The 57,671-nt window shown below is 35.4% G+C and carries 45 protein-coding genes (2 of these 45 cut by a window edge); 11 read left to right on the top strand and 34 right to left on the bottom strand.

Annotated features, from left to right (window positions below; genetic code table 11):
* The 3 genes from EHQ43_RS10785 to xerA all read right to left on the bottom strand — a co-directional run.
* A protein-coding gene (locus tag EHQ43_RS10785; protein ID WP_135771211.1) for a nitrilase-related carbon-nitrogen hydrolase crosses the window boundary here: on the bottom strand, nucleotides 1–1,186 show its 5' portion. It extends 275 nt beyond the left edge of the window; the window shows 1,186 of its 1,461 coding nt (coding positions 1–1,186); it begins with the start codon at nucleotides 1,184–1,186; the stop codon falls past the left edge of the window.
* Nucleotides 1,183–1,917, bottom strand: coding sequence for a TetR/AcrR family transcriptional regulator (locus tag EHQ43_RS10780; protein WP_244242767.1), 735 nt, complete (start codon nucleotides 1,915–1,917; stop codon nucleotides 1,183–1,185). Before EHQ43_RS10780 ends, EHQ43_RS10785 begins: the two co-directional genes overlap by 4 nt.
* Before the next feature lie 187 nt (nucleotides 1,918–2,104).
* Entirely contained in the window at nucleotides 2,105–3,040 is a 936-nt protein-coding gene (gene xerA / locus EHQ43_RS10775) for a site-specific tyrosine recombinase/integron integrase (protein ID WP_135742905.1), read from the bottom strand.
* 295 nt (nucleotides 3,041–3,335) lie between these two features.
* Between xerA and recA the strand changes: the two genes are divergently transcribed.
* Nucleotides 3,336–4,499: a recombinase RecA gene (gene recA, locus EHQ43_RS10770; protein WP_135742904.1), complete on the top strand. Its 1,164-nt coding sequence runs from the start codon at nucleotides 3,336–3,338 to the stop codon at nucleotides 4,497–4,499.
* A gap of 71 nt (nucleotides 4,500–4,570) precedes the next feature.
* Here recA and EHQ43_RS10765 read toward each other — a convergent pair whose 3' ends face one another.
* Nucleotides 4,571–5,047, bottom strand: a complete 477-nt coding sequence (locus tag EHQ43_RS10765) for a response regulator (protein WP_135771210.1) — start codon at nucleotides 5,045–5,047, stop codon at nucleotides 4,571–4,573.
* Nucleotide 5,048: 1 nt separating this feature from the next.
* Nucleotides 5,049–7,424, bottom strand: coding sequence for an ATP-binding protein (locus EHQ43_RS10760; RefSeq protein ID WP_135771209.1), 2,376 nt, complete (start codon nucleotides 7,422–7,424; stop codon nucleotides 5,049–5,051).
* 51 nt (nucleotides 7,425–7,475) lie between these two features.
* Between EHQ43_RS10760 and EHQ43_RS10755 the strand changes: the two genes are divergently transcribed.
* The gene (locus EHQ43_RS10755; protein ID WP_244242766.1) at nucleotides 7,476–8,486 is read left to right on the top strand and encodes a hypothetical protein; all 1,011 of its coding nucleotides are present in this window, start codon (nucleotides 7,476–7,478) and stop codon (nucleotides 8,484–8,486) included.
* A 16-nt stretch (nucleotides 8,487–8,502) separates the two neighbouring features.
* Here EHQ43_RS10755 and EHQ43_RS10750 read toward each other — a convergent pair whose 3' ends face one another.
* The gene (locus EHQ43_RS10750) at nucleotides 8,503–9,330 is read right to left on the bottom strand and encodes an aldo/keto reductase (protein WP_135753007.1); all 828 of its coding nucleotides are present in this window, start codon (nucleotides 9,328–9,330) and stop codon (nucleotides 8,503–8,505) included.
* Between the two features lie 71 nt (nucleotides 9,331–9,401).
* Nucleotides 9,402–11,789 carry an ATP-dependent Clp protease ATP-binding subunit gene (locus EHQ43_RS10745; RefSeq protein ID WP_135742899.1) on the bottom strand — a complete coding sequence of 796 codons (2,388 nt, stop codon included), beginning with the start codon at nucleotides 11,787–11,789 and terminating at the stop codon, nucleotides 9,402–9,404.
* Between the two features lie 268 nt (nucleotides 11,790–12,057).
* Between EHQ43_RS10745 and EHQ43_RS10740 the strand changes: the two genes are divergently transcribed.
* Nucleotides 12,058–13,932: a SpoIIE family protein phosphatase gene (locus EHQ43_RS10740; RefSeq protein WP_208731015.1), complete on the top strand. Its 1,875-nt coding sequence runs from the start codon at nucleotides 12,058–12,060 to the stop codon at nucleotides 13,930–13,932.
* 9 nt (nucleotides 13,933–13,941) lie between these two features.
* On the opposite strand, the gene EHQ43_RS10735 is transcribed toward EHQ43_RS10740, so the two are convergent.
* From EHQ43_RS10735 to EHQ43_RS10720, 4 genes are all read right to left on the bottom strand, one after another.
* Nucleotides 13,942–16,053 carry an ATP-binding protein gene (locus tag EHQ43_RS10735; protein WP_244242765.1) on the bottom strand — a complete coding sequence of 704 codons (2,112 nt, stop codon included), beginning with the start codon at nucleotides 16,051–16,053 and terminating at the stop codon, nucleotides 13,942–13,944.
* A 103-nt stretch (nucleotides 16,054–16,156) separates the two neighbouring features.
* The gene (locus EHQ43_RS10730; protein WP_135771205.1) at nucleotides 16,157–18,082 is read right to left on the bottom strand and encodes a hybrid sensor histidine kinase/response regulator; all 1,926 of its coding nucleotides are present in this window, start codon (nucleotides 18,080–18,082) and stop codon (nucleotides 16,157–16,159) included.
* Between the two features lie 12 nt (nucleotides 18,083–18,094).
* On the bottom strand, nucleotides 18,095–18,958 hold the full coding sequence (locus tag EHQ43_RS10725) for a patatin-like phospholipase family protein (RefSeq protein ID WP_135753012.1): 864 nt from the start codon (nucleotides 18,956–18,958) through the stop codon (nucleotides 18,095–18,097).
* Nucleotides 18,959–18,982: 24 nt separating this feature from the next.
* Nucleotides 18,983–21,496, bottom strand: a complete 2,514-nt coding sequence (locus tag EHQ43_RS10720) for a cation-translocating P-type ATPase (protein WP_135771204.1) — start codon at nucleotides 21,494–21,496, stop codon at nucleotides 18,983–18,985.
* A 52-nt stretch (nucleotides 21,497–21,548) separates the two neighbouring features.
* Here EHQ43_RS10720 and EHQ43_RS10715 point away from each other — a divergent pair, with 52 nt between their 5' ends.
* Nucleotides 21,549–22,898 (top strand): C69 family dipeptidase, encoded by a 1,350-nt coding sequence (locus EHQ43_RS10715; protein WP_135771203.1) that lies wholly within the window; start codon nucleotides 21,549–21,551, stop codon nucleotides 22,896–22,898.
* On the opposite strand, the gene EHQ43_RS10710 is transcribed toward EHQ43_RS10715, so the two are convergent.
* Genes EHQ43_RS10710 through EHQ43_RS10695 form a run of 4 tightly spaced genes read right to left on the bottom strand, consistent with a single transcriptional unit; the run spans nucleotide 22,875 to nucleotide 29,530 of the window.
* Nucleotides 22,875–24,059, bottom strand: coding sequence for a glycerate kinase type-2 family protein (locus EHQ43_RS10710; RefSeq protein WP_135771202.1), 1,185 nt, complete (start codon nucleotides 24,057–24,059; stop codon nucleotides 22,875–22,877). The two genes, EHQ43_RS10715 and EHQ43_RS10710, sit on opposite strands and share 24 nt — an antisense overlap.
* 6 nt (nucleotides 24,060–24,065) lie before the next feature.
* Complete coding sequence (locus EHQ43_RS10705) at nucleotides 24,066–26,327, bottom strand: NAD(P)-binding domain-containing protein (protein ID WP_135771201.1); 2,262 nt, start codon at nucleotides 26,325–26,327, stop codon at nucleotides 24,066–24,068.
* A 42-nt stretch (nucleotides 26,328–26,369) separates the two neighbouring features.
* Nucleotides 26,370–27,674 (bottom strand): sensor histidine kinase, encoded by a 1,305-nt coding sequence (locus EHQ43_RS10700; protein ID WP_135771200.1) that lies wholly within the window; start codon nucleotides 27,672–27,674, stop codon nucleotides 26,370–26,372.
* Nucleotides 27,671–29,530, bottom strand: a complete 1,860-nt coding sequence (locus EHQ43_RS10695; protein WP_244242764.1) for a PP2C family protein-serine/threonine phosphatase — start codon at nucleotides 29,528–29,530, stop codon at nucleotides 27,671–27,673. Before EHQ43_RS10695 ends, EHQ43_RS10700 begins: the two co-directional genes overlap by 4 nt.
* Nucleotides 29,531–30,022: 492 nt before the next feature.
* Between EHQ43_RS10695 and perRA the strand changes: the two genes are divergently transcribed.
* Nucleotides 30,023–30,451 carry a peroxide-responsive transcriptional repressor PerRA gene (gene perRA / locus EHQ43_RS10690; RefSeq protein ID WP_135742888.1) on the top strand — a complete coding sequence of 143 codons (429 nt, stop codon included), beginning with the start codon at nucleotides 30,023–30,025 and terminating at the stop codon, nucleotides 30,449–30,451.
* Nucleotides 30,452–30,481: 30 nt separating this feature from the next.
* On the opposite strand, the gene EHQ43_RS10685 is transcribed toward perRA, so the two are convergent.
* Nucleotides 30,482–30,853: an LIC11742 family lipoprotein gene (locus EHQ43_RS10685; RefSeq protein ID WP_135771198.1), complete on the bottom strand. Its 372-nt coding sequence runs from the start codon at nucleotides 30,851–30,853 to the stop codon at nucleotides 30,482–30,484.
* A 109-nt stretch (nucleotides 30,854–30,962) separates the two neighbouring features.
* Here EHQ43_RS10685 and EHQ43_RS10680 point away from each other — a divergent pair, with 109 nt between their 5' ends.
* Nucleotides 30,963–31,940, top strand: a complete 978-nt coding sequence (locus tag EHQ43_RS10680) for a ketopantoate reductase family protein (protein WP_135753018.1) — start codon at nucleotides 30,963–30,965, stop codon at nucleotides 31,938–31,940.
* Between the two features lie 16 nt (nucleotides 31,941–31,956).
* Here the strand turns inward: EHQ43_RS10680 and EHQ43_RS10675 are convergent, their stop codons facing one another.
* Genes EHQ43_RS10675 through EHQ43_RS10635 form a run of 9 tightly spaced genes read right to left on the bottom strand, consistent with a single transcriptional unit; the run spans nucleotide 31,957 to nucleotide 40,491 of the window.
* Complete coding sequence (locus tag EHQ43_RS10675; RefSeq protein WP_135742885.1) at nucleotides 31,957–32,271, bottom strand: ArsR family transcriptional regulator; 315 nt, start codon at nucleotides 32,269–32,271, stop codon at nucleotides 31,957–31,959.
* Nucleotides 32,272–32,293: 22 nt separating this feature from the next.
* Nucleotides 32,294–32,674 carry a DoxX family protein gene (locus EHQ43_RS10670; RefSeq protein WP_135742884.1) on the bottom strand — a complete coding sequence of 127 codons (381 nt, stop codon included), beginning with the start codon at nucleotides 32,672–32,674 and terminating at the stop codon, nucleotides 32,294–32,296.
* A gap of 50 nt (nucleotides 32,675–32,724) precedes the next feature.
* Complete coding sequence (locus EHQ43_RS10665; protein ID WP_244242763.1) at nucleotides 32,725–33,969, bottom strand: Crp/Fnr family transcriptional regulator; 1,245 nt, start codon at nucleotides 33,967–33,969, stop codon at nucleotides 32,725–32,727.
* A 4-nt stretch (nucleotides 33,970–33,973) separates the two neighbouring features.
* Nucleotides 33,974–35,368: an alkaline phosphatase family protein gene (locus tag EHQ43_RS10660; protein WP_135771197.1), complete on the bottom strand. Its 1,395-nt coding sequence runs from the start codon at nucleotides 35,366–35,368 to the stop codon at nucleotides 33,974–33,976.
* A gap of 9 nt (nucleotides 35,369–35,377) precedes the next feature.
* The gene (gene eboE / locus EHQ43_RS10655) at nucleotides 35,378–36,580 is read right to left on the bottom strand and encodes a metabolite traffic protein EboE (RefSeq protein ID WP_135771196.1); all 1,203 of its coding nucleotides are present in this window, start codon (nucleotides 36,578–36,580) and stop codon (nucleotides 35,378–35,380) included.
* On the bottom strand, nucleotides 36,577–37,740 hold the full coding sequence (locus tag EHQ43_RS10650) for a 3-dehydroquinate synthase (RefSeq protein ID WP_135753022.1): 1,164 nt from the start codon (nucleotides 37,738–37,740) through the stop codon (nucleotides 36,577–36,579). Before EHQ43_RS10650 ends, eboE begins: the two co-directional genes overlap by 4 nt.
* 5 nt (nucleotides 37,741–37,745) lie before the next feature.
* Nucleotides 37,746–38,609: a UbiA-like protein EboC gene (gene eboC / locus EHQ43_RS10645; protein ID WP_135771195.1), complete on the bottom strand. Its 864-nt coding sequence runs from the start codon at nucleotides 38,607–38,609 to the stop codon at nucleotides 37,746–37,748.
* Nucleotides 38,610–39,638 (bottom strand): TatD family hydrolase, encoded by a 1,029-nt coding sequence (locus tag EHQ43_RS10640; RefSeq protein WP_135742879.1) that lies wholly within the window; start codon nucleotides 39,636–39,638, stop codon nucleotides 38,610–38,612.
* A 7-nt stretch (nucleotides 39,639–39,645) separates the two neighbouring features.
* Nucleotides 39,646–40,491: an EboA domain-containing protein gene (locus tag EHQ43_RS10635; protein WP_135771194.1), complete on the bottom strand. Its 846-nt coding sequence runs from the start codon at nucleotides 40,489–40,491 to the stop codon at nucleotides 39,646–39,648.
* A 258-nt stretch (nucleotides 40,492–40,749) separates the two neighbouring features.
* Between EHQ43_RS10635 and EHQ43_RS10630 the strand changes: the two genes are divergently transcribed.
* Nucleotides 40,750–42,594, top strand: a complete 1,845-nt coding sequence (locus tag EHQ43_RS10630) for an alginate export family protein (RefSeq protein ID WP_135742877.1) — start codon at nucleotides 40,750–40,752, stop codon at nucleotides 42,592–42,594.
* 23 nt (nucleotides 42,595–42,617) lie between these two features.
* Here the strand turns inward: EHQ43_RS10630 and EHQ43_RS10625 are convergent, their stop codons facing one another.
* The gene (locus EHQ43_RS10625) at nucleotides 42,618–43,262 is read right to left on the bottom strand and encodes a TetR/AcrR family transcriptional regulator C-terminal domain-containing protein (protein ID WP_135742876.1); all 645 of its coding nucleotides are present in this window, start codon (nucleotides 43,260–43,262) and stop codon (nucleotides 42,618–42,620) included.
* 112 nt (nucleotides 43,263–43,374) lie between these two features.
* Between EHQ43_RS10625 and EHQ43_RS10620 the strand changes: the two genes are divergently transcribed.
* Nucleotides 43,375–44,385, top strand: coding sequence for an NAD(P)-dependent alcohol dehydrogenase (locus EHQ43_RS10620; RefSeq protein WP_135771193.1), 1,011 nt, complete (start codon nucleotides 43,375–43,377; stop codon nucleotides 44,383–44,385).
* Between the two features lie 51 nt (nucleotides 44,386–44,436).
* Here the strand turns inward: EHQ43_RS10620 and EHQ43_RS10615 are convergent, their stop codons facing one another.
* The 3 genes from EHQ43_RS10615 to EHQ43_RS10605 form a co-directional block, all read right to left on the bottom strand.
* On the bottom strand, nucleotides 44,437–44,718 hold the full coding sequence (locus EHQ43_RS10615) for a hypothetical protein (protein ID WP_135742874.1): 282 nt from the start codon (nucleotides 44,716–44,718) through the stop codon (nucleotides 44,437–44,439).
* An 81-nt stretch (nucleotides 44,719–44,799) separates the two neighbouring features.
* Nucleotides 44,800–45,642: a PAQR family membrane homeostasis protein TrhA gene (gene trhA, locus EHQ43_RS10610; protein ID WP_135753030.1), complete on the bottom strand. Its 843-nt coding sequence runs from the start codon at nucleotides 45,640–45,642 to the stop codon at nucleotides 44,800–44,802.
* Between the two features lie 172 nt (nucleotides 45,643–45,814).
* Nucleotides 45,815–46,144, bottom strand: coding sequence for an EF-hand domain-containing protein (locus EHQ43_RS10605; protein WP_135771192.1), 330 nt, complete (start codon nucleotides 46,142–46,144; stop codon nucleotides 45,815–45,817).
* Nucleotides 46,145–46,302: 158 nt separating this feature from the next.
* On the opposite strand from EHQ43_RS10605, the gene EHQ43_RS10600 reads away from it, so the two are divergent.
* On the top strand, nucleotides 46,303–47,484 hold the full coding sequence (locus EHQ43_RS10600) for a serine hydrolase domain-containing protein (RefSeq protein WP_135753032.1): 1,182 nt from the start codon (nucleotides 46,303–46,305) through the stop codon (nucleotides 47,482–47,484).
* Between the two features lie 19 nt (nucleotides 47,485–47,503).
* Here EHQ43_RS10600 and EHQ43_RS10595 read toward each other — a convergent pair whose 3' ends face one another.
* Together EHQ43_RS10595 and EHQ43_RS10590 are read right to left on the bottom strand one after the other, a co-directional pair.
* The gene (locus tag EHQ43_RS10595) at nucleotides 47,504–49,252 is read right to left on the bottom strand and encodes an acyl-CoA dehydrogenase family protein (protein WP_135771191.1); all 1,749 of its coding nucleotides are present in this window, start codon (nucleotides 49,250–49,252) and stop codon (nucleotides 47,504–47,506) included.
* Between the two features lie 10 nt (nucleotides 49,253–49,262).
* A complete protein-coding gene (locus EHQ43_RS10590) occupies nucleotides 49,263–51,263 on the bottom strand; it encodes an oxidoreductase (protein ID WP_476737593.1) in 2,001 nt (666 codons plus the stop codon).
* Nucleotides 51,264–51,383: 120 nt separating this feature from the next.
* Between EHQ43_RS10590 and EHQ43_RS10585 the strand changes: the two genes are divergently transcribed.
* Nucleotides 51,384–52,037 (top strand): TetR/AcrR family transcriptional regulator, encoded by a 654-nt coding sequence (locus EHQ43_RS10585; protein ID WP_135771190.1) that lies wholly within the window; start codon nucleotides 51,384–51,386, stop codon nucleotides 52,035–52,037.
* Here the strand turns inward: EHQ43_RS10585 and EHQ43_RS10580 are convergent, their stop codons facing one another.
* Nucleotides 52,038–52,700, bottom strand: a complete 663-nt coding sequence (locus EHQ43_RS10580; protein ID WP_135742867.1) for a TetR/AcrR family transcriptional regulator — start codon at nucleotides 52,698–52,700, stop codon at nucleotides 52,038–52,040. It lies immediately after the preceding gene.
* A 97-nt stretch (nucleotides 52,701–52,797) separates the two neighbouring features.
* Complete coding sequence (locus tag EHQ43_RS10575) at nucleotides 52,798–54,966, bottom strand: neutral/alkaline ceramidase (protein WP_135771189.1); 2,169 nt, start codon at nucleotides 54,964–54,966, stop codon at nucleotides 52,798–52,800.
* A 307-nt stretch (nucleotides 54,967–55,273) separates the two neighbouring features.
* Between EHQ43_RS10575 and EHQ43_RS10570 the strand changes: the two genes are divergently transcribed.
* Complete coding sequence (locus EHQ43_RS10570; RefSeq protein ID WP_135771188.1) at nucleotides 55,274–57,376, top strand: cellulase family glycosylhydrolase; 2,103 nt, start codon at nucleotides 55,274–55,276, stop codon at nucleotides 57,374–57,376.
* 121 nt (nucleotides 57,377–57,497) lie between these two features.
* Here EHQ43_RS10570 and EHQ43_RS10565 read toward each other — a convergent pair whose 3' ends face one another.
* On the bottom strand, nucleotides 57,498–57,671 hold the end of the coding sequence (locus tag EHQ43_RS10565; RefSeq protein WP_135771187.1) for an NAD(P)H-binding protein. It continues 657 nt past the right edge of the window; 174 of the gene's 831 nt are visible here — the last part of the coding sequence; its start codon lies beyond the right edge, outside the window — the gene reads right to left on this strand; it ends in the stop codon at nucleotides 57,498–57,500.

Here is a 57,671-nt window from a genome sequence, read left to right as displayed (position 1 = left end):
GAATCACAGCCATTTCCGTGTGGAAGGGACTAATACCTTTCCAATCTGAAGCGGGAATCAGAGTTATCCCTGATCCATATTCTGAGTGAATTTCTGTTAGACGCAAACTATCGAAATCATAACAAATGGCCACAGACATTCTCCCAAATTCAGTATCAATGGCTTTGATCTCGGACGGTATTTTGGAAACAGGTTCACCAGGAACCAAAAATTGTTTATAATATGTTTGCCGACGTTTCCCATCTTTTGCAAACCAAACTAATTTATTGTCAAAAAAGAATCCTCCAGAAGTTTTTTGAACGATATAAGCTGCGATGATCTCGATTTGTTCTTCGTTAGCAATGGAAGAAACCAATTTTAAAAATTCTTCCTCTGCTTCGACTGTGACAAGGACTGCTCCTTCATTCCAAACCACAACATTTGCACCTTGTTTGGCTGACATCCTTGTCCTTTCAATTGTTAGTTGTGTATTTTTAATATTTTCGTTCGGGTTCTCCCAAATGGTTTGGATTTCAAATTTACTTGTTATGTCAGCTACACGAATTTGTTTACCAGGAATTCCAAGGCTCAAACGAAACGTTCCATACACGTTTGTCAAAATCAAAATAGAAATTGTGATCCATGTAAACTTAATCGTGGAATGAGTGAGTTTCTTTTGGTCGAGAATTTCGCTAAAAAAATGTTCAAAAGTTACATTAAATAAATAAAGTATAAAACTAATCCCTGTCGCACCAAAGATTGAAGCTGATTGTAGTAAAATTAGATTTCCAATTTGGCTATTTGCCAACATTCCCCAAACACCTAAATCGGTTTCATAGGCTCCGATCCATTCAACGATTGTAAATAAAAATGCGAAGGATAAAATTGGTGAAATCGATTTAGGATATCGTATTCTAAAAAAATTCCAAATCCATAATAAGATTGTAAAAATAAAACCTGCTTGTAAGCCAGAAAATACAGCGATCCACAAATGAAATGGCTCACTTACAATTCTGAGTGTTGAAAGAATTTGAAAAAATACCAAACTCATCAAAAGAAGTTTGAACGAATACCCCAGGCGTATATAACGCAAAAATGGAACAAATACAAACCAACCAAAAAAAGGAATATTCCAATTCATTCCAGTAAAACCAACTAACACACCTCCGATGATAAGGAGTATATATTGATTAGAGATGAGTTTCATATCTTACCTGCTCTTTTTGATTTTTTTTGAATTGAACCACCAGCACCCAACCAAATGTAATGAAATGATTCAATCCAAAGTTTTTCCAAGTTTTCACCTAATTGGAACGCCAAAATTGGAATCCCAAAAAAACAACTCGCAATCGCTAAGGAAAGATATTTTATATTGGTAACTTTTGGAAGTTCTTGATTCTTAAGTGATAATTCCATTGCTCTTTCTAAAATCATTTCTATTCCACCGATAGGAAGTGATTCGATTCCCGGAAAGTTTGGAAATAAAAGGATTCTTTCTGCTTCCGTTAATGGTTTTGGTTTGCGCTTCGATTTTTTCTTTGTCTGGAATGAAATGATCTCCAAAAGAATCTTAGGATTCTTTTTTGATTCTTTTGCAGTCAATTGGAATAGAGAATGAATCAATCCATATCCAGAATTTGTTTGCTGATTCTCTTCAGCAAAAACTGTTACCATCAAACTCCAAATTTGAATATAATGTAAGACCAGATCATCTTTTTCTGGAAAATAATTATAAAATGTCGGTTCCGAAATTTCAGCATAGTGACAAAGTTCTGTGATCTTAATCTCATCCAGGGACCTTGTCTCCAATAATTTCAATAATCCAACGACGAGATTCGTTCGAGTCCTTGCAAATTTTCTTTCTTTTAAAGGAAATTTTGCCAATGGGTCATTAGTTCGAATTTCATTTCGCATAGCTAACTTTTTATAGCTGGCCATATTTTTATAGTCAACTATAAATTTGTAGACTCAAATTACAAAACCATGAACTCTTTGAAAATTATTTTTTGTTTTTTAAGGATTTGTTTGTCAAAAGGCAATCATTGTGATAGAGGAGAGGCATTGGGTGGCGGGTCCAGAACCCCACCCAATTCAGGGCGGGGAGATTATACCCTAAAGCGCCCCCTTACTTCTTTGCATGCGGATGCGCATTTCGATACACTTCTTTCAGTCTGTCTCTCGAAACACTCAAATACACTTGTGTTGACGACAATGATGAATGACCGAGTAACTCTTGTACAGCGCGAATGTCAGCCCCTGCATTAAGTAAGTCTGTTGCAAACGTATGTCTAAATTTGTGAGGAGTAATGGCTTTTTCCATACCCATCACTGACCTTCTTTCAGATAAAATATAACGGATACCCCGAGTTGTTAATTTACCACCTCTTTGATTTAAAAAAATCTCTTCAGGGCCACTATTTCCTCGTTCATCCAAATAATCTTTCAAAGCTTCTTTTGCTTCAGGACCGATGAAAACAAATCTTTCTTTTCTTCTTTTCCCCATTACTTTAAGCGATGTTAACTCTTCATTTAAATCACTTAACTTTGCATTCACTAACTCAAACACACGAAGTCCAGTGCTATACAAAACTTCGACAATTGCTTTATCACGTTTACCTAGAACTTCTTTTTTTTCAGGATCTTCATAATCAAGTATGTCTTCTGTTTCAATAGGAGTGAAATTTTTAGGTAATCTCTTTTTGGTTTTAGGGAAACTAACTTGAAGGATTGGATTGGCTCCAATTTTTTCTTCGCGGAATAAAAATTTATAAAACGTTCGAAGAGAAGAAAGTTTACGACTTTGTGTTCGTTTGTCTTGTTTTTTAGCTGATTTTAAATCAGCAAAGTAGGCTCTCACATCCAGAACATCAACACTGAGAATATCAATTTCCTCTTTCAAACAAAATTCGAAAAAGAACTTCAAGTCCCTTAAATATGCGAACAAGGTATGTTCCGAATAATTTTTTTCAATTTTTAAATAGGTACGGTAACTGCGAAATAAATCCGCCATCACTTGGGGAAAATGTTCGGGAATTTGGACTTCAAGGACAGGCAGGGTCATACATCAAAACTATCGGCTAAGTTTTCTTTCTCCCGCTCTAAAAAAATACTATACAAGTACTTACATTTTGTTTAGTGTTGAAATCGGAAAAAAAAGACATAATCCAGAAAAATTCCGCTCCCAACCCTAGTTTGTCCCAGGCCTAAGGCATAATGGAGTCACTTCGAAAGAGAAAAAGAGTGGAATTCGGAAGGGATGGGTTCATCCTTGAGGTGTCAGGTGGATTTTTTGAAACCAACTGGCAAAGTCCCCTACCTAGTCTTTCGGAACACCGACTTAGGAGAACGATTGATTCATGAAAAAAGAGAAAGCTGACAAGGCACTAGAAAAAGAAACAGACCAAAGAAAACAGGCAATTGATGCCGCCCTTGGCCAAATTGAAAAACAATTCGGAAAAGGATCCATCATGCGTCTCGGTGCCGATACTCGTATGTCCGAGATGAATGTGGTATCCACTGGCTCTTTGGACCTTGACATCGCTCTAGGAATTGGTGGATTTCCATCAGGTCGTATCATTGAAATTTATGGACCTGAGTCCTCTGGTAAAACAACGCTTACTTTATCTGCCATTGCAGAAACACAAAAGAAAGGTGGCATTGCTGCCTTTATCGATGCCGAACATGCTCTCGATCCATCTTATGCCAAAAAACTGGGTGTGAACGTGGACGACCTTCTCGTTGCCCAACCTGACAACGGCGAAGAAGCTTTGGAAATCTGCGAGTCTCTCGTTCGCTCCAATGCCATAGATCTCATTGTCATCGACTCTGTTGCGGCCCTTGTCCCTAAGGCAGAAATTGAAGGGGATATGGGAGATTCCCACATGGGTCTACAAGCGCGCCTCATGTCACAAGCCCTTCGTAAACTCACTGGAACCATTTCAAAATCCAGCACAACAGTCATTTTCATCAACCAGATCCGTATGAAAATCGGAGTGATGTTCGGAAGTCCGGAAACGACGACAGGTGGAAATGCATTAAAATTCTACGCTTCGATTCGTCTTGACATCCGTAGAATTGAAACTCTCAAAGAAAAAGAGGAACCAGTTGGGAACCGAGTGCGTGTGAAAGTGGTGAAAAACAAATGTGCGCCACCTTTCCGTCAGGCTGAATTCGATATTATGTATGCGAATGGAATCAACCGTGAAAGTTCACTCATTGATCTGGCAGTTAGGCATGATTTAGTAGCAAAAGCTGGATCTTGGTATTCTTACAACGGTGAAAAAATTGGACAAGGAAAAGAACAAGTCAGGAACTTCTTTTTAGAGAATCCAGACATTGCTTTTAAAATTGAAAACCAAGTACGAGACCTCAATGCACTTCCTCTTTTGGACCAAGCGAAAATCCAAACACGAGAAGTGAAATCCATTGAAAGGGATCCCAAAGAAACGAAGGAAACAAAAACAAAACAACCTGTTAGTTTCTCTACTGAAGGGGATGGAGACATCGCAGTCGGCGAATAAACACACAAAGGCTTTCTTTTTAGGAACCATTGACCGGTTCGGGGTTTCCCGGGCCGGTTTTTTTTTGCCCATCAATCATTCCATTGAAAATTTGTACCTAACATCTGATTGACTGCGGCGACCAATCGTTCTGGTTCCCATGGTTTTGACAAAATAATGCTGTTTTTATCTGATTTATAAACAGAAAGAATATTTTCCTTCGTTGCAAAACCTGTGACCACAATGACAGGTAACTCTGGATATAATTTCTTAACTGCTTCTATTAATTTGTCTCCCATTAAATAAGGCATTTTAACATCGGAAATCAAAAGATCTGGTTTTGATTTTTGTAAATATTCAAAAGCAATTTCTGGATCTTGAATATCCACCATCACTAATTTTACATTATCTATTTTTCTTGCGACAAATGATAATTCTCGCTTCATAGATGACGAAATAGATTTTATGTCATCTACCATGACGATCTTATAAATTTTTTCCTCTTTTTTGACATCCGTCAATTGTGACTCAATATCTTTGATCATCTGATCAATACTATTCGTAACCATATTAATCCTCCTGATGGGTTGGCAGATATATCGAAAATGTAGTGCCCGCACAACGGACACTCTCTAGTTCTATTTTCCCTTTGTGTTTTCTGATAATGTCCATACTAATTGACAGACCAAGCCCTGTTCCTTCACCAATTTCCTTTGTAGAGAAAAAAGGATCAAAAATTCTTGATTGTAACTCTTCTGGAATTCCTATACCATTGTCTTTAATTTTTATTTCCGCATATTGTTTGTTATTTTCCAGTATGCATAACTTCGTATTAATTTCAATTTTACCTGGCATTTCACCTTGTGAATCCGGAAACAATCCATGTTCTTTCTTTTCTTCAATAGCATGACCAGCGTTAACAATCAAATTAATAATGACTTGTCCGAGCTCTTGAGGATGACACGAAATTTCAAGCAATTCATTAGCAACATTAAATTCAACAATACTATAATACTTTATATTATGTTGACTTATATTGATAGCAGATGTAACGATTTCATTAAGATTACATCGAGTAAAATTCTCTTCCTTATTTACATGAGCAAAACTTTTTATATTACTTACGATACTCACTACACGACTAGCACCATCAATAGATTCATCTAACATTTCGGAAGTATCAGACAATATATTCGATATATCTGCCTTCTCCCATTCATTTATCATTTCTAGAACATTTGGATCCGCAGAATATCGACAAAGTTCTATCTTTGCTTTTTCAAAGTAATGCGAAAGAATCTTATGATATCTTTTCATGGTTTCTAGATTACTCGAAATAAATGCCATTGGATTGTTGATTTCATGAGCGACACCCGCAGCCAATTGACCTATCGAAGCTAATTTTTCGCTTTGTAATAATTGAGTTTCTGTATCCTTTGCCCGAGAAAGGTCATTCAGGTAAACTAAAAGCGAAACTTCTCCATTATATATAATTTCAATTGCCCAAAAACTAACCCATTTTTTTTGTCCATTTGATAAAATGATATTTTTCTCAATAACATTTTGATCAGGCGCAAATCCATTGTTAGATAAATTTTGAATAAACTCAAACGGATCATCGCCATTCAAAAAACCAAAAACCTCAGAAACTTTTTTATTCTTCATCTGGTTTTTATTTTGCAAAAGTAGGATTTCTGAACTTCTATTGAAAAATTGAATTTGACCATTTACTAGAATCAAAATTCCATTAGGTGAACATTCGACAATTGACTGAAGATTCCATTCGCTAGTCAAAAGCAAATCTTCCGTTCTTTTTCTAATTAAAATTTGAACCAGTTCTGTACCGAGTAATTCAACTTCTTTATAATCAATTTCTTCAAATTCTGTTCTTTTATTATATAATAACAATTCGAAATATTCATTCTCTCTTAAGAAAAACTTCAAACTCATCTCTCTTAAGATTCTAGGAAAAACAGTTGTAGGTTCAATTGGTAAATATTCGGAAGATGATTGATTTCGAATCTTATACAATCCAAATTCTTTTTCAATAACTTCGTCTCGAATTAATCTAATTTTTCCCCAATTACTCTCAGTTAATTGTAATGAATAACTTAAAGCTAAATTAAAAATGCTTATCTCTTTCTCTAATAGCGAACTTTTTTGGCCTATGTCTATTACAGCTGCTGTTCTAATTTCAGTTTTTTTACGTTCCGTTATATCAATATGCGTACCGACAACACGTATCGGTAAATCATTTTCATCTCTTTCAACAACCTTCCCTCTACTCCAAACCCAAATTGATTTTCCCGATCTAGTGAACATTCTAATTTCGGTATCATGTGAATCGATATGACCATTCAGATAATTTTCAAATAGAGTTCGAATCTGTTCCCGATCCTCCCAATGTACCAATGTTTCCCAATGTGAAAAATTTTGGGGGAAATGTTCGACTTCAAATCCTAACATTCGAACATATTCTGGACTAAAATAAGCCTTCCCTAATCGAAGGGAAAAATCCCATACACCACTTTGCCCACTTTCTAAAGCGAGTTTTAATCTTACTTCCTCTTCTCGATTTTCAGGAACACGAATTGAATCCAGATTTACAATGTATAAAACTCTTTGGTTATTAGAAATGGATTGAGAAAGTATTTGAAATGATCCGTTTAAACGAGAGAGAATCACAGGGAAAGAAGACTTTCCTGCCCGCCTTATCCAAGATGAACGAATTTCTTCTTGAATTTCCTCCTTCCAAAAAAGATTTACAAAATCTTTACCGATCAGCTGAAAAAAGGATGTCTGAAAAAGTTCTGTTGCAGAAGCATTACATCTGAGGATTTTTAGATCATTGTTCAATATAAAAGAAGGTAATGGATTTCCATCCCAAGCAGCTTCTAGCTCCTTCTTTGCATTTAGTACTTTATCGATAGCCTCGGTGATTTCCATCTAAACTTACCGAAAAATATGACGAAAAAAATTTTTATTTTAATAATTTTTTTGAATTTTCAATGCCTATTCCAAGAAAAGAAATCAAACATTGAGATTAGTGAGTCTGTAATATTTGATGAATGGGCTGGGAGTATCAACACAGATCCAGTTCACAAAAGAGAAATGGATGCCAGTTGGAACAAGTTGATTAGTACGAAAGAATCGATCACTGTGTATTTAAAACAAAAAGATTTTCATCCAAAAGTTAAAACAGTGGTTTATCCTTTTAGTGGAATCGATGTTTTGAATTTATTTTCCTTTTATCCTGATTCGGATAACTATGTTTTATTCGGACTAGAAGACCCCGGTTATCCAAGTAAATACAATGAACTTTCTCTTAAAGAAAAGAACATTGTGAAATCGGGTATCCGCAATTTATCGGATCACTTGGCCGGTAGAAATTATTTTACTTACCGTAAAATGAAAGAAGAAACAAAGAAAAAAGAATTAAATGGGGCTTTTCCGGTCTTTGTAGCTTTTTTAAAACGAATGGGAAAAGAAGTCATTGATACTAAAGAAAAATCAATTATCGGAAATCATATTGAATATAAGGGATTTCAAGTAACTTTATATGATCCCAATTTACAAAAACAACAAACACTTACATATTTTAAAATATTCTTAATTGGCCATGAAGGAATCCCTGGAGACGGATTGTATGAATACTTTACGGCACTTGGTGAATTTGGCATTTTTACAAAATCGGCAGAATATTTGTTTCATGGCGAAAAAAGAAAATCCTTTCGCGACTTATTATTAAAAAATGCAACATTCGTTGTGCAAGATGACTCAGGCTTTCCAATGCGTTTTTTTCCTGAAAACAATTGGAAAAGGAGCATCTTCGGTAGATATGAAAAATCATGGAACCTATCAGGAGCAGTTTTTCCTGAGGAACAACCTGAGCTCATTAAATTAAGTAAAGAAACGAATGACCAAATCCTACCATTTCCATTTGGTTATGGTTATTTAGGCACAAAGGACAACCGGCAATCAGCCGTCCTTGTATTTGAAAAAAAATAGAGAGAACAATCGATTCTTAATCAACAGTTGTTGGATCCCAGCAAGTGCGAAAGTTTTCATTCCAGTTTGAAATCTCTTTCATATCATCTTGCGATAATGTAAAATCAAACACGTCCGCGTTTTCTTTAATTCGGATTGGATTTTTTGATTTTGGAATCACAACATTTCCAGATTGTAACGACCATCGAATTAGAATCTGAGCATTCGATTTATTATATTTTTTAGCTAATTTGGTAACTCTCTCATCTTCTAATTTCTGACCATGCGCTAACGGACTATAAGCTTCTAGCAAAATTCCATTTTTCTCACAATATTCTTTGAGTTTTGTGTCTTGTAAAAATGGATGGTATTCCACTTGGTTCATAGCAGGAATAATTTCGGTTTCATTTAACAGCTCTTTTAAGTGTGTAACCATAAAGTTACTCACACCAATTGATTTGGCTTTGCCTTCTTTTTTTATCTTTTCTAAAGCCTTCCAAGATTCTTTTCGTTTTCCCGATACTGGAAAGTGAATCAAATACATATCTACATAATCTGTACCTAATTTTTTTAAAGATACATCGATTGCTTTTTGAGCTTCTTCAAAACCTTGGTCTGCGTTCCAAAGTTTTGTGACTAAAAAAATTTCACTACGTTTGATACCACTCTCATCAATCGCTCTTCCTACATCTGCTTCATTTCCATAAATTGCTGCTGTATCAATATGTCTGTAACCGACTTCTAGGGCTGATTTAACTGCATCAAAACATTCTTTCGGTCGTGATTTCCAGACTCCTAATCCTAATAATGGCACAGATATAGTTTGGTTTGTAGGGATTGTGGATGTGAGACTAAGTTCAGACATAAATATATCCTTAGACGAAACAAACCTCACCATAAACTAATTTATGGTGAGGTTTGTAGGATACTTTCGGTTTATTTTTTTACTGAGGATGTTTCTTGGAGTAAGGTAAATTGTAGATCTTCTCCATTCCAATCCGCACGATAACGGCCTTCTGCTAAAGTCCCAGAAAGGATCGCCTTAGCCAAAGGACGATTCACGATACGATTGAAAACACTTCCTAAAGGGCGAGCTCCAAATTTTGGATCAAATCCCTGTTCCCGTAAAATATGTTCTGTGCTTTCTGAAAGTTCCACAACGATCCCTTTTACCTTTAATCTTTCATTTAGAGATCGAAGTTGTTTTTCGATGAGTTTTTCCATAATGGAAGAATCTAACGAATGGTAGGTCAAAATTGCATCCAACCTTCCTAGAACTTCAGGTTTAAAATCAGCTTCAATATTTTTTGAATTGGTAGTAAGAATCACAATAGTATTCTTAAAATTGATAGTTCTGCCTTTATTGTCTGTTAATCTACCATCATCTAAAATTTGAAGTAAAATATCAGAAAAGTCAGGATGAGCTTTTTCCACTTCATCAAATAAAACAACTGAGTAAGGTTTACGTCGAATCGCTTCTGTCAATATTCCACCTTCATCATACCCAACATAACCAGCTGGAGCACCTATGAGTTTTGCAACTGAGTGTTTTTCTGAATACTCACTTAAGTCCAATCGAACTAGATTGGTTTCTTGGTCGAATAAAAACTTTGCAATTGCTTTAGCTGTTTCTGTTTTTCCTACACCTGTGGGTCCTTTTAATAAGAAGGATCCAAGCGGTCTTGTTTCAGGAGAAATTCCAGCATAAGATGTCAATAGAGTATCAGCAATCTCTCTGATGGATTCCTTTTGACCATAAACTACAGAATTTAAATCATCTTCCAAATGGAGTAAGTTCTCTTGTTTTGTTTTTAAAATCTTTTCTACAGGAATTCCAGTCTGTCTTGCGATTACAGCTGCAATGTGGTTTCTTTCTAATATCCAACTATTTTGGAAACCATTCAGTTCTTTTTCCAACTCTGGTAACACTGCATACTTCAATCGTGATGCTTCTGTATAATCAGCACGTTGTTGGGCTGCATCTAAATCAAACTTCACACGATCGATTTTGTTTTTAATAGAAGCAATTTGTTTTAGGGAGTTTACTTCCTTTTCCCAAATTTCTTTTCCAACTTGAAACTTTTTCTCCAATGCTTCAATTTCTTTCAAAGTTTCTTCGTTTTTCTTTTCCACTTGGGCAAATATTTTTTTGGATCGAATTTCACTTTCTAATTCCACTAACTCAGTTGGCATCGCTTCAGCAGATAACTTCAAAGCAGAAGCAGCTTCATCAACCAAATCAATAGCTTTATCTGGTAAAAATTTATCAGTAATATATTGGTCTGACAAAAGGACAGACGCATAGATTGCTTCATCAGAAATTTTAATTCCATGATGGATTTCATGTTTATCTCGAATTCCCATTAAAATCTCAATCGCATCTTCTTTGTTTGGTTCATTAACAGGAACTGCACGAAAACGTCTTTCTAATGCTTGGTCACCAAGTATGTACTTTTGAAATTCATCGCCTGTTGTGGCTCCGATACAATGTAATTCACCTCGTGCAAGCGCTGGTTTTAACAAATTGGCAGCATCCATGGCTCCATCTGTTTTACCTGCTCCAACTAATTGATGAATTTCATCTATAAACAAAATTGCTTCGCCAGCTTGTCCTTTGATGTAACGCAAAAGGGCTGTTAGTTTTTCCTCAAATTCACCTCTGTATTTCGTTCCCGCCATCAATTGCCCCATATCGAGTGAATAGATGGTTTTCCCTTTGAGTACATCAGGAACCCGACCCTTGACAATTTGTTCTGCGAGCCCTTCCACAATGGCGGTTTTTCCCACACCAGCGCTTCCCACGAGTACAGGATTGTTTTTTGACCTTCTTCCTAAAATTTCCATTACAGAACGAATTTCTTTACTTCGACCAATGACAGGGTCTAATTTTCCTTCTCTTGCTAAATCATTGAGATTTATGAGAAAATTTGGAACTTCCTCGTCCGTTTCTTTCACATTTAAATCTTCATAATTGATTTTCAGCTCCGGTAGGATTTGGGGTAAAAATTTTAAAAAATCTGCTTCTTTTAATTCCTCTCTTCCATTCTCTGCTGCTCTCGAAGATGCCATGGTAAACCATTGGGCAAGTTTTGGCGATGTTCGGAGAGATTCAAATGGGATCTCGCCCGAGGCTTTCGGCTGTTTTTTTAAAAATTCATCCACTGTCGATTTGTATTGAATTAACGTTTTCCCAGAAACAGAAGTCGGTAAGGTCATAAAGCCCCAGACCAAATGATAGGGAGAGATTTCTGTATTTTGTCTCCTGATCGCTTCCGTTTGTGCAATGTCCAAAGCCCCTTGGACGTTAGAGTCGTATTGTTTCATAGTGTTCCCTCACTTTTAGCACTCTAGACCTTAGACTGCTAATTTTGAGTTCTTGTGACAAGTTTTTTTCGAAAAGGACTTTCAGGGAAGCAAACTTCGTCGAATTCTAGAAAAGGAATCGGGGAAATCATCATGGATTCAATTTGGTTTTACGAAGATAACAAACTCTCATGACAGAAAGAAGAAAACGAGTGGAGAAAGGAAATTAGTGCAATTTTATAGGGAAGGTAAAATTTTCCTCCTCCTCATTTTGTGGGTGAACCCCCTCATGTCCTTACCCATTTCAGTCGAAGAATCAAAACAGTTTCGTGATATTGGCAAATACTTTGAATATACGATACCAGAAAACCCTGAAGCTCAATTATCCGAGATTCTAAATGAAAACACAGTTTGGCGACCCAATCCAAAGAATGTAATTTCATTTCCTCGATCACAATATCCTGTTTGGCTAAAGATCACTTTGATCCATTATGGAAATTTTCCACACACTTTCTTTTTACACTTATCGAATCCAGTTGTAGATCTTTTTGAATTACATACTGAGATCAATGGCAAATGGATTACCCAATGGTCCGGTGAACAAGTTTTACAAAGGAATAAACCAATCTATTCTCATATTTCTGCATTTCCCATTACCTTATCTTCAAATGAAACTAGAACGATATACTTAAAAATAAGATCAGATAATCCAATTTTTAGTTTTGTCTCATTATATAATTCTCGAACATTCATAGCTTATTCAAAGAGTCAGGATATCTTTTTTGCAGCTTATTTTGGTGCTGGGTTTATGATGTTTCTCTTTAGTCTCTTTTTGGCACATACGCTAAGATACAAAAAGTTTTTTTATTTTTTCTTTTATTTGGCGACAGTTCTCTTCCTAAATACTTACTTCACTGGTTTCATACAATACTTAGAAATTAGTTATTCCAACTCATGGAAGAATTATTTATTTCCAATTACAATCCATCTATCTTCTATTTTCGGATTACTATTTACCTTAGAGTTCTTAGAAACAAAAGATTATTATTCAAAACTTAATAAAATCACAAATACTTATATTTTTCTTATCATTCTTTTAATGTTCTTTATATTTTTTCTAAACCTTAGAAATTTCATACAATTAACAGTTATTTCAATTATCATTGCAATCTTTCTCGCAATTACAATTTCAACTATGTCATTGATTAAAAGTAAGAAAAAGTTGGAAGTTATTTTATTCCTTCTAGCATTTGGATCGTTAATGTTTGGAGCTTCACTCCATACTTTTACGGTTCAAGGTTTTATAAAACCAATTCATTATGCAACTTATTCACTACCACTTGGTTCTGCATTGGAAGTTTTTTTTCTCTCGCTTGCTTTAGTTTTGCGAGTATCTGACTATCGAAAATCTAACGAACTAAAACAAGAAATTGATTTGCAGTTAAAAATTGCTCAAAAGTTACAAAACGGATTATTACCTCAAAAGAGGACACATGCATTAGATTATCCGCTTGGTTTTCGATATTCACCTGCAACAGACATAGGCGGAGATTTTGTTGAAATCATCGTAAAAGAAAAAGAGTTGGGTTTATTTTTATGCGATGTATCTGGTCATGGAATACCCGCAGCGATGATCGCATCAATGACAAAAGTGTCTTTAGAAATCTGGAATGATATATTAGAGAAACCAGCGTTAGCAGCAGAAAAAATCAGAAAATCATTATTAAGTTTATTATCAGGTCATTTCGTAAGTGCTTTTTTTGTGTATTTAAATCCTAGAGAAAAAATTCTACGGATAGCAAATGCTGGCCACTTACCCCTCCTTCATTTGGATAGAAATGGAAATATGACAACGTATACGAGTTATGGACGAGCCATTAACGAATATATCAAATCCGACATCATTGAAATGAGTTTCCCTTTACCTGAAAATGGAACTTTGATTCTATTTACCGATGGTGTGATCGAAGCAAGAAATATTCAAACTGGTGAGTTGTTCGGAGAGGATCGTTTTCATAATCTAATTCAATCCCTTTCAAACAAACACCCTCAGTTTATTTGCGATTCGGTCATCGATGAAATTGAAAAATTTCAAAAATCAAAACGATCTGATGATGATATTACAATCCTTGCTTTATCATTAGATTCAAATTTTGAATCATAGTATTACAATTTAAAAACCGATCCAAATATGAAGCTGGTTTAATAAATCATTTGGATTAAATGGCTTAGAAATAAAATCATTCATTCCAACCGATTTGATCTGATTACGAGTTTCTATTTGCGCAGACGCTGTTAGAGCAATGATGGGAATATGTTCCCAATTTGGATCTTTTCGAATTTCGATAGTAGAGTTATACCCATCCATTACTGGCATATGAAGATCCATCAAGATTAAATCTACTTGTTGTTTCTTTAATACTTCTAACACTTCCAAACCATTTGTAGCTTCTAAAGTTTGAATCCCCCAACGATTGAGAAAACGAATCACAATGGATCGATTGATTTGAATATCATCTGCAACAAGTACTATTTTTCCTTTTAACAAATCATTATTTTTTACAGAACTAATTGAGATAAATTCGTTCCCTTTTCCGATTAAACATGGTAAAGAAAAGGAAAACTTGGAACCTTTTCCTAATTCAGAGGAAAGTTCTAAATTTCCACCCATGAGTTCGACAAGAGCCTTTGAAATTGCAAGCCCCAAACCAGATCCTCCAAATTTCCGAGTAGTATCTTGATTTGCTTGTGTAAACTTTTCAAAAATTGTATCAAATTTATTTGGATCGATTCCAATTCCAGTGTCTTCGACTTCAAATTTTAGTAACACATGATCATTATTCAGTGATTCAGAGGTGACACGAAATGTTATTGAACCTTCATAAGTGAATTTTAGTGCATTAGATAACAAGTTGTTTAAAATTTGTAACAAACGCGTAGGGTCACAATGGATGAATTCCGGAACATGATCAGAAATTTCATAATGAAAAATTAATAATTTTTCATTCGATCGCATCGAAAAAGTTGTTGTGATAGAATTTAAAAAATCTTTTAACCGAAAATCAATCTTCTCTATGACAACCAATCTCTCTTCAATTTTATTAAAATCGAGTATATCATTAATCAGTGACAAAAGTGATTCACCAGCAAACTTTAAATTCTTCAAATTTTCTAATTGTTCAGGTTTTGGACTTTCTTCAAGTAACCACAATGCAATTCCGACCACTGCATTTAGCGGTGTCCTCAATTCATGGCTCATATTTGATAAAAAATCAGATTTTGCTTTATTTGCATCCTCTGCCTTTTTTTTAGCAACGAGAAGTTCACGTTCATAAATAATAGATTTCGTAACATCAACTAACGCTGACCTGGTGCTAATCATCTTTCCAGAAGAATCAAAAATTGCGGTGGACGATAAATTAACAAAAATTGACCCACCATCTTTTTTAATTATTTCAAAAATTAAATTATTAATATAACCTTGTTTTTTAAAAATTGGAAAATTGGATTCAAAAATTGCTTTGCTATTTTCTGTTAAAAGATCAGACCATCTCTTTTTTCCCACCAGTTCATTCTCAGAATAACCTAACCATTCACATTCAGTACGATTTACTTTTAAAAAATAACCCTCAGCATCTAAACTATGAAATCCGACAGGTGAATTTTGGTATATATCCTCAATTTCAAAATATCTATCTTCGATTACTTCTTTCTCAACTATTGACTGAATACTTTTTTTAAGAACAAAAATCATCCATAAAATTAAAAATGATAAAAGGAGAAACAAACCAGCTGATATAACCAAAAGTCGATTGCTTGATTTTTTATAAGATTCATATTCCGCATCATCTCTCTTTTGTTTCTTTACCAAGAGTTTTTCATATAAAATTCGGAATTCAGACATTTTCTGATTTCCTAAAACCAAACTATCTTTTGATGGTAATCTACCAGGAAATAAATTCAAATACCCTTCCATGTGTTTTAGTTTTGAATGACTCAAATCGAGTAAATTCTTTAATTCCTGCAAATCTTCAATTTCACTATTATCGTATAAATATCTTTCAATATTAGGAAGAAGTATTAAAGCTTTGTGATATGGATTTAGAAACGTGGGCTCATTCGAAAGTAAGTATCCTCTTACACCTGTTTCCGCATCCTTTAAAGAAGAAGAATATTCTTTTAGATTTAAATCCCAATTTTTCTTATGTTCGTAGCGAATGGATATTGAACGACTTTCGAACAAATGGTAAAAAAAGAAAAAAGAGGAAAATATCAAAAAAGACAAAAGAATCCAAAGAAAACCTAGGTAAAATGGCTCAAGCTTTTTTTGAATCAAAAAAGTCATGGGAAATTATGTTCATAAAGCATTGAACAAATTTGTCAATTGTTTAAAGCATTGCTTTCCAAGCAGGGAAATATAAATCGAATTGGGTACCTTTTCCAACCGTAGATTCCACCAATATGGTTCCACCCATTTTGGCTAATATTCCATAGATGATGGAAAGTCCAAGACCTGTACCTTTGCCACCTTTTGTGCTAAAAAATGGATCAAATATTTTATCAAGAATTTCTTTAGGAATTCCATTCCCATTATCTGAAAAACTCAACTTCCAATATTCGGTATTCTTTAAAAAACCAACTTGGAACAAATCAGATTTTTCATAAATTACTTTCGTAAGACTAATTGTAATCTTTGGGTTTTGTATTTCTTGTAGGGCAAAGAGTGAATTTTCATATAAATTAGAAAGAATTTGAAATATTTGAATCGGATCAGCTTCAATGAATGCCGATTCAGTGCCTAAGTCAGTAAAGATAGAAAGTTTGTTAGATGATACAAATTTTACCTCACTTAACACCTGCAATAATTGTTCTCGTAGATCTATTTGTTTAGTCGAAGAATGATCTATTTTTGAATAAGTAAGTATTTGTTGGATCAAATTTTTCGCACGTTCAAGAGACTTCGATATTCCTTCAATTGCCGGCAGTGATTTTTGAATCATTTCATCCGTTTGATTACTCGACCACTCTGCATTTAAATATGAAATATAAGCCATCATTGGAGTTAATAAATTATTAAAATCATGTGCAATCCCACCTGCGAATGTACCGAGTGCCTCCAGTTTTTGAGCTTGGGCGTAGGCTCTTTCTAGAACAATTTTTTCAGTAATATCTTTTGCTTCTAAAACAAGATAAATGATTTTGCCAAAAGGATCATTCAATGGATAAAAGTCACAATCAAAATATTTTTCTCTTCCATCTCGTAATCGATAAGAAACCAAAACTTCGAATGTTTGATTCTTTAATGCTAATTTCATCCCATATGTCAATTTTTTGATCGAATCTTCATTTGATTCAGAAAAGATAGAACTAATCAATTCCAAACCTTGTACATCGGATTCATTTCTTTCGAATGACAAGACTGAATTGCGATTCATACGAATGATGTGACCTTGTAAATCTAACAAAAAGATTGCTTGTGATGAATTATTAAAGATGCCTTTAAATAATTGTTCGTTTAACTGAATGGAACTTTCTAGATCTGATACATCGGAAATATCATGTATTGTTCCGAAAATTCTAAATCGATCTTCATCAAACCTTTCTGCTTCCAACCATAAATTTACTTTTTTGCGCCCAAGTTTTGTATTTAAATGTAATACAAATTCTTTTGAAGTATTCTCACTAGTAACTTCATTCCAAACCGTTTCAATTAATTTCTTTTCTTCCACATCAAGCAAAGTCCAAACTTTTTCCATAGATGGAACTTCACTAAAATCATAACCTAGTATTCTATATAATTCTAATGACCAAAGGGTATTGTTTTCTGGGAATATCACTTCAAAATGTCCAAGATGAGAAATCTTTTGAGATCTTGTTAAAATTTCTTCACCATGGACTAACATTTCCCATGCTTTTTTTTGAGACTGCTTTAACCTAAATGCTTCTAATTCACGATTTACTACGAAAGGGAGTTTAATGATAGATGACTTTGGTAAAAATTCAGAAGCTCCCAAATTTAAATATTCTGAAGCAGCTTCCTCAGGAATAAACTCAGTGATTAGGATGACAGGTAACTCAGGATTCAGTTCCTTTATTCTATGGATTACGTATTTTCCATCAAAGTCAGGCAAATAATAATCAGAAATGATTATATCCCAAGATTTCTCGATGATACTTCTCTCAAATTCTTCTTTCCATTCCACTCTTTCTGATGAGAGTGTAAATCCAAAGTTTTGCAACACTGATACGATAGCTTGATAAGAAGCAACGGAATCTTCTACTACTAAAACATTGATTTTTTTTTGTGATTCCATAATTGAAGTGTTTTAATTGAAGAGTCCAAAAATTGGTAATTCCATTTCACCCAATATCTCGGGTTTATGTTTATAAGCAGTTCCTCTCCCTTCTGCCAATGCAAATTTACCCTTTGAAAAATCATTCGGAGACAAATAAGGTGTATTGGTTTCTAATCGAATTAATTTTTTACCTTTTTCTTTTGCTAACAAAGTTTTTAAGTCTTCTGTTTCTGTTTCAATGATTTGAACCGATGCATCTAACGCCCGCTTCATCATATTTTTGCTAATAGGTCTGCTATTATTAATTTGGTGAATTACAATTCTATCGATGCTAGGATCTAATATTAATTCTTTGATTGGTTCCCCATCACCAATTCCACCATCTAAAAACTCTTGACCCTGAAATTCCTGCACTTCATATAAAAATGGAAACGCGATGGAAGCCATCACTGCATCCAAAACATTTCCTTCTGTGATTAACTCACGTTTATTTTTAGATAAATTAGAAACTGCAATTCCAAGTTTGATTGGTAAGTCAGAAAACTTTTTATTTCCAAGGTAAGGATATAAAATCTTACGAGTTGCTTGTCCTGTTAATACACCACTCGATTGGTTCCAACCTTTCTTCAAAAGGCGACCAAGTAACGTTAATGAATTACCTTCCCAAAAATCCTTTTTTTTAAGTCCTAAAACCAAAGATTCAAATTCGACCATATCTTTCCCAGTTGCATATAAGGCTCCAATCATTGCACCAGAACTTGAACCAGTTACGATGGCTGGTTTAAAACCGATCTCTTGTAAACCTCTCACAAAACCTGTATGAGCAAAAAAACCAAAGAATGCAGATTTCAAACATAAAGCTGAATATTTTTTAGGAAAAATAAGTTCTATCATAATGTAGTTATCAATATCACCTTTTTAGTTTCTGCGGAGCCACTTAGAAACAGAAACTTTTGTCATATCATAAAACAATACTCCGATAAATGCAACAAGTATCGCTACCATGAATTGGAGAAAATTTAACGGTACAAATCGAAATAATGAATTCATACCAGGCAGATAAATGGAAAGCAATAGAACTCCGACTGTTCCAATAAATACATAGTAAATCATAGAATTTTTGATTCTCATCCGACTCCACATCGATTCATGTAAGGAACGATTTGCTAAAATTAAGAATAAGTTGGAAAAAACAAGAGTCACAAATGTTGCTGTACTGACAGCTTGATTGGAAGATGAATCTTTTAAAAATTTAAGTGTGATCCAATATGTGGACACAACTGACAACAATGAATAAAAACCCTGGATTAGAGAATTCGTAAATAATTCTCGATCCAATAATGGTTCGGCTGCATCCCTTGGCATACGTTTCATCAGATCAAATTCCGCATCTTCATTTTCAAAAACGATCGTACAAGTTGGATCGATTACCATTTCCATAAAAACAATGTGTATGGCCGACAAAACAATGATTGGCCAATCAAATAAAATTGGGAAAAAAGTAATCCCTACGATGGGAATATGGACTCCAATTAAATACCCTAATGCTTTTTTGAGATTGTCAAAAATCTGTCTGCCAATCCTGACAGATTCTAATATGGAAGAGAATGAGTCGTCTAACAATACGATATCGGCAGCTTCTCTCGCAACATCTGTTCCTCGTTCGCCCATAGCGACTCCAATGTTAGCTGTTCTCAAAGCAGGTGCGTCATTTACGCCATCACCAGTCATTGCTACAATTTCACCTTTGGATTTTAAAATTCGAACAAGTTTCCATTTGTCTTCAGGACTAACTCGTGAAAACACATTACAGTCATTCAAAACTTTGGTTAATTCAACTTCACTTAATAGTGATAACTCCTTGCCCGTATACACTTGTTCAGAATTTTTTAATCCAATTTGTTTTGCGATATTTTTTGCCGTTTCAGGATAATCGCCTGTTATCATAATCACACGTATACCCGATTCGTAAGCGGTATTTATAGCCGTTGGCACTATTTCACGAATCGGATCTAAGAAAGAAATTAAACCAAATATTGTATATGGTAAAGAATTTCTTTGATCTGGAATATTTTTTACAGGTGATGTTGACTTTGCTACTGCTAATACTCGATATCCTTCGTTTGCAAGTTCATTTGTTTTTTTTGTCCAAAAATCTAGATCCTTTATACCCAATTGACATAACTCAAATACTGCTTCAGGAGATCCTTTCACATAACAAACATAACTATCATCTTCCTTTAAAACTCTAACCATAGTTAACTGCTCAGGAGTCAAAGGAAAATCTTTAATTGATAATAAAGACAAATCTCCATTTTGATAGAATTCGTTCATACAATCCGTGATAGCTATATCCATAGGATCAAAACTAGGATGTTTTGATGCAAAATATGCGAATTGTAAGATCTCCTTTGAAGGTTGCGAAATGTCAGATCCAAATTCTATATTTTCTGCATTTTCTTTAGATGTAATTTTCCCGACCTTCATTTTATTTTTAGTGATAGTGCCTGTTTTATCTGAACATAAGACAGTTGCTGCCCCTAATGTTTCAATAATAGATGATCTTCGTACTAATACATTTTTAGTACTCAAACGATAAGCCCCTAACGCAAAAAAGATTGTCAGTACCAAAGGTAACTCTTCTGGCATCAAACCAATAGCAAGCGTTAAACCAGATAATAAGCCTTGCAACCATAGTGATTTTACAAAACCAAAATATAATGCTAAAATGATACATAAACTGGCAGCTACAAAAAACAAATTTCTAACTAGTTTTGTAACTTCAATTTCTAATAAAGTTCTTCCTACAGATTCCTCTGCAATTTTTTTACCGATTTTTCCGATTTCTGTATGGTTCCCAACTGCATTTATTCTACAAATCCCTTCTCCACCAACAACCAAAGCACCACAATAAACTAAATGTCCTACAGGCTTATTTACCGGAATTGACTCACCAGTTAACAATGATTCATCACATGAAAATAATCGATCAGATAATAGTTCGGCATCCGCTGGAATGCGGTCTCCTTCATTTAAAATGATGAGATCACCAAAAACCACGTCTCTCCCTTCAATTCGAAAAATTTTGCCATCACGTATGACATTTGTACGAGGGCTGGCTAACGATCTAAGTGCTGAAATTGCCGTTTCTGTTTTTTTTTCTTGGTAAAAAGTGATACAAATAATTCCAACAACTGAACATAACAATAGTAAGGCCTCACCTCGGTCACCAAGTAGTAAGTAAACTATACTAATGGAAATGAGAAGCAAAATCATTGGTTCAGTGACAACGCCAAATAACATCCGAAAGAAACTATTTTTATTGGAAGTACTGATCTCGTTTGCACCGTAGACTGAACGGTTCTTTTTTACCAAATCGGAGGTTAACCCCATCGTCATGAATTCTGAAAATTGTTTCGGTATTGATTGCATTTTTACTCGAATTTTGGTTTGAAAAATTTAGATTTCAGAATAACATTCTAGAATGTGTGATACATCCCTTGCCACTGAAAAATTTACAAAAACTCAAAAAAGAATCTTTGCAAAAAACTCTGATAGAGAACCAAATGAGGCCCAATCGATACTTCACTTGCCAAGGATCGAACATCCCAAAAATTCAGTTTTAAAGACCACATATATAGAGATTCCACAAACGAACGTTACATTCGAAGTTTTTTTATCGAAACCATTTCATATGTGGGGAGCTGAAATGGGAGTGAATGAATTTGGTGTTTGTATTGGAAATGAAGCAGTATTTACAAACCTTAAGATCAATAAAAAAAACAATGGCTTAACGGGGATGGATTTAATTCGTTTGGTATTAGAACGATCCAAAACAGCCAAAGATGCATTATTTTTAATAACGGAACTTTTAGAAAAATATGGGCAGGACGCTTGCGGTGGTTATCAAAATCAAAGTTTCTTTTATCACAATAGTTTTATCATCGCTGATCGTACAGATGGATATGTCTTAGAAACTGCAGATCGATATTGGGTTGCTAAAAAAATTGATTCATTTTATGCAATCTCGAATGGGTTGACCATTGAATCTGACTTTGATTATTCATCTACTAATTTAATTCAAAAATTAAAGTACAAATCTAATAAAGATTTTTCATTCAAAAATTATTTCAGTGATTCATTTTATACATATATGAGTCACTGCACCGATCGCAGAAATCTACATCAAATCACAGCAGAACAATTTCAAAATAAACATACGACATATAATTCAAAACTTGCGATTGAAACTTTAAAAATTCACTCGATTGACACGGATGAATTTGAACCTTGCAACTCCTCTATGAAATCACTTTGCCTTCATGCAACTGGTCCGACAACACCGAATCAAACAAATGGAAGTTTGGTTGTAGAATGGGACACTTCAGAAACTAATCAAGACCCTATGAGAGTTTTTTATACCGGAACATCAACACCTTGTTTAAGTTTATTCAAACCATTCTTTTTTGGAACAAAAAACTTTATCAATGCATCTAGTTTAGAATCAGATGGGAAGTATGAAGACACTTTATGGTGGTTACATGAATCTATTGCTCGCAAAGCAAATTTTGATTACCAAGGAGTAAGATCGATTCTTGTTCCCTCTCTTGTTGGTTTACAAGAATCGGTATTTACTCTTACAAAAGACTCAATCCCTATACAAAAAAAGGAAGAGATACAATGGAGATTTTTAAAAGACCACGTTAATATACTTAAAAAAATTTATGATGAATTATTAATTTCTAAAATTGGAAAAAGCAGATGGCAGAATCCATTGTTCCAACTTTATTGGAGTGGACAAAATAAAAAATTAGGCTTTCGCACTGTCAACTAACAAGATCAGTATATCATTCACATTGGTACCAGTAGGACCTGTCATTACAAGGGCATCTACATCTTTTAGGATTGGATAAGAATTTGAATTTTCTAATTGTTCTATTGGGTCCCAATGTTTTGCCTTCAAATCGGGTATGGTTTGATTGCCAACAACTCCACCGGCCGCATCTGTAGGTCCATCCGTTCCGTCAGTCCCACCTGATAAAAATGCCCATTCACGATTTACTTTGTGCTTACCTAATAAAATGGCAACCCGAAGGGATACTTCTTGGTTCCTACCACCAAGTCCATTTCCAAAAACAGGACATACCATTTCTCCGCCAAGTAATACGATTTGTTTTTCTGGAGACTCCAATGCAGTTAGAAATTCTTTTTCTATCAAGATAGAAGTTTCCTTCGTTGACTCTGTCCAAGTATCACTGATTTGTTTGGTTTTATATCCTAAATTTGTTGCCTCGAAAACAATGTTTTCGATAGATCTAGAAAGATTTCCTAAGATAAAATAATTACGACTTGGAAAGGTTGGACCTGATCCAATTGAATTTGGATCATCGCCGATGACATCTGAAATCACAAAAGAGAATACTTCTAACTCTTCGTTTAGTTCTTTTAAAAGTTTACCACCCTTTACTGTGGAATATTTTTTCCTTTCCTGGTTAATTTCCTGAATTGTTTTTCCACTTCTTAGTAATTGATCTTGAATGGAAACCAAATCGTTTAATGCATATCCGTCAATCGGTACTTCAAATAAACTAGAAGCACCTCCAGAAAGGAGAACCACTAAACGATCATTAGATCCTAGTTCTTTGAGTATTTTTAATACTTCCATTCCAAAATCGATAGAATTTTGATCAAGAATAGGGTGAGAAGCTTCCCTATATTTCCAAATTGAATCTTCTCTCATTTTTAGCTTTTCTGATGGCAGATGTCCGTACTTTGTAAGTATAAAACCTTTGTTTACCGGAAAATAATGAGAAAATGACATAGCCATCGAATAAGCAGCTTTTCCCAATGCAAAAACAAATAATTTCTTATTCTGATCATTAAATGTTTGTTCTAATCCTGGATTTTTTTTCCAAAAGTCTTCGAACAAAAATTCTGGATTTGCTGCCTTTATTCCCTGCTCAAATAAAAAAAGAATGTCATCCTTAGTTGACATAAATAATTATTTCCTGGATTTCGCTTCTAATTTATCATATTGAATCACTTCCTTTTTCAATTTTCCAAATTCTAAAACATCCGTTGGGCATAATGATACACAAGCAGAACAGCGGACACATTGTACACTATCCATAGCGATTCCCCTGCTTGCATAACCCATCACATCAATTCCTTGGTGACAATTTTTAGTACAAATATTACATGAGATACATTTCTTTTTGTCAGAAAAAATTCTAAATTGGCTAAACCTGGCATAAATATGCATTAAAGATGCTAAAGGACAAAACATTCGGCACCAAACTCGACCTGAATAAAAAAAATAAAATCCTACGCCAACAACTCCTGCAAGACCAATATCAACAACAATATCATATACCCATTTAACCGAATCTGCTATGTTCTCTCCCAATTCTAAATTGGGATAAATCGACTTACCAAATACGCCAATAAGTTTTAAGATTGTGAGAGTAGCAGCTAAGAACAAAATATATTGCCCCGAATGTTCCCATTTATATGCCGTTTTTGAATGAGGCATTTTTTGTCTATATTCATCTCCTAGTGTTTCTGCAAGTCCTCCGCAAGAACATATCCAACCACAATAGGCTCCTTTCCCATAATGGTACACTAACAGCGGAATCAAAATAAAACTAAAAGAAAGTCCATATATTAACCAAAACTTTGTGATACCACCATCATATAAAACTCCCATACTTAATGGCCATGCAAGGATAAATCCATAAGCTTTCCAATAAGAGTCTGAAGGAAAAATTTCTTTTCTTATGAACCCATTCTCACTTCCTAAATAACCAAATTCACCTAACGCAGGTAATATCAGCTCAGGAAGCAAAAATAAAAAGAAAACTTGAACTCCTATTAATGTTAATGTTTGGTAATAAATGTATTGGGTTTTACGAACCAAAATTCTACGGATACCAAAAACTAAAATTGTAAGTGAGTATAAAAATGTATAATGGAAAGCCGGATATTTTCCAAATAAATGGAATTGTTGGTAGGTTGACAAAAAATAAACAGTTAAAAAATAACTAAACGCAAAGAGGTAATAACAAATTTTCAAAACTTTCCATAAATCAAATTTTGTCTGTTTTTTAGCCAATAAGATCCCACTATAACAGATCAAACTGAGAGTGGAAACAAAAGCTGAAATGCTAGCAAGAAAAGAAAACCAAGATGGTCCGTAAAAGGAAGCTTTTCCAAAATAAGCAGCCATTGCAAACGTTACCAATCCCGTAAGTCCCACCCAATCCAAAACTTTTTTTTCATTCTGTAATTTGATTCCAACCCGTTTGAAAAATCCTATGGGTGGAAGTGTTCCGATCATGATAAAAACCAAATCAGCTTTAATTTTTTTTGCGGATTGTTGGTTTTTAATCAAAACTGAAGTAGAGGTAATCTCACTTACCTCAGATTCATAAATGATATTCACCTTTCCTTGTGATTCCAATTCTAAAATTAAGTCTATGTTATCTGATTTTGCTTTGTTAAATTCCTTTCCTCGATGAATGATTGTAGTTTCTTTTGCAAACTCTGCACAAAGGAGTGCAGATTCAATGGCTGTATCTCCTCCACCAACAATCACCACGGATAAACCAGTTGTATCTTTCGGATCAATAAGTCGATAAGAGACATTGGCTTCATTTTCGCCTTTAATCCCTAATTTTTTTGGATCACCTGATTTACCCATTGCGATCACTACTGCATTTGTTTTAAAAATTGATCCAGATTCTGTTTCTAAAACATAACCTACATTTGCTTTTTTAATATTAACAACTCTTTGGTTTGTTTCGATTTGAATAGGATTATCATTTAGGATTTTATTTAAGTCTTTTAATAGATCTTCTTTAACAGTATCAATAATTCGGATGGAAGAATTTGTTATAAAATTCTTTGGTTCCGCAAAGATTGGTTTTTTATTTGGATAACTTTGAATCGTTTGGAAGGGAAGATTTGATTCCAAAACCAAGTATTTTTTTCCTAAACGTTTTGCTTCCATCGCACAGGATACTCCCGCAGGCCCTGAACCAATGATAACGACATCGAGATGGTCGTTGGAGAGTTGCGGAATATATTTCCAAACTTGAACTCCACTTTCGGCTGCCATCTTTAAGAGCGGAACACCTGTTAAGTCTCCAATTACAAAAACATTCGGTAAATTTGTTTCGTAAGAATCCGAAATTTCAGGATAAACTTCGACAGATCCGGTGGGGGAATTTTTTCGTAACCAGTTAAAATAAAATTTGGGCCACATACCTTTCAATTGGACAAGATAGAATTTAAAAAAGAAACTAAATTAAAAAGAGTTTGGAATTTGGATTGTGATTTTTGTACCAAGATTTGGTGAACTTGTCACATTCATCGTACAACCTTGATTTTTAAGCATCTCTTTGCAAACAAGCAGACCTAATCCTGTCCCCTTTTCGCCTTGCGTACCAAAAGTCGTCGGAAAAGGATTTCCATTTTCAATTTGTTTGATTTGATCTTTAGACATTCCAATTCCCAAATCTGAGATGGTTAATTCAGCATATTTACCTAAATGGATTCCTTTGATAGATACTGTCCCATTGGGATACGAAAATTTGATAGCATTAGAAAACAAATTTCGAATCACCGTACTGATCATTCGTTCATCACAAAAAACTTTTATATGATCTGGAACAATTATTTCCCACCTGATCTTTTTATCAGTTGCTTGTAGATCCAATATATCTTTTGCATTTTGAACTATAGAAATTAAACTTAATATTTCCATATGAATTGGGATTTTTTTAGATTCATTTCTTGCCCAATCGAGTAAGTTCTCCAATACTAAAAATGATTGATTTGTACTTTTCTTTAATTCTTTTAAGGCGACGACCAATTCATCTTTTTCAGGTATGTTTTCAGTTAAATATCCTAAAAACGAATTCATCGTACCGATTGGCCCTTTTAAATCGTGCGCTAATATAGAAAAAATTTTATCTTTGTGTGCATTTGTACGAATCATTTCTTTTTGGATTCGGTTCGTATTTCTTAGAAAATAAAACATGATAAGTGCGACAAAGAATAAACTGGATAAAACGGAATTGATTCGAAATAACTCTTGGATAAACGAATCAAATAATAAAGTTCCTTTGATAAATTCACCTGGTTTTCCAAAAAATTCAAACCAAACATAAAATAAGTTATTCGATAAAAATACAATTAAGATCCAGAACTTTTCCTCATAGGAAAACAAAACAAATGGAGCCAATGCAAAAACTAAAAAATAATAATAAAAACCACCAGATTTGCCAAAACTAATAAAGGAAACGAATAACAATGGAACAGAAATCGTAAATACTAAGATGATTCTTGCTAATGAATATTTTTCCTTTTGATTTAAGTATAAAATATAGGATAAAGTACAAATCACGAAAAAGTGAATCACGTTCATTGTCATAACGTTCGGTGCGCCTGCGATTGTAAATAAAATCGAATATTGAATATTTGAAACAATTCCCAGTATCGCGATGAGATTAGAAAGTTGAACTCTAACAGAAGTTTGTAAGTCTAATTGATTGTTTACTCCTAAGTTTAGAAGATATCGTAATCCAATTCGTTTGATTACAGATTTCATAAGAAATCGATTGTAAAGTATGTTACATCATCTGACAATCGAAAAGTAAATTTTTTGATTTCCTTTTTGATTTTTTCATTTAATTCTTTAGGAGATAACTTATTTCCCTCTAACAGTTGTGTTCTCAATCGAGATTCTCCGAACATTTCTTTTTCACGACTATGGCTTTCCGTTATGCCGTCGGTATAGAAAAAGAAACGATCTCCTGACATAAGTGGAATTGAATAGGTATCCAGTTGCACCTCTTTTTTCCATCCCATGATGGGTCCCCTTCCACCTAATGCTTCTAATCGGTTCTCCCTTAAATTGATATGAAAAGGACTTGGGTGTCCCATGACAGAATAATAAAGAATTTGATTTTTAAGATCAAAATGACTAGCGACTGCAGTGATATAATTCTTTTCGATCACTGGAAGTATTTTCAAATTGATCTCTTTCAAAAACAAAGAAGGGTCTTTTATTTTGGGAGCAATTTCCAAAAAATTAACTTTTAACATACTTGCTATAAGGGCAGCAGCAATACCGTGCCCCAACACATCGCATAACAAAAAAGTTAACGATCCATCTTCATGTATATAATAATCAAAATAATCACCACCAATTTTTTCCATTGGCATAAACATTGAAGCGACGTTTAATTTTTCATATTGAAATTCCATAGGAGGAATCAACTTTGATTGTAAACTGGCAGCCATGAGTAAATCATCATGTAAAAGTTTATATTGTTTCTGAAGTTCTTGTGTTCGAAGAGTGACAATCATTTCCAATGATTCATTTAAATTTCGTAATTCTTTTTTGGTCCTTGAACTTTGTAATGCAATCGCAAGTACTCCAGAAAATAAAAAAGTTAATATTCCATATTGAGTAAGGTATGCATTTTTTCCGGTCAAAACATCGGTCAATACATCAGCAATCCCAAAAAAAGTTGCAATCAATGCTCCGATGGATACAACAATAGCTTCGGAAGATTTTTTATAATTTTTTGCAAGCAACTGAACAAGGATTGGAACTTTAATTCCGAGCAAAACATACCAGACATAAACAAAATAAAATCTAACATCTGGATTTAATTCAAATAATTGAATAAACGCTAATATAGAATCAAATAAAAAAGTTATGAAAGCAACCTTTGTTATCCTTCGGTCTATTAAACTATGAACGAATAACATAATAAATACGGGAAAAATAAACTGACAAAAGAATAATAACCTAACCAATACTTCCGGATGGATATCTAAAAAGTGAATTTTATTTAATGCTGGCAAACGCCAACAAACAAAGAAGATAGCAGTTCCAGCTAAATATAACCCAGATTTGGAAGAACGATTGAGAGCATATCCAATCGCTTGTTGTAAAAATATTCCAAAAAATAAAGCAGCCATTACAATCTGATTTACATCTTCGAATATCATTTTGTCTTTGATTTCATTTTGTGTTCCAAAAATTGGAATCGATCGAAAGAGGCCACATCGAAACTGTGTTTCTCGGCATTCAACATCAATCTCCAGGTGATTATCACCTAACATTAGAATAGAGTTAGGAATTTCATAATAACGAACCTTATGCCAGTAAGGATAATAATTGGGAGATAAACTTCCGGTGGATCCAATTAATTTTCCATTCCAATAGGTTTTGTCTGCTGAGTGGACACGATCTAAGTAAACCGATAAAGATGAATTGGGAAAAGAATTGATAGGAATGATCAAATGGTATTTTCCCTTAAGTGGAACTTGGTATCCCTGTTCAATCAAGGGAACACCTACTTTGACTTTTTTTGGAAAAAGTTCTCCCTCTGATTGAAACGTCCAACCAGAATCCATCGAAACAACTTCACTCGAAAGTGAATAGGTAAACATTAGAAATATAAATACACTCTTGATCATCGTATTGTGCCAGTGTTCAAATGATTTGATTAAAAATTAAAATCAGATCAAACGTATCTTGCTTTCGCTTGGAGAAACATGTCCAGGGATGAATAGGAAAACAAAGGAAGAACACCGAGAGGATTTAAATTGTTTCTTATGGAAGTGCAAGGATTTTTTAAGGTATAAAAAAACAAAAATAAAGTTTATTCTAGCTAAAACGTCAAAAAGAGATCTTTTAGTTTTCGAGAATATGAGAGTTATTCAATAACGCAATCTAACATACGTTAACTTTTACATTCTGGAATTTCTTTTGTACATAAAATTCAATCCGTCCAACTTTTTAAAAAAATACGTTTGATCCCGTAGAAATTGTAGCTAATTTAATGATTTTTCTCTTTTTCCTCAGGAAATTCGATTTCCTTTTGCTTTTAGACTTAGTCTAATTATTGACAAATTTGGCTGGGAGGAGAAATTGCAATGGTAATGGATTTAAGTTACCAAAAAACAAAGGAACTTCTGGAATCTCATGGAATCCGGCCAACATCCCAACGATTGGAAATGGCCCATCTCCTCCTTGAGAAACACCAACATTTGTTTGCGGAAGAAGTGTTCCATTTGGTCAACACCCATTTCCCTCACGCCTCAAGGGCTACCATTTTTAATAACCTAAAACTATTCGCTGAGAAAGGTTTACTCGGGACATTGGAACTTAAGTCTGGTGTTACACATTTTGATTCCAACACAGGTGTCCACCACCATGCATTGAATGAAAATTCAGGTGAGATCATTGACATCGAACTCAATGGATCACTGGAAGAAAAAGTATTATCTGAACTTAAGGAAAGTTATTTCCAAAAGACAGGTAAACAACTTGAGAATGCAAAACTTGTCATCACCCTAAGAGGGAAATGAATTCCCCCTAAGGACAAACAAACATCGATTTTACTTTTTGATTTTGTCTTTGTATTTGATAGCTAAAGCAGATGCATTCCAAATTACACGGTTCCAAACGATGAGTAATATACTCTTTTGGCGTAATTCAAAACGATAGTTGATAATATCATCCCCACCCTTTTCTCTCGCTTGTTTTAAAAGATCGCTATAACCTGTTTCACCAGTTAAAACGAGTAAAAACCATGATACATACTCACCTTGTGTTTCAACAGGTCCAATGATTTGGTAATCATCGGAATTCATAATGTATTGTGTCATATTGGCAGCAAGGCCTGGGCTTCGTAATTCTGTATATATACAATTCCCAAATAATGTGCCGACTAACAACAATGGTATCATACGAAACATAATTTTTTTCATTGGATCCCCATATCTTTTGCAAAGAATACTTTTTTTTTATAGGATTTGGCAAAAGAGTCAATAAAAAAGAGAAGATTTTTCAAAATACCTGTATGAATCTAATCCATAGATGAAAGAAAAATTTCCAACCATCGCAATTTGTGGAATTGGTTCGGTAACTGTCACAATATTACATGCTTTCCACCAAAACAAAGTTCCATTCAAAATCCTCTGCCAAAACCAAATGAGATTAGACTCATTAAAAGAAAAGCCAATACAATTTAAAGGTCCAAATGGAATTACAACAAGTATTAATTTAACAGACCATTTAACATTAATTCAAGATTGCAAACATCAATTTGATTTTATCATTCTTGGATGCAAAAATCAGTCACTAAACGACTATTTGTCCATTACGGATAAATTTTTAAATTCTGATGGAAAATGGATTTTGATTCAAAATGGATTACCGGAAAGTTATTATCCCTCGCTAGGAAACAAATTGATAGGAGGTGTTGTGGGATGGAACACACAAGTTTTACAAGACGGAACCTATTTTCAATCTAATCATGGAAGTTTGATTATAGGTGGAATACAGCAAATAAAACTCAATCCAATTTGGATTTCGTTATTAAACCCTTGGATAGAAGTTATCATCACAGAAAGTATATTAGGGTATCGTTGGCATAAACTTGCTATCAATGCAATTATCAACGGTCTAGCTGCATCAAAACAAATCAGTTTGGGAGAATTATTTTTAAATATAGAAGGAAGGCGAGAAGCAATTTGTATCTTATCGGAAATCAAAAACCTGATGGATCATCTCAATATCAAAGAAGGAGTGGTCCCAGGATCTTTTCCAATAAAGAAGTTAGGTGATGGAATCGGAGCACTTCCCAATTGGATACGCCATTTGATTCTTATTTTTCTTGGATTAAAGTATTATAAAATCAGAACCTCAATGGTGCAAGACTTAGATAACAAACGTAAAACGGAAATCAATTATATCAATGGGGAAGTTGTAAAAATTGCGAAGTTAGAAAATATCTCGGTTCCTTGGAATACAAGAATTCTAAACCAGGTTTTAAAAATAGAAAGTGAATTTTAATCAAATAATTTTGGTTTTACTTTCCTAATTTTAATAATTCAGAAATGGAATGGTTTGCCTCTAAGGGGTGTCGCAGTTTTTGCTCCGTTTGGATGATGTATTGGTTTCGCCTTCCGTCCTTACTTTTTTGGAGAATAGATGCATCCACTAAATCTTTAACTATCGTTTGCACTGCTCTTTCAGTAATCCCAACTAAAATTGCGACATCTTTTAATCGCATTTCCGGATCTTTACTCAAACAGATAAGAACATGAGAATGATTCGATAAAAACGTCCATTGACCAATTTTTTTAGGGGTTTCTTTGGTTTTTCGTTTTAGTTCTTTTGTCATTCGATCTTAAAACCTGTTATAATTATGTAGTTTCGGACCATTTAAAATTGCGTACAGCCCATGCCCAATAAATAAACAAAAATTGAAATGGCAAACGAACATACAATGCCCAAATGGGTACTCCAAAATCCTTACCATCGAGGGCTTCCATAAGCATATTGATATTGGCTGGGTATATCGCGAGCAAAAGTAAGATGATACCGTAACATGCCAAAGTTCTCATGCGTTCATATAAAACCAAAAGCCCAAGGGTGATTTCAGAAAGTCCGCTAGTAACATTCAGCAATTCGTGAAAAGGTAAATAATCGGGCATCATTTCCAAATAAAATTCCGGAGAAAGGAAATGATTTGTACCTGCGACAATATAAAACAAAGCGAGGGAATACACGAAAAACTTTTTCATGACCGAACTAAATCACAACTAAGGAAAAATTGATACTCATTTTAGTCGGTTTAGGCAACAATTTGGCCCTCTTTGGATTTGAAGTGCCCTAATTTTTCCTCTAACCGTTTTCTACTTTTGATCGTAATTCGATTGGATTCGATCACAAGGTTTGTATCCGCTTTGAATTCGTCGATACTCTCTTGTTTTAATTTTATGATCCCACACATATTACAAAGTTCTTCCATTTGAATGTAAATGGTATGGGGAGTGGCAAGGCTTTGGTCTAAATTTCTACCCAGGCGAATGTCTTGGTCGCGGATCGAATTATAAAGATAAGCATACAATCGTGTGACAGGTGTTTTTAGTCTTAAGATGACAAGCCTTTGGTGGGAAAACCATATCCGCCGAGCGATACTCTCAAATATCTTTTGTAATAAGGAAGGTCCGACTGATTCAAATAAATTTTCGGGAGTGACACGTAAAATTTTAGATTTTGTTTCTGTGATGGCAGATGCCATTCTCGGTGCATTGTCTATGAGAGACATCTCTCCAAAAATTTCCCCTGGACCCAAAACATCGATTACATATTCAAATCCTCGGACAATCCCAAAGAGTTTTACATTCCCTTCTAATACCACATAGATTTCATTACTCTTTTCACTTTCTACAAATAGAACTTCTCCGGCTTCCAATGTAGATTGCATATTGTCCCACGGGAAAGGTTTATAGGAAGCGGATACGGATTTAAATAATTCCATAGCCTCAGCTAAATTTTCTGTGGATTGGTTCTCTTTTGACCATTTAAGGAACGCTTGTAAAGAGTATGCAGCTAAGTTTGGTTTTTGCCATGTGAGGTACGTCCGTGCATTTTGTACCAAACGTTCCGGGTGGTATTCTCTGTCTGCTGGTTTGTTTGCTTTTGATAAATGTTTTTGAAGTGTTCTCAATTCCCTGGAATAAAGACCCAAAATCTTCATCGCCAATTCTTTTCTTTCTTTTAGATACGAGCCAAGAAGTCGAATGGGAATCTGAACAAGTTCTACATCTGTATCCGCAAATAATGTGACAAGGAACCTATGTTCTGTTAGTGCGGAGACTAAACCAAAACTATCGCCTGCTTCGTAATAGGCAAGTTCATGATCCACGACAATGTGTTCCGAATCAACCGAAACACGACCCGATTTGACTATGAAAAAATTTCCAGTATTGACGGAATTTTGGACAACAATCGCTGCCCCTTTTGAGTATGTTACAATTTTGATATCTTCTGCGGACACTGAATTAAAAAAATGATTTTTGAAGGTACGAGTCAAACATTTAAATCTTCGAAGTCATCTGTTCCCAAATGAAATCGTACACTTTTATAGCAGAAATATTTTTCTTAGGGAGTGGGACTTCCGCTGAAAAGATAGGGTAAAAATCGGAATTCACTGGTAAACCACCATGTGATCCTTTGACAATACCCGCATCCAAAGGAATCACATCCATTAAATACCGAAATCCTAGTTTTTTCTTGAGAACTGTCCAAAGGACCTTCAATTTCACCAATTTTTTCGAGGGATCTAAAAACAATTCGGAAGGATCGTAGCCAGGTTTTCTATGAATATCCACCAAGCGAGCGTAATCTGGTGCAAATTGATTGTCTAACCAGTAATAATAGGTAAACCAGTGTCCCTCTTCCGCAACAAGGACCAAATCCCCAGATCTTTCATGATTTAAATGGTATTTTTTTTGTTCTGTTTTGTCCAAAACCAAACAAACACCTGGTATTTGTTTGGCGATGCGTTTTACTCTATTTAAAATTTCAGAATTTTTACAATAGATATGTGAAATTTGGTGGTCTGATACAGAAAAAGCATCAGATGCACCTGGGTCTAAAAGTTCATACCACCTTTCTTTTCTCACTTGCAAAAAGTTGTTTTCTCTTAATATACGATTGATATGAACAGGAGTGTTTACATTTTCGATCCCATATTCAGAAAGCAGAATCACTTTTTTTTGAGAATGTTCATAGTATTCAATTAATTCTTTGAGAACTAAGTCCAAATCCAAAAGATCTTGTTTTAATCTTGGAATATCAGAACCATATTTTTGTAATCCATAATCAAGATGAGGTAAGTATACCAGTGTTAGTGTTGGATTGTATTTCTTGTCCACATAGATTGTGGAATCTTTTATCCACTGAGTGGACTTGATATTTGCATTTGGTCCCCAAAAGGAAAACAATGGGAATGGACCAAATTTTTTCTGTAGCTCATCACGTAATCCCGGTGGGTTTGAATAACAATCGGGAGCTTTCAATCCATCAGCGTGGTATTGAGGCCTAGGAGTGACAGAATAATCTGCTGTTGAATACATATTGTACCACCAAAACATTTTAGCGCATGTAAATTCTGAGTTAAGTTTTTTTGCTTTCTCCCAAATTTTTTCACCTGAAACTAAATGGTTGGATTGTTTCCAAAATTTCACTTCTGCATCGGTTCGATCATACCATCCATTGCCAACAATTCCATGTTCACTAGGCCATTTTCCTGTTAGGTATGTACTTTGAACACTCGTTGTCACCCCAGGTAACATCGGTTCAATCTTTGTAACATTTCGATTATTTAAATAGTTTTTTAAAAATGGAGTAAATTCAGAAATGATTGATTGGGATAATCCAACAACATCAATCACAACTGTTTTATTAAATTTTTGTTTTGATACTTTCATAATTTGTTTTTAAGTAATACCGAAAATTGATTTAACCCAGTTGATTTCTCTACTGATAGAAGATACAAGTGATATTTGTAAAAATTTCGGAAGTACATTCCAAGTATATGTCTCCACTTCCAAGATATTTGTCAAAGGTGCTTTTTTTTGTTCACCTAACATAAATATAAGCTCTTCTTGGGTTGACAAAAAACGATCATACTTCTCTAAAAAAATAGGCACGTGGAAGTGGATGCGCCATTCTTCTCCTGGCTTTGCACCAGCATTGATCGCATCCCCCAAATCCCGATAAGAAATCATTGTTCCATCTTTGTTTAAAGATACAACCTGGTGTAAGTATTTTTTTTCATCAAATGGTTTTAGAGCATTTAAAATTGGCTCAGGTGAGCCAGTAAATTTAATTTTTAAAGCAGAGCTTACCTGGATTCTTCCCACTTTAATCCCAGTTCGATTCAATTCGGATAATATAACATCATTCACTTCGTTTGTTACCGCTAGGTGGCATACATCCAGACACAGCCGAATATGTTCCTTTGTATTTTGAATTGCAACATCCTTTTCAAATCCAAATTCACGGTAAAGGATAGGTAACGCTCGTGGTAACAATTCAATTTCATACCAACGGATCCAATCTGCAAAAGTTCCGATGATTCCATCTGGTTCTGGTTCAATGTCCAAATGTAAAACTCGGTTTGATTCTTTATTAAATCGAATTAGGTCAACGAGTGTCTTTATGATATTTTCTGTATATGTTTCTACATTACTTTTTAAATCGATTTTGTTTGTTTCAAAATATAGATAAGAAAGTGGAGGTGTTGAAACTCCACCTTCTTCCCCTTTTGGCAATAACTCATGTAAAATTTCAAATAACCTTTTTGTATATTCATACCTTTCTCTCGTAGACCAATCTGGATGATATACGTTTTCTTTCACTATATCTGAATGGAATCCACCATATGGAAATCCATTGATTGAAATCACATACATTGATTCTTTTGTTAACCATTCTTTCCATTCCAATAATTTGTCTTTTTGGATTAGGGTTAACGATGCTTCATGGGATAACCTAAGTCCAATCGCAAGTGGAATATTTGGCGATACCTCTTTTTTGATTTGAGGGAGGTATGTTTTTAATTCCAAAAAATGATCTTCCCATGACTCCCCCACATGAATATTCGAACAATATGTTAGGTGACCAAATTTAGTTTTCAATTGTGTCTTACCAATTGTTCAAATGCGGTCTCTAATAAAGAATGGTCAATCGTATAGATTTCTTTAGGAATTCCAATTCCGTCTAACATCAGAAGAGTCAACTTTCCCCCCAAATGTTCCTGAAATTCTTGTAACGCAATTGCCAATTGTGTTTTTCCATTCAATTGGAGCATTGGATGGTTCAACGTAAACCCAAGCCCTTTCAATAATTTTAAGATACGATTCAATTCGGGTTCCTTCAAATTTCCGGAAAGAAATGAATAAATGGAATCTAGAGCCATTCCAATCGCAACCGCTTCACCATGACGAATTGAAAAATTTGAAACATATTCTAACTTATGTGCAAACCAATGTCCAAAATCAAGTGGTCTGGAAGACCCGAATTCAAAGGGATCACCATTTTTGATATGGTCCATATGAAGTCTTGCACATTCAAAAACCAAATATTCCATAGCGTCTAATTCACGTTTGGTTAATTTAGATACATTCAATTCGATCCAGTTGAAAAAATCTTTATCTTTAATGAGTGAAACTTTGATGGCTTCCGCCATCCCAGAACGCCAGTCCCGATCTTCCAGAGAAACAAGAAATGATGAATCATTAAAAACAGCTACAGGTGGTGCAAATGTTCCAAGAAAGTTTTTTTTGCCATAATAGTTGATACTATTTTTAACACCTACACCTGAATCATTTTGTGAGAGCACAGTTGTTGGGATACGAATCAAACGGATCCCTCTATGAGAAACAGAGGCCGCATAACCAACCATATCCAAAATCGCACCACCACCTATCACCATAATATAAGAATGACGATCAATCCCATATTTGTTTATGGCAGATACAACCATCTCCCAATCTTCGATTTGATTTTTTGAAACTTCACCTCCAGGAAGAACAATAAATTCTTCGACCAACTGAACTGCTTCGATTTTTGAAGCAAAGTATTGGTGAATCGATTCAATTAGATTTGGCTGGTGATTGAGGAATCCTTGGTCTATCACAACCAAAACTTTTTTATTGAATTGGTATTCTGTTTGAGAATGGAAAAATTCTTTTAGGATCAGATTATCGAATGAAAAAAGATGTTTCGTAAAAAAAACATCATACTGATAAGAAACTTGAAAGTTAGATCGAATACTTTTAGAAATATTGTCTTTCATTTAAGTTAAGTTACTGCAAAGTATTTTGAAATCAATAATGAAATGGGTAATAAAGCTAGAATCGATATGGCGATGGGAAGATTTCCAAAAGATGCCGCAAAACTTACATTTAATACGATAAGAGTTAAAACTCCAATTTTAACTGCATTCCCAATCAGTTTAGGATTTGGGTTTTGATAGGCTTTCAGTAATGGGGGGAATAATAAGACTGAATGGAAAACAATAAATGGCATTGTATATAAGATAAAACCGTTTTGAAACGAAACAAATAATTGAGTGAAAAATACCAAAATATATAACATACATGCGATGATGAATTTATATTTTCCACCTCCCCAAACTTCGTTTTGGCTAATTAGGGTAATAGCAGCTATATAAACAATCGGCAATATTGAAATCGGAACAATCGCCAGAGGCAATGATTTTAGAATGGTCATGCCCAAGATTAAGTTTAACCCACGGCACATACCCATCACTAATGGACCGAAGACTAAATTATGTTTTGCAAATCGATCATACAAAAGGATAAGAAAAACAATAGATATGGAGATAATAAAACTAATTTCACTATATAAAAAAGAAAAAAAACAACCAAACGCTAGTAAAACGAATCCAAATAGCAAAACATAAATTGCAAGGACCTTTCCCGAAGGGATCGGTCTTTCGGGTCTCTCTTTTGCATCAATTTCTCGATCAAAGAAGTCGTTAAGGACAACCCCTCCTCCATACAAACATACACTAGCAAGTATCAGAAAAATTCCATCGTTTACCCAAGGGAAAGAAACAATTGCCATACCAGCTAAGATATCAGCAACCGCAGTAACCAAGTTAGCTGGCCGAAGTAAAACAAAATAGCTTTTGGCGTTCATTTATTCAATAAAAAGGGAATTTTTGTCCCATTTAGGTTGTTGCCCACCACGAAGTACTGAATTTCCATGAAATTTTTCATTAGGATCTGCTTTTAATCCATTTTCAAAATCAGCGACGTTGATTTGACCACTTTTAGCAAAAGCCTCAATTGCATTTTGATATGTTACCTTACGGACTGTATCCGGAGATATTCCCCGATCAAGCATCAAAGCGGCTGTTTTGGGTATCGCTAATGGATCCGATATACCCCAATCAGCACTTGAATTGATCATAATTTTTTCGGCCCCATACTCTTCTACGATGGAAACCATTCTTTTGTTTCCCATTTTTGTAAATGGATAAATTGTGAAAGCAGCATAAAATCCTTGGTCTAACACTGATTTCACTGTCTCTTCATTATTATGGTCAACAACTACATATGAAGGATCTAACCCATGTTCTAATGCAATAGACATACTTCTTTCAGTTCCTCTTTTTTTATCTCTGTGAGGGGTATGAATCTGAACTGGAAGTTTTGCTTCTTTTGCTAGTTCTAATTGTAAACGATAGTATTTTTCTTCCAAGTCAGTTTGGTCATCAAATCCTATTTCGCCAATGCCAACGACACCTTCTTTATAAATATAAAGCGGCAAAATCTCCATAACCTCATCAGCCAAACGTTCGTTATTTGCTTCTCTAGAATTTAATCCAATTGTACAATAATGTTTGATACCAAATTGTGAAGACCGATATCGTTCCCATCCAACTAAACTACTATAATAATCTTTAAACGTTGCAAGTCCTGTACGAGGTTGTCCAACCCAAAATGCCGGTTCTATCACAGCAACAATTCCTGCTTGTGCCATATTTTGATAATCATCGGTGGTTCTTGACACCATATGGATATGAGGATCGAAAAACCGGAACCCACGGATTTTTTCTTTGTACTCATTCCAATTTAACTCTACATGAGTAGGAATTTCATTGGTATCCATTTGGTTTTCAAAATGAGATGGATTGTTAGATGGTTGATGATTTTTTTCAAACATAAAATTTTTAAGGAACTGTTGCTAAGTTAGACCAATTCCATTTACCTTTTTGTATGTCTTCTTCGTACTTTGGATATTTTGTAAATAAAGTTTGGAATCCTTTATGGTTCATCTCATGACATACCAAGGAAGCTGCGATCAAATCTTCCTCTCTTTGGGATTGAAAGAGTGATTCAATCAAAGTGATCTCGGATTCAGATAGGAATGGAACTACCAATTGCCAAACATTGGAAGGAACTTCCCTGCCAGCAGCCCATCTTTCTTTGATAAAATCAATAATACTCAAAGAAAGATTTAGATTTTTTCTTTTTGATAAACCATATACCAACTCGATCGGTTTGTTATTGAAGATGGTTTTTAAAACTAATTGGTTCCAAGCAAGCTCTGTAAAATTATGGTATGGGAAAGGATTGTTCAAGGCGATGGCATCAAAAACGGATCCCATGTTTGACCGAACCGCATCTGTCGCTTTTGCTAACCAAACTTCTGGGTATGGGAGTAAAGGTAAGGCAGAAAATAATGCAACTAACTCATTTAGTTCAGCTGTATCAAATAGAGTTTCGACCTTTTTAATAAATTCCTCTTTCGGTAGAGCGAATAAAAAAGTAAGAAACCAAACACGACTTAAACGGACCAAATTCCACTGGTCCACATGGAACCCAGGAATCTCGGGTATCAAATTAAAATTTGACTGATAAATAATGGATTTTCCTAAATGCCTTGGAGCTTTCACAAACGAAGCCAAGAGTTCTTTCGGATCGGTTTTATTGATACTGTCTAACCAAAGAATTTCATCTTTTTTTGCCTGGTCTCGGAGGATAGAATAAAGAATGGATGAATTCGGAGGATACATAAGGCCCTTATGAAATCATTTTTCCGTACAAAGACTAAGTAAACCAATTAATCCGGGGTTTTTCGAATTCCCAAACTGATCCCAACCACACTTGGAAACAAAAGTATGTCTCTTCCAAATTTGAAAAAATAGTATCCAAATCCTTCAATTAACTGTACAAAAACCATTCATAAATTAGGTGACCTACGTATTTCAAAATTTATGGATAGGAAGCGGAGCTACCTTAGAATCCACTGGCAAAAAACAAGGGAGTACCAAATGTATATACATCGTTTCAAATTAATTTTAGGTCTTCTCTTGGGTATGACCCTTCTCTTTGGTTCAGGAGAAATCCACGCTCAATTCATCACACCGGTTAAAAAAGAAACCCCAGAGCCACCACCTGCTGCGCCTCCTACAGCACCACCAGTTGCTCCACCGCAGGAACCCGGAAAAGAACCACCCGCAAGCGAAGATTCATCCGAATATGTCAGTCCGATGAAAGGAAATCTTGCAGGTGAATATTTCAAAAATTTTCAGATCACCAACAAACAAAAAAAAGCGATCCAAGAAAACAAAAGTCTTTGGTTTGCCGATAGATTCCGAGTAGGATTTGGTATTCGACCAAAAGCGGACTCCCTTTACAACACTGACTTCGACCGTTCTACTTCCGATATCCGTAATACAGTGAGTAACCAAACTCAATTTTATTTAGTGGGTGATGTGTCACCAAACATAACTTTTAAACTCACGTTCCAAGATGTAAGATTATGGGGTGGAGAGATAATTTCAGGTGCATCCGACCAACGTTTTGGTGTGATATCAAATGGTGGAACAACAATCGACACATCGAAACAAAGAGAAGTCCCTCTCAATAATTATTCTGGATTTCGAGAAGCGTTTTTGGATTTAAAAACAACAAACCAAATGTTTCGGGTGCGTACAGGCCGCCAAATCTTGGACTTTGGTGACGGCCGCATAGTGGGAGCAAGGAATGATAGTTTGAATGGAAACTCGTTTGATGCAGTACGTGCAACAGTCACAATCCAAAAACAAAGTTTTGATGTATTTGGTGCGATTGTAAGTTCAGAAAATAATGCCAATAGTATGATTACCAACAACTCAACGAGGTTAGGTGGCCCAGGAAACGCATCTTACTACGGTGCCCACTATGGTATCAAACCATGGGAATGGTTAGGAATCGAAGTTTATAATTTTACATTGTACAAACAACGCCAAAAAGCTACGAATACTACACCATATGGTTCTGATATTTATTACCGCGACCCTGACCAATTGAATACATCTGGTTTTCGACTCACAAACAGAACCAAGAGTAATGCTCTACCGAAAGAAACCGGAATTGACTGGATGGTAGAAGCTGCATGGCAAACAGGATTTACTGGGGAAAGAGTTTCTCCGGATTGGATCAATCAAAACGGTGCACTTAAAACCAATAAAGTAACAGGAGAAGCTCCTCCGCATTCAGAACCCGTTCGTTATAAGGCAAATATCGTAGCAGCTCAGTTAGGTTATACTCCTGTCAAAGAATTTAGAATTGGGATTCAATATGTACAAGCATCAGGGGATCCGAATCGAAATGATGGAAGTGTTGCCACTTACAACCCAATCTTTGCCACAAGAAGGATGGCAGGGGGAGCCATTCCTTTTGCAGGAAATGGAAATTCTGGATTGGTGTTTTGGCAAAATATCAAAGACTATTCAATCCATATCAAATATGAATCTTCCAAATGGGGAACTTTCATCATCAACCCTCACTGGTATTACAAAGTGAAACTTCAAGATGGATATTATGATAACAATAATTATGTAGCAGGAAGCAAAGCAACTGGTGAAACAGCATCTACTGAAGATTTTTATAATACAGAGGCTTACAATCCTAATCGTCCAAAATTAGGAAAACATGTTGCGACAGAAATCAATTTAATTTATATTATCACTCCTTTTGAAAATGTTTCATTTTGGTTTGGAGCAAGCTCCTTATATGCTGGTGATGCTATCCGCAACCAAAAAAACAATCCATATGAAACGGATCCGTACAGAAGGTATGATTTTAAACCTAATGCAAGTTTTTTCACTTTCCAAACGGTGTTTGCAATATAGGTTACTTTGATTTTGGGTTGGTTTTATAGTCCGTTTAAAATCAAATCCAATCCAAAATCAAAATTTTGAATTCCATTGTATCGACGAGTTGCAACTTCTTTTGTTAGATGATAAAAAAATGGAAGTTGTTCTACGGGAATCAGAGGTAAATATTCACTTGCCTTCGAAACATACTCATCTTTGTTTATAGGAAAATTCAACTCCTGTAAAGTGAATCCATAAATATGGCTATCGAGGGTATTGATAATTTGGTCTGCTTGTTTGTAAGTAAAACCTGCATTTACCAAACATCCGATCGAATCGTTAAAATACCTTAAAAAATGTGGACCAATATTGATTCTTGATATCAGAAGATGAGTCAACCAAACATGAGTTAACAGTAATTGTCTTACGGATTTTGCCCTTTTTTTCATTTCCTTTCGCCATTCACCACCAATTTTCGGTAATTTAAACTGTTTTACACAAACTTCCACCATTCCATCTAACAACTCTTCTTTGTTTTGAATATAATTATATAAAGACATAGCCTCTACACCCAGTGTTTTTGCTAAATTTCGCATGGAAAGTGAATTGATTCCATTTTCATCTGCCAAGGTAATTGCAGTTTGAATCAAAAGATCTTTCGAAAGAAATTTCCTTGTTTTTGGATTCTTTTTTTTTACAACCAATCTTTCTGATCTCCTTTAAGATTATTATTAGATTTACTATGGTTCTATCATAAAAACCACTACTATACTAACAATTTTTATAAATTTTAAAAACTTAAGGAAATATATTTCATTGACTAACTTACACTGTAAGTCATTTTCTGTACCAGGAGTATATCTTTTGAGAGTCATCACAAATCGTAAATATGGTCCACCTGAAGTATTAAAATTAGAAGAGTGGGAAATCCCCATTCCAAAAGACGACCAAATCCGGGTTCGGATAATCAAAACGGCCGTGAATTCAGGTGACTGGCGTCTCAGAAAACCAGATCCTAAAATAGTACGTTTATTTTTTGGAATATTTAAACCTAGGTCAGTGATCTTAGGAATTAGTTTTTCTGGAATCGTCGATCAGGTAGGAAAAAATGTAAGTTCATACCAAGTAGGAGATAGAGTCCTTGGATCTCCTGGTATGAAACTGGGAACATACTCTGAATACATTTGTGTATCGGAAAAAGCAATTATCACGAAACTTCCCGTAAAGATGTCGTTTGCGGAAGGAGCTTGCATTTCTTTCGGAGGTCTCACTGCTTTGGATTTCATTAAGAGGTGCCAAATCAAAACCAATGATTCAATTGTAGTGTATGGAGCGTCAAGTTCCGTTGGTACAGCAATAATCCAATTGGCAAAACATTTTGGTGCTCATGTAACAGCAGTTTGTAGCAAGGGAAATTTTGATTTGGTTAAATCAATTGGAGCAAATGAAGTTTATGACTACGAATTTTTTTTGTCACAAACAAATCCAAAACAATATGACGTTGTTTTCGAATGTGTGGGGAAAACAGAAATTGAATCGAATTTAGCTTTTCTAAAGAAAGGTGGTAACTTAGTCCTTGTCGGAGCAACTTTTCGACAAATGTGGGATGCTCTTTGGATTTCGATTTTTAAAAGGATCAAAATTCATTTTGGACCAATCAAAGAAACAATCGAAAATTTAAATTTCCTGATTACATTGGCTAATCTTGGTAAGTATAAAGTAGTCATCGATCGTAGTTATGCTTTAGATGCGATGGTGGAAGCACACAGATATGTTGAAGCAGGGCATAAAAAAGGTAATGTTGTAATTGATGTAACGCAGGAATAAATAACATTGAGTAAGCCCACCTAATATCAATTAGATAGGCTTACAAAATCACTAATTCAATTTGAATGTTGGAAGGTTTTTTTTAATTCCTAAGATGGTTAGGTCTTCATAGCTGCGGTCAACTTTGCATACTTTTACGTTGGCAGCAGTCGAACAAGAGGATGTCCCAGAAATTTTACATCCTTTTTCTTCGCAGGCTTTTCTGTCTTTTCCTCGGCATTGTTGGCAACCATTTGTACTTCCACTTCCACACAAAAAACAATCTTCCGCAAAGACTGCCGTTGATGAAAATAGTACCATCAACGCAAAACTAAACGTGACCAATGTTCTCATATATTCTCCTACTCACCAACCAAGGATAGTCGATAAGAAGCAAAATCTTACCTTTGCGCAATTTTTTTGACAAACATATTTTTATTTCGGAACCGGTGGAATCACATAAAACAAAATCGCAAAAAAATGACAGATACTCCCAGATAACACAAATAAATGCCAAATCGCATGGTTCATCGGCAATCGATCCCATAAGTAAAATATAACCCCAAAAGTATAACTAAGGCCACCTGCCACGAGCCAAGACATTCCACCAACTCCAATGGCTGCCCGAATGTCTTTCATTACAAAGATTGCAAGCCAGCCCATTACGATATAAACTGCTACACGTAGCCCACTGTATTTTCCTGGGAATAATAACAATAAAATAACACCTAAAAGTGCAAGAATCCAAATCACACCAAACAAAAGCCAACCCCACTCGGAATTTTCTCTTAAGCTAACAAGCGTAAATGGAGTATAGGTTCCTGCTATTAATAAATAAATAGATGCATGATCGATAACTTTAAAAATTCGTTTGGTCGCAGTATGATAAATTCCATGATAGAGTGTAGATGCTAAATACAAGATAATAAGTGTCGCTCCATAAATTGCAGAACTAACTACATGCCAAATATCTCCATATAACATAGCCATGGTCAAAAGAACAGATAAACCAGCAATACTGAGTCCCCCACCGATTCCATGAGTGACTGCATTTGCTATTTCGTGTCCGATTGTATATTCGTGGACTGTATCAATTAACTCTTGTATTGGTGAATTGGTTTCACGTTCGGAAAGAGTGTTAGAAACAATGATCGAAGATTGGGATTTTTTTAAGTTTGAATTTGTCTGTTTGGGGAGTTTTTGTATCTTTTTTGTGGACTGCTTCGTTTTTTTGGGTGAAGGTTTTTGTTTCGCTAATTTAGCTTTTTTGGCTTTCATGGGTTTTGACTGCTTTGATTACACTCTTAGATGATAAGAAGGTCAATCGAAAGAAAAGTTTCAAAAAGTTTCTACCATAAAAGAAAAATTCTCCCAAGGAGAACCTTTTCTATCTTTGTTTCTCACTGCAATGGACTAAAAAAAGACAAAAAAGATTCTAAATCAATCGTAATTATTCTGGAATTGTCGTTTGGTTTTTCTTTTTCCCTTGTTTTTGGTTTTCCTTTGCTTTTTCCTTCATTTTCTCTCTATTTTCCATTTGCTTTCCTTTGAGTTCATTAAAAGAAATCGAACCATCCCCATCTTTGTCAAGTTCGAGGAAAAACCCATCATGGAATTTCTGCCATTCCTCTTTTGATACTTTTTTATCATTGTCAGTATCCATTTTTTTAAAGTGGTCATCCGCCATTAACTTTTTGCCTTTTCCATCTTTATTTTGAGCAAAAAGGAACATTGGTATAACTAACGTTAAAACCGATAAAATTGTTAGAATTTTTTTCATAAAAAAACCTCTCCCTGATTCTGGAGCAAATTTTATTCCCAGTCAAGACCTTCCCCACGATTTAACTCATGAAATTTCTAAAATCATTCTATTTTTTGATATCATTTCAAATTTAAGTAGGTTATCTAAGTTTGAACAACCGATGTAGGAAATTCAAAATGAAACAAAGTAAATTTTTCATAATAGTTATATTTGCCCTATTCACTCTCATCAGTTTTTCGATTCGTACAGCGCCTCTTCCTAATGAAGAATGCCCAATACCACAGCGAGAGCAAGAATTGCAAATCATCAAATTGATCGATTCTGAATTTGATAAAATCACATTTTGCAAAAATGTCGTAGAAATTAGTTCAGACGAAAGCGAAGTTCACTCATTTTTGATTGAAAGGCATGGAAAAATTTTAACTGAAATCTATAATGCAAGAAAAGATAGTCCATTTAACAAACGCTATGGTCTCAGGTTACCTTTTGACGGAGAAACACGATTTGATGCAAATACCTTACATGATGTGAGATCGGTGAGTAAATCAGTTGTTTCATTACTTTTTGGGATTGGCATCGATAAAAAAATAATCGAAAATTTAGATTTACCAGTTCTTTCTTTTTACCCTGAATTAAAAATTCCATTAGAAGATCCTAGGCAAAAAATAAATATAAGACATCTATTAACAATGAGTAGCGGCTTGGATTGGGAAGAATGGCAGTATGGATTTTTATTTAGTGATGAAACTAGGTTACTTTGGAAAAAAAACATACCTGAATTTGTTTTTCAGAGAGATATCATCAATGATCCTGGAACTAAATTTAAATACAATGGTGGAGGAACATCTATATTATCTGATATACTAATAAAGAGAACCAACAAATCACTAAAAGTTCTGGCAAAAGAATGGCTGTTTGATCCATTACAAATCCAACACTTTGAATGGGTAGAAGATACAAACGGAAATGCGCTTGCTCATGCTGGTCTCCGATTAAAACCAAGAGATATGTTGAAATTAGGAAGACTCATTTTAAATCAAGGAAATTGGGAAGGGAAACAAATTGTCTCTAAACAATGGATCATTGAATCAACTAAAAAACAAATCAACTCAGATATAAAGATATTTCGCAAAGATGGTGTATCCCTTCTATATGGTTACCATTGGTGGCTAGGCGAAACCGTATTATCTGAGAAAAAAATACCATGGACACTTGCCCTGGGAAATGGAGGACAATTGATCTTCTCCATTCCCAGTTTAGATATGGTGATCGTAACTACTGCTGGTGGTTACGGTGATCCAACCACCATCCAAAGGATTTTGAACCTAGTTGAAAAAATTATATCTTCAGCTAAGTGAAAGATTCAAATCCTTCCATTCATTCAAAATATTGAATACGATACAAACAAGACTGCGCAGTTGCTGTGCTATCAATGACATACGAACGGCAATCTTTTTCCCAGATTTCTCTGAGATTTTCATCCTTGATTTTTGGTATTGCTTTTTCATATAATACACTTCCAAGATAACGAGCCATCTGGATCATTAAATTTTCTGCTACTGTTTCTTTCCTTGTTTCAACTTCGATCTTTCGCATCTCTTGGATCGATTTTTCCAGAAGTGATTCCTGTTCGAGTAAAAACGTGGAAGGGTTTGGAATCTCATCTTTGAGTGAATTAAGATACTTTCTGAAATTGCCATCTCCTGCCATTCCAGCAAGGATTGCTCCCGTCGAAATTCTCACATGGATTTGAGAGGTTCCTTCGTATATTGTATTGATTCTAGAATCGCGAAACATCCTTGAGATGTCATAATCTTCAGTATACCCTGCACCACCAAACACTTGTACGGCAATACTTGTACATTTATGACCTTCTTCTGAACTATAGTATTTGGCAATGGGTGTTAGAGTTGAAGCAAGAGTTGACCAATATTTTACTTTTTCGTCTTTGCGAATGTCTCTATCTTGTTTTCCTTGTTTTTCTAATCGAATTTGATGGTGTTGGTACATATCAATGACACGAGCCGTTTCCAAAGTCAAAAGTCGCATAGCATTTGTTTCACGCTTAATTTTATTGACCATCTCATATACTGCAGGTATCTCAAAAATTGGTTTCCCGAATTGATTCCTTTCGTTTGCATATTTCAATGATTCATAATAAGCAGCAGCTCCACCACCACATCCGCCTGAAGCACTCACAAGTCTCATAAAATTTGTCATTCCTGCGGTATATCGAGTTAGGCCAAGACCTTCCTCACCAAGAATCTCTCCATAACTATTGTCATATACAATCTCACAAGTTGGAGAGCCGTGAAGTCCCATCTTTTTTTCAATACCGGCAACATTGATATCAGTACTTTTGACTAAAAATACAGAAAGTCCACGTGCACCACCATCTGGTTTTCCGGTTCTTGCAAGTGTTAACAAAAGTGCAGGATAATCACCGAGGCCGCACCCTTGGGAAATAAATCGCTTAGTTCCTGTTAAACGATAAGAACCATCTTCTTGTTTGACTGCAACTGTACGGACACTATTCAAATCGGAACCAAAATCAGGTTCAGTGAGTGACATGGCAAACAAACACTCACCTGTGGCAGCCTTTGTCGCATAAGTTTCAATTTGTTCTTTTGTTCCAAACCTTGAAACAATTTGAGCTAAATTGAGTAGAGTTGTTGTCATACAAAAAGCAACATCAGCTCGAGCCATGATCATCGCATAAAATGCTCCAACTGTGGCTGGAAAATTCAATCCACCTGCTTCTCTTGGAAGGGAATAACCGAGTAATCCGGTATTACGAAATTTTTCGTAGATTTCGATTGTTTCTTTTGGAAAAATAACTTTTCCATTTTCATACTTTAGTTCATTGCGATCCATGGTTTGTGATTTCTGTGAAACATCTTTTCCAAAAAAATCACCCATCGCATCTAGGCTCGATATGTATAATTCCATTGTTTCTTCAAACGAAGATGGTGCCATTTCATACCGATTGTTCTTTGTTTCGGAGTATATTTTATAATCAATAAACTCCTCTCCTTCGGATTCATTTACAATTGATTCCCAATCAATCAGTTCGTTAAAAATTAATTGTAAGTCTTTATCATCTGAAAAATAATTATTAGCGATCATATTTATCTCCTTAAATACTGTATGCTGCGTCTAGCCCTTCGAAAAATGCACGTTTAGCGTCGATATTTTTTGCATCTTTTGCTCCACCGATCAAAATTGCTTTTTTGTTAGGGTACGTTTTTGTAAATTCTTCATACAAAGAATCTTCTTTTTCTTGCCCAACGCATAAAATTATGGAATCACATGGATACAAAAACTCCTCACCATTTTTAAAAACAACGACAAGTCCTTCTTTTGTTACTTCTTTATAACTAAGGCCTTGGTAAAACTCAACTCCAACCGACTCTAACTCTTGTTTGAGTGCCCAAAAAGTAGTTGGACCAAGTCCCGCACCATGTTTCCCATTCCTTCTGAACACAGCTACCTTTCGATTCGAAATTTCAGTTTGTACAACAGCATTCGTAAAGGATGATATATTATATTTTCTTTGATAAGATTCTAATGTGGGGTCATGTTCTTCGGTCAATCGGTGCGCAACATCAACACCAATTCCACCTCCTCCAATCACAGCTACTTGTTTCCCTGGAATAAATTTACCAGTAAGGTAGTCTGCATAACTTCCATGTGGTATTAAATCCAATCCTTTGATTTGGAATCCTCTTGGAATCACACCACTAGCAAAAATGACAACATCTGCATTTTCTGATTGAATGTTATCCAACTTCGCTTCCGTATTCAATAAAGTTTTCACTCCAATTGATTTTAACTCATTTTGAAAGAATCGAATGGTTTCATTAAATTCCGATTTTCCTGGAATGTGAGATGCAAGTTGGAACTGGCCACCAATTTGATCCCTCTTTTCAAAAAGGGTTACATCGTGTCCTAATTCTTTTGCCGCACGAGCCGCTTCTAAACCAGCAGGTCCTGTACCAATCACTAACACCTTTTTGGGGTTTGTCGTTTTGTTATGATGGTATTTTTCTTCATTCATTGCCATTGGATTTACAATGCAGGAAACATGTTTTTCTTGAAAGGCGTGATCCAAACAAGCTTGGTTACATGCTACACAAGTATTGATTCGATTAGACTCATTCGTTTGTAATTTTTTAATGATGTATGGATCTGCAAGAAATGGACGTGCCATTGAAATCATATCCACACTTTGTTCGGAGAAAACCTTTTTTATGGTCTCTGCATCGTTTACACGATTAGAAGCAATGATTGGTATTCCTTCTGTATGTTCTTTAATCCGACGTGCAATTGGTACCCATGCGCCACGCGGTACCAATTGACTAATCGTTGGCACTCTTGATTCATGCCAACCAATCCCAATGTTTAACCCACTTGCCTTTTCATCACGTAATGCATTCGATAATAAGATCACATCTTCAAAACTTGGATTACCTGGAATCAAATCAATCCCTGACATACGAAAGATCACTGGAAAACCTTCAGGAAGATTTTTTTTGACAACTCGGAGAACTTCGATTGAAAAATTCATTCTCCGTTTGGCATCTCCGCCAAAATAATCATTTCGATGATTGGTGACCGGCGAAAAAAATTGATTGAGGAGATACCCTTCGCTACCCATGATTTCGACTGCCCCAAATCCAACTTCATAAGCAATTTTTGCAGACCTACCAAAATCTTCAATAGTTCGCCAACATTCTTCTTCCGATAAAGCTCTTGGCACATAACGATTGATTGGTGCTCTAATTGCAGATGGAGCCACACAATTCCTGTCAAAGGCATATCTCCCCGCATGGAATAACTGTGCACACATAATTCCTTTACCGGCGAGTGCCTCGTTCATCAATTTAAGTTCTTTTGCGTGGTTTGGATCTAAAAATTGAAAGAATGACTTTGAACCTTTTCCTTCCTCATTGACACTGATCCCACCGGTCACAATCATTCCTACTCCACCTTCAAACCGTTTGCCATAAAATGTCGCCATTCGACTCGCAACTCCGGTTTCTCCTTCTACACCTAAATGCATGGAACCCATTAAAAAACGATTGGGTAAGGTAAGATTTCCAAGTTGGATTGGTGAAAATGCTTGGTTCATACAAATTCCTTCAAATACGAAATAATTTACCATTGGTAACATAATTCAATTCCCTAACAAGCAATAATTTACCAACGGTAAATATATGCTAGTCAAGTCAGTGAAAAGGAATCAAAATGACCTAAAATGGTGGCAAAAAAACCAAAAGGGAAACCAAAAAAAACTCCGCGTGTCGGCCGTCCGAATAAATTGAACAGCGTTAATGTTCGGGAAACCTTAATCCAAGCTGGTGTGGAATTATTAGAAACTATATCACTCGAAGAAATTTCACTTCGGAAAGTGGCAAAAAAAGCTGGAGTGAGCCACGTAGCAAGTTACCACCATTTCGAAAACAAACACGCGTTATTTTCTGCCATTGCAGAAATTGGTTTTCAGAAATACTTTGAATCTTACCAGATCGAATTAGAAAAAACTGAAAAAGATTTTAAAGGACGTTATCGCGCTCTAGGATGGACCTACTTTCAATTCATCATGAAGAATCGCCAGTTCGCAAGGATTATGTTTGGTGGTATGGGAGTTGAGACAAATTTAAATCCTAAATTGTCATCAGTATCAAGAAGAACCTATCGACAGTTACATGAGATTATTCGTATGGGTCAAAACTTAGGTTATTTAGAAAAAGGCCAAACGAGAGAAAAAACTTTGGCATCATGGGCTATGATCCATGGAATAGCCATGTTGTTTTTAGAGGGAAGACTTCAAATGAAAAATGATATCAATGAAATGGAAAAATTCATTCAAACTGTAACAGAATACGCATATAACGGAATGAAAACCTAATTATTTTTTAGGTTCACATACTTCAGGTAAATAGTTGAGTAAATATGAGATTGTTGCTTTTTTTGCCTCACCAATCATCCAAGGAGTGAAATCGCCATAAGTTCGATATGATAATTTTAATAAAGAATCAGGAATAGAGATCGCAACTCCAAATACCTGTTCAATGTTATTCAAAGTAGGTAAATCAAATTTTTCAATTAATCCTTGTTTGGTTAGATTTGCAAGTTTTACATCCAATTCTTGCCCTACAAGTCTCATCTCTGGATTACTCATACGGTATCCATAAATAAGCCTAGGAAATGCAATTTCCGAATTTGTGACTTCAATCGCAACATCGATAGACCTTTCAATGTATTCTTTCCAAGTGCGAAAGGTTTCATTTTTTAATTCGGTTAGTTTCTCAACCATTCCTTCGGAATGTAATAATCGAATTCCATGAAAAATGGCTTCAACGTTTGGGAAAAAATGGTAAGCGGATGGTCTTGGAATTTTAGCTTTTTTGCAAATGTCAGCAAAACTGATTTCTTCTGGATTTTTTTCTTTTAAGAGTTCAAATGCAATCGATAAAAGCTGCGCCCGACGGTTCCTACCTTGTTTGCTTGTGAATTTAAACGGCCTTGAAGCAAGGTCAGGAGAGAGGGATGCGTCTACCAATTTATCCATAGTACGAGCATCCTAAGGAATCTCACCCAGTCAATCCCGTTGCAAAGAAAAATACCTGACCCTATTCGGGCCAGGCGAGGTGATTGTTCAGATATTCCTATTGGATCGTAAAATTATTTGTGACCCCTTGGTAGGCACTGATAGCACCAGTCCATCCAGATTTCCAATGGCCACGATGGCGGATGCGGTATGTACCTTTTGGAAAGGAGGTAGTATCCCAAGTGGTTGTGATTTTTGAATACGCAATCCCATCCCTTTGCCATTTGTATGTTGTAGATGGATCATTGTCCCGAGCTACCACTGTCCAAGTGGAACCATTTTGGCGTTCAATATCAACAAAACTACTTCCAATTAACATATTGTTTTTAGGATGTGCTCCCCAAAAAACAGCCGTTACTTTTGCACCACTTGTATATGTCGGAGAAGGTTGTGTGAAAACATTCCCGAAACTTTTAAATAATGGGACATCATCGAAAACAACTCCTGTTTGGAATGTAGCTTGGAAGTTCGTAAGATCAGGTGGTGTAGGTCCACTAGGAACCGTTGAACCATTTCGTAATGCTGTTGCAAGTTTCCCAAATTCTTGTTCATAAGCTTTTAGAGTATTGGGACCAAACTGAGTTGAAGCTCCCTCGTATTGTTGCGAGGAATACTCTTCTCTAGTAGTGAGATACGATGTATAGGAGTTGGAAAGTGCCGCCACAACGGTGTAATCATTTTCCATAATATTTTTGACAAGGGAACGAATCCTTCTACCTGCCATTGTCGATACCTCAGCAGGAATTGCGAGGATGGATAAATTACCAATTTTCACAATTTGGATCGGGATAATTGGTGGTGTCCAAGGATTCCCATCAAAACTTGCGACTCCAGTGGGAATGAGAACTGGTTTTTCTGCATGGCATAATTTATATGATTCACTGACAGAAGCTGGCCATAATACCCCAAGGGCTCCGCCAAGAAAACTAGCTTTGAACGCATCTGCAGCATTTGAATTCCAATCGAGTGAATCAACTGTAGTTCCTTCATCAAAAAAGTCAACGGAGACTGCATTGTCTTCAACACTACCTGCAGAAAAAGATGCTCCCATACCAGCAGGGCAAGTGGTGGTTCCAACACTACTTACATATAGATTAGAGAAGTTAACATAGGTATGTCGAAAGTCGACAGAACCCGTAACTTGGGTATTTGCAGATTGGTAAAGACTCAGAGCCTTCTGGTATTGTTTGTCCGCAATGATATTTTGTCTGGCATAATCATTCACACCATCAGCAGGTCCCCATAAATTCGGAGTTACATCTCCCGAATTAGATTGAGCAAATGCTGCGACAAATGTTTGGTTTGCGGAATAATTGGTTCCTTTGTTTTTTTCAAATAAATAGGAAGCCAAACCTTTATTATCACCACCTATGAGTTTATTCGTAGGACCAACATTGGTAGGATGTACGGCAAACCAATTCACCATTCCGAGCTCTCTTCCATCAGCTGCCACTAACTTTAACACTGTCATTGTTTGGTCGACGTTTGCGTTATAAAAACTTCGTTCGCTACTAGGGTTTTTATCATAAGCAACAACAGAACGATTTTTACTAGCATCTGTGAGTTCCCCTTGGTTGATATATATGTTTCCAGGGACTAAATTTTGATGAGCTAATTTGATCGACTTATAAATCCCATTCACAATCACGTCAAAGTTTTCTTTGATAAAACCTGCAGTTGTTGCATTGTATAAAAAATAATGTGAATACCCACCAGGACCGCTATGCGTGTGAGTTGCAGATAACAATACATTAGCTTCTGTATAATACGGAGCTAGTTCTGAGTCCGCTGCTATCTTTTTACTTACAGCTTGTTTGATCGACTGAAAGATCATCCCTAAATCAGCACTCACAAACACTACACGTTTAGAAACATCACCTATGATATAAGCTCTCGACCATAGGCGCATATAAATCCCTTCTGTTTTTTGGGCAGTTTCTGCAAAACCCATCATACCTACTTCTGCCGCAGGTCCTGTGATGTCCGAAATACCAACACCTACTAAATATGGCGACGATCCGAGACTTGGCGCTACAGCACGGCTCACTCCTGAACTTAGTAACTGATCCGAACCATTTTCATCATTCGTTTGGGTTTGATTTGAACCAACTAACCCAAGCAAGGCGGAATTGGACTGGGAAGGTTTTTTGTCGGAACAAACCAACAAAAAAAGGCAGGTGACAATGGTTACACTGACGCGAACCAAGGGACTTATTTGGGAATTCATATACTCTCTCCGAATCTAAATTTCTCAATCTAATTATTTTTCGCATCTATCTGTCCGAAGGAATCCCTTGGGTCAAATCTGGAGTCTTTTAGTCTAAACGATGTTAAAAATATGGCAAGAAAATAATCGACAGAAGTCGGGTTTTCTTTGACCAGTGTTCAGAAAATGCCAGTATTAGGCGATTCTAGGCATTCCATCCGATTGGCTTCGGTTAAATGATGGTATTTGTGTGTCATTTTTTACTCGACAACTGTCGATCATTAAAGCGGAACTGTCCAGTATCGTGAAATGCGACCCCGAGGAAACAATGGACCAACCAAACGAACCACGTTCATATAAAAAACAATTTACTAGTTTGATACTAGTCACCTTACATTTGTATTGTGCTCCAAAAGAGGAAGGGATCCAAAATCTACTTCCAATATTACAATCGTCGAATGTAGCACAAGTTGAACCAGCAGTGAAGAATGGAACTAGAAATTGGAATTCATCTACTTCCATCTCGCATGACCTCAATTACATCGACACTTCTGAAGAATCTGAGCTTTCCGTAACAAATAAATCTTACGGGAATTGGATCGACGCCATATGGATGGATGGATTAGGACGTGAAGTTTCCTTTCGAGGTTTCAACGTTTCAGGAAACGTAAAATTAAAAGAACATGGATTTAAAGCGTTTCGAAATTCAAACGATGCGGAAGAAGCGATAAAGGGACTCAGCAAAACAACTGGATCAAATATGATTCGATACACCATCGCTTGGGAAGGTGTTCATCCAGAAGTTGATACCATTGATGAATCCTACTTAAATGAAGTAGTTTCGCAAATTAAAAAAGCCACATCAAAACGAATTTATGTTTTGATTGATTACCACCAAGACTTGTTTTCAAGACACCTCTTCAATCAAAATTCATGGCATACAGGGAATGGGGCACCTTTGTGGATCACAAAGAATGGAAATTATCCAAAAGAATATTGTGGGATTGTTTGTGCCAGCTGGAGCCAAAACAATTTAACAAATGAAGCCATTCGAAGAGCATTCCGAAATTTTTGGAATAATGCACCAGTGAATACTTCAGCAGGAATTCGTTATATGCAAACGGAATACCTCTGGCAAATTCAAAAAACAATTACTTATATTAAAAATCATTTAACAACAGAAGAATTTTCATATATCATAGGTTTAGATCCATTTAATGAACCAGTTGATGGAGGTATGGAAGGTCTTACTCCAAAACGTTGGGATAATGAAAAACTCTGGCCTATGTACCAAAAGATCAGAACCATTCTCAATCAAAACGGTTGGGAAAAAAAATGGGTCTTTGCAGAACCACTTGTTTTTTGGAATACAAACATAGGTTCGGCGATTGCACCGGCTACTGGTGGTGGACATTTAAATGCACCTCCTGGTCAAGGTTTTGTATTTAATTCCCATTTTTATGATGCAGGTCGAATGGGAGTTGATTTAACAGGGATCGACAATGCCACCTATTTTAAATACTTAGATGAGATACGAACGGAAGCTAGGTTCTTAAAAATACCAATGTTTCTTAGCGAATTTGGAATGTGGTTAAAAGGTAGTGGTGCAAAAGATACTCCGCGAATGATTAATGCAGTATACCAAGCGATGGAGATTTCTGACAAAACTCAAAGTACAAAAACGAGATTTGCCGATTTTTATAATCCAATCGTTTCGGGAACCCAATGGCATTGGGATTATTATTATGACCACCATTCAGAATATAAAAATGGAAATCCAACAAAACTCATCACGACAAAAGATGCATGGAATGATGAAGATTTTTCTGTTGTCGGTAATTATGGAACCAGTTTTAACGTGGATCCATTTGTAATTTCTAGAGCTTACCTCCGCAGGTCACAAGGTCGAGTCATGACAAGCCACTACAATGCAATTGGATTTGATACGTGGAATAAATTATTTTCTTGGGCTGCAATCAAACCAGGTACAAACGAAGCAAAATACTTTGGAGACAAACGATTTTTATTCGTTGTGTGGAGAGGAAGACATTCGAATGCTCCTTCAGAGTTTTACCTTCCTCCACATTTTGATCCAAATCAAATTTTGGTGATCACCGAGAAAAAAATAGTTTCGGGTTTGATTCCCAATCTTCCACTAAATCAGACCAATGAATTGGTCTTAAAAAATGATCCTAGTCGTGAAATTGGATCCGGAAATATATTATATCTCTGGGATGATTTGGATCCAGATGAGAACGAATCTTCGTCTTATCATTACGCTCTGATCGTAAACAAAGAAAACACAACCTATCCTTCAACTACTTTGTTAGAACTCCAATCAAAATTAAACCAAAGGGTAGTATCCGAAGGGAAAAGTCCCATTTATATGATTGGAAAAATGACTTACGGAGGTTATCCGAATGAACAGTAAATCAATTCGTATCAAAAATATACGAATGCAAAAATAAAAGAGATGCTATAACATAAAAAGGGAACCACCTAAACCGAATTACTTATGTTTAGGTGGTTTCAATTCAATGGGTGTATATTATTTATGTTGATGCTACATTCCAAACTCCGGATTTTGCAGTCTCCTTCACATAATCCTTAAATGCTTTTGGTTTTTTACCCATCGCTTTCTCAAAATCTGAAACAACTGTCTCGTTCCTTCCATCTAAAACAGTTTCGAACAAATAGCGGATAAGCCAAATGGTATCTTGGTCCAA

This window comes from Leptospira bouyouniensis (assembly GCF_004769525.1).
Classification (GTDB): Bacteria; Spirochaetota; Leptospiria; order Leptospirales; family Leptospiraceae; genus Leptospira_A; species Leptospira_A bouyouniensis.
Note: the sequence above shows the minus strand (reverse complement) of the source record. Positions and strands in the feature narration are given on the sequence as shown.

Bases quoted from the DNA above. Each gene is read 5' to 3' on its own strand.
- perRA (WP_135742888.1), top strand. From the start codon at position 30,023: ATGGATTTAAGTTACCAAAAAACAAAGGAACTTCTGGAATCTCATGGA.
- EHQ43_RS10585 (WP_135771190.1), top strand. From the start codon at position 51,384: ATGGTGGCAAAAAAACCAAAAGGGAAACCAAAAAAAACTCCGCGTGTC.
- EHQ43_RS10635 (WP_135771194.1), bottom strand. From the start codon at position 40,491: ATGTATCCTCCGAATTCATCCATTCTTTATTCTATCCTCCGAGACCAG.
- EHQ43_RS10615 (WP_135742874.1), bottom strand. From the start codon at position 44,718: ATGAGAACATTGGTCACGTTTAGTTTTGCGTTGATGGTACTATTTTCA.
- EHQ43_RS10765 (WP_135771210.1), bottom strand. From the start codon at position 5,047: ATGGTTACGAATAGTATTGATCAGATGATCAAAGATATTGAGTCACAA.
- EHQ43_RS10575 (WP_135771189.1), bottom strand. From the start codon at position 54,966: ATGAATTCCCAAATAAGTCCCTTGGTTCGCGTCAGTGTAACCATTGTC.
- EHQ43_RS10710 (WP_135771202.1), bottom strand. From the start codon at position 24,059: ATGTCAACTAAGGATGACATTCTTTTTTTATTTGAGCAGGGAATAAAG.
- EHQ43_RS10715 (WP_135771203.1), top strand. From the start codon at position 21,549: ATGTGTGATACATCCCTTGCCACTGAAAAATTTACAAAAACTCAAAAA.
- EHQ43_RS10730 (WP_135771205.1), bottom strand. From the start codon at position 18,082: ATGGAATCACAAAAAAAAATCAATGTTTTAGTAGTAGAAGATTCCGTT.
- EHQ43_RS10725 (WP_135753012.1), bottom strand. From the start codon at position 18,958: ATGATAGAACTTATTTTTCCTAAAAAATATTCAGCTTTATGTTTGAAA.
- xerA (WP_135742905.1), bottom strand. From the start codon at position 3,040: ATGACCCTGCCTGTCCTTGAAGTCCAAATTCCCGAACATTTTCCCCAA.
- EHQ43_RS10695 (WP_244242764.1), bottom strand. From the start codon at position 29,530: ATGTTTACCTATTCACTTTCGAGTGAAGTTGTTTCGATGGATTCTGGT.
- EHQ43_RS10760 (WP_135771209.1), bottom strand. From the start codon at position 7,424: ATGGAAATCACCGAGGCTATCGATAAAGTACTAAATGCAAAGAAGGAG.
- EHQ43_RS10705 (WP_135771201.1), bottom strand. From the start codon at position 26,327: ATGTGGCCCAAATTTTATTTTAACTGGTTACGAAAAAATTCCCCCACC.
- EHQ43_RS10650 (WP_135753022.1), bottom strand. From the start codon at position 37,740: ATGAAAGACAATATTTCTAAAAGTATTCGATCTAACTTTCAAGTTTCT.
- EHQ43_RS10700 (WP_135771200.1), bottom strand. From the start codon at position 27,674: ATGAAATCTGTAATCAAACGAATTGGATTACGATATCTTCTAAACTTA.
- EHQ43_RS10630 (WP_135742877.1), top strand. From the start codon at position 40,750: ATGTATATACATCGTTTCAAATTAATTTTAGGTCTTCTCTTGGGTATG.
- EHQ43_RS10780 (WP_244242767.1), bottom strand. From the start codon at position 1,917: ATGGCCAGCTATAAAAAGTTAGCTATGCGAAATGAAATTCGAACTAAT.
- EHQ43_RS10740 (WP_208731015.1), top strand. From the start codon at position 12,058: ATGTCCTTACCCATTTCAGTCGAAGAATCAAAACAGTTTCGTGATATT.
- EHQ43_RS10670 (WP_135742884.1), bottom strand. From the start codon at position 32,674: ATGAAAAAGTTTTTCGTGTATTCCCTCGCTTTGTTTTATATTGTCGCA.
- EHQ43_RS10660 (WP_135771197.1), bottom strand. From the start codon at position 35,368: ATGAAAGTATCAAAACAAAAATTTAATAAAACAGTTGTGATTGATGTT.
- EHQ43_RS10675 (WP_135742885.1), bottom strand. From the start codon at position 32,271: ATGACAAAAGAACTAAAACGAAAAACCAAAGAAACCCCTAAAAAAATT.
- EHQ43_RS10685 (WP_135771198.1), bottom strand. From the start codon at position 30,853: ATGAAAAAAATTATGTTTCGTATGATACCATTGTTGTTAGTCGGCACA.
- eboC (WP_135771195.1), bottom strand. From the start codon at position 38,609: ATGAACGCCAAAAGCTATTTTGTTTTACTTCGGCCAGCTAACTTGGTT.
- EHQ43_RS10750 (WP_135753007.1), bottom strand. From the start codon at position 9,330: ATGTCTGAACTTAGTCTCACATCCACAATCCCTACAAACCAAACTATA.
- EHQ43_RS10745 (WP_135742899.1), bottom strand. From the start codon at position 11,789: ATGAAACAATACGACTCTAACGTCCAAGGGGCTTTGGACATTGCACAA.
- EHQ43_RS10600 (WP_135753032.1), top strand. From the start codon at position 46,303: ATGAAACAAAGTAAATTTTTCATAATAGTTATATTTGCCCTATTCACT.
- EHQ43_RS10570 (WP_135771188.1), top strand. From the start codon at position 55,274: ATGGACCAACCAAACGAACCACGTTCATATAAAAAACAATTTACTAGT.
- EHQ43_RS10640 (WP_135742879.1), bottom strand. From the start codon at position 39,638: ATGTTTGAAAAAAATCATCAACCATCTAACAATCCATCTCATTTTGAA.
- EHQ43_RS10580 (WP_135742867.1), bottom strand. From the start codon at position 52,700: ATGGATAAATTGGTAGACGCATCCCTCTCTCCTGACCTTGCTTCAAGG.
- EHQ43_RS10680 (WP_135753018.1), top strand. From the start codon at position 30,963: ATGAAAGAAAAATTTCCAACCATCGCAATTTGTGGAATTGGTTCGGTA.
- trhA (WP_135753030.1), bottom strand. From the start codon at position 45,642: ATGAAAGCCAAAAAAGCTAAATTAGCGAAACAAAAACCTTCACCCAAA.
- recA (WP_135742904.1), top strand. From the start codon at position 3,336: ATGAAAAAAGAGAAAGCTGACAAGGCACTAGAAAAAGAAACAGACCAA.
- EHQ43_RS10720 (WP_135771204.1), bottom strand. From the start codon at position 21,496: ATGCAATCAATACCGAAACAATTTTCAGAATTCATGACGATGGGGTTA.
- EHQ43_RS10595 (WP_135771191.1), bottom strand. From the start codon at position 49,252: ATGATCGCTAATAATTATTTTTCAGATGATAAAGACTTACAATTAATT.
- EHQ43_RS10605 (WP_135771192.1), bottom strand. From the start codon at position 46,144: ATGAAAAAAATTCTAACAATTTTATCGGTTTTAACGTTAGTTATACCA.